This window comes from Vibrio sp. 10N.222.55.B11 (assembly GCF_041473705.1).
Classification (GTDB): domain Bacteria; phylum Pseudomonadota; class Gammaproteobacteria; order Enterobacterales; family Vibrionaceae; genus Vibrio; species Vibrio crassostreae_C.
Genome location: NZ_JBFRST010000055.1, coordinates 115,343 through 173,013, shown reverse-complemented (window position 1 = coordinate 173,013; position 57,671 = coordinate 115,343). Strand labels below are relative to the sequence as shown.

Here is a 57,671-nt window from a genome sequence, read left to right as displayed (position 1 = left end):
AGGGCTGATACAAACGAATACACCACGACCTTGTCGCGAAGCGATTCGAGTTAGACCATCAAAGCCTTTTAGCTCAAAACCTTGTAGGTTGTTCGCTTGTTTTGCGTAGTAACGACAGAAGTCGACCGCTTCACGTACTTCATCAATGCTGTCGTGAATTGTCTTACCTGCTTCTTGATGACAAATTGCCACCAGCTCAGCAAGGTTGTCTTCCATCAGGTCAGCCAGCTTATCAAGTGCTGCCGCTTTGGTTTCAACTGAACTTGCGTTCCAATCAGCAAATGCTGCATCTGCGCCAGTGATCGCTGCGGAAACATGATCAAGGTTAGCGAAAGCCACCTGACCGACATTAATACGACGATCGTAAGGTGCGGTCACTTGCTCAACATTCTGATCAGCCTTGATCATGCTTTCAGCAAGAGATTTACCGTTGATCACAGGGCCAGCAGTCCATTGATTATTAAGGAAAGCTTTAACCTGCTCTTCAAACTGATGCGCTTCACTTTCAATATCGATGTTCACACCGTAAGAGTTTTTACGCTCAGGGAATACCGCTGGAGGCAGAGGAATCTTAGTGTTGTGCAGCGTATCGAACGCCAGAAGCATATCGACAGGATGCTGTGTTAGCTCAGCCACAGGGCAACGAGCATCAACCAAACGGTGTACAAACGAGCTGTTTGCACCATTCTCTAACAGACGACGTACTAGGTATGGCAGTAGATCTTTATGGCTACCAACTGGCGCGTAAATACGTACCGACTGTTGGTAAGCTTCCATTGCATGGTTGTAAAGTGAATCACCCATACCGTGTAAGCGTTGGAATTCAAAGTCTTTATGGTCTGTCATCACTGCAATAGCAGAAACCGTATGAGCATTGTGGCTAGCAAACTGCGGGAAGATATTGCCACGAACACTTGGGCTCAATAGATAACGCGCACACGCTAGGTAGGCCACATCAGTCGCTTCTTTGCGAGTGTAAACTGGGTAGTTATCGAAACCTGCTTGTTGTGACCACTTGATCTCACTATCCCAGTAAGCACCTTTAACTAGGCGAAGTGGGATTAAGTCACCCTGCTCTTTTGCTAGGCGGTTTAGCCAAACTAGAACTGGTAACGCACGCTTTGAATACGCTTGAATAACCAGACCAAACTTGCCCCAGCCTTTCACTAGCTCGCTGCGATACAGTTTTTCGAATAACTTAAGCGAAAGCTCTAGACGATCCGCTTCTTCTGCATCAATCGTGATCGCAACATCAAGCTCAATCGCACGGCGCAGTAACTGCTCTAGCGTGTCGCATAGCTCAGTCAGTACGCGGTCTTCGTTCGCTACTTCGTAACGAGGATGAAGTGCAGAAAGCTTGATAGACACAGATGGCGCTGGGCTAGATTTTGAAGAGACATAAGTGTCTCGACCTACGGCTTCAATCGCCATTAGGTAATCTTTAAAGTACTTATTTGCGTCAGTTGTGGTCAGTGCTGCTTCACCTAGCATGTCGTATGAGTAGGTAAAGCCTTTGTCACGCATCGACTTACCGTTCTTTTGCGCTTCAGCAATGCTGCGACCAAGAACAAATTGGTGACCCATCACTTTCATCGCTTGGTGCATCGCTTTACGAATCACTGGCTCAGAAAGCTTGTTCACTAAACGGTTAACCGCTTGTCCAGCACTCTGCTCGTTCGATGAAAGTCCAACCACCTTGCCTGTTAGCATTAAGCCCCAAGTCGAAGCGTTAACAAAAACCGAATCAGAATTCTTTAGGTGAGACTTCCAATCCGCAACGCTTAGCTTGTCGCGAATCAGTGCATCAGCCGTTGCTGAATCAGGAATACGCATCAAGGCTTCCGCCAGACACATCAGCAAGATGCCCTCTTGAGTATCTAAGCTGTATTCAAGCAACAGTGCATCGATCATCTGGATAGAAGTCTTATCCGCACGGATAGCTTCGATCAAAGAAGTCGTTTTGTCTGTGATTTGCTGCTTTTCAGACTCAGAAGGGGTAGCTAGTGGCAGAAGTTGCTCTAGCCATTGGGTTTCATCCACCATATATAATGGTGAGATAAGCGACCATAGATCATCAAGCGACTGCTCGTTGAATTCTGGCTTTAACACATCAGTAGCTGTAAACATGCGTTTTCCTTAATCTCACACCCGGAATTAGCCCGGGATCTCTACAATGGCTGCAGTGTATTTAGAGTATATAAGGATTACTTGTCAAAAACTCCGAGTTTTTTGCTAAAAACTCGCTTTATTAACAAAACAAACACAACGTCACATATGAAACTTTAAAATAATATGCCGTTTTGTTTCACTATTTAACAGAAATTTTCTTTTTGTATTGGGATGGAGACATGCCTTGAAGGCGTGAAAAGGTGTGAGTAAAAGAGGATTGACCGGAGAAACCAGCCAGTTCTGCGACCTGACCAAGGCTAAGGTTACCCTGTTCAATTAAACGGCGAGAACGATCGATACGCTTACCAAGAACATACTGGTGAGGGGTAATGCCCATTTGCTCTTTGAACAGCATATGGAACTGGCTTTCGCCCAAGAACACGCTGCCCGCAAGCTGAGCGACAGAGATCTTATTCGCGAGGTGTTGCTCGATGTAGCGATCCAGTGCTTCAAGATCAAAACGCGAGTCTTTAATTGAGGTTTCAAATGCCGATATGTGCCTTTGCATCAGAGCGATCACCGTGTCATTGCAGGCACGGCTTAACAATAGATCATCCGGGCTCGCCTGCATTTCTTGCACCAACATATGGATAAGCTTTTGAATTTGCGCGTCTAATTGGAAGTAGACGTTCGAAGACTCGAGCTGATTAATCTTCTCTAGCATCAGCGGGTCGTCGTCACTCGGCACGGGCATGTTAAGCACCAAAATATCGGACTGACCGACCACACCACCGAAAGCATGATCAGAGCTCGCCGTCACCACACAACCTTGTCCTGGGCCAACAAGATTCCCCTTACCACTCACTTCAAATTCCGCCTGACCTTTTAAACCAATCACCACCTGAGAATAATGATGATCGTGGCAATCCATATGCGATGGCAAAGTGATGATCTCAGCAGGACGAGGGCCAGTAAGGCCTAGCGGAGAAAGGTCTAGGTTAGGAAAGGGTAAAGGTTTAGACATGACAGAAAAATACTCGGGTCAACATAGTAAGAATAATACTCTTAAATGCGCATAAGATGAATTTGTAAATGATCATGAGAGTCATTTCCTCACCATAAACAGAAGATCATTACCGCGATCATCTTGATCATGCCTCCGGAAGGATGATCAAGAGTGTACAAACTACGGGCATTGTAAAACCAATCGTTCCGGCGAGTTTAGGGACTTCACAAGCAATCACACAAGCACGAAAAACCATGTGGTCAATAAATGCTTTTTCACGCCAACATAATGAATAAATTTTCTTATATAGCTCAAATAATTGGCTATAAGCCTGTAAAAAGTGTATCCGAAGTACCGAAACTTGGCTTTTGAGTAGATTGGATAGCAATAAAACGGTATAAAGACGGGTACTGTGTTAATTGCTAATAACTAGTGACTCACAACTAGGAAGTAGACACTTTATTAACGAGCCAATTTTCAATCTACAAGTTGCAGGGACCTATGACTAACTTTCGAATTTCAGCGCTTTTACTTGCGCTATCCCCACTTTGGGTATCTGCATCGGTATCCGCTGAAGAACTGAATCAAGTCGATCCCGTTTCAGCTATCGATGCAAAGCTAACAGAGAAAAACTCAGATATTGAGCGTATTTCAGCAACCAAAGTATCGGCGACTGAAAACCTAAAACAACTTCAAAACAAGAACAGCAAGTTGTTGCGCGAAGGTGAAGAACTTAAGGCAAAACGTAACAGAGCCAAGTCTGTACTCGACAAACAGTACAGTCGCTTGCTTGAAGATCCAGAAACAGATTTAGTCTCTTTCCAGAAAAGTTACCAAGACGCTTGGGCTGCGGTTAAAGAGAATAAATCGTCTCAGCTAGATAACGAACAAGCGATCAACGAGAGCGAAATTCACCTTTCTCAAATCAAGCAAAAGCAAGCTCGCCTGAATAATGAGCTGGCAAACTTGAGAGAGTCAAAAGTTGAAGCTCGCGTAAAACGTATAGCAACAGAACTGCGTGAAAGTGCGGTGCTTGAAACCAGCTATACCACCACATGTTCATCAACAATGACACTTGGTGAGTGTACTGCACAGGGTAAACACCTGACCAATCAAAAAGCCGTGCAAACGTTCAAGAGCCAATTACTTGAGCAGCTCACAGAAAGCACACTTGCGAAGCAAAACTTACAAGGTGTTCAGCTGAATATCCATGTTCAAGACAGCCAAGCGATCAAGAGCGGCTTCTCTGGTAACAACTCTTACTTCATGCAGATGCAAGCTCAACTTCAAGCAAAACCTGAAGCAGTTGCAGCATGTAACCTATTGAATGTTTCGACTCGCTACTGTTTAACAGGCAGTGACGCAGCAGTCGTTAAGAAGAGTGACAAACAGTGGGCTAACGTGACGGTACGTTCTGATCAGTACAACGACTCAGTAACCATCAACGGCATTAAGTATGGCAGCACCCCTCTTGAGGTTGTGCTACCAAGTGGTCGTCACCAAGTAACCATTTCAAAACAAGGTTACGAGTCTTACAACCGCACAGTTACCATCAACGGCAGCGACACGATTTGGGTTAAGCTTCTTCCTAGCAAAGAAAGCTAAACACCCTTTGTATATAGAGCCTGAGCCAATTCAAAACGCTTAGCTCGATATCAGATAGCCGTGCCTATTTCACAAAGCTGAATGAACACTCGCCATTTTGTTGATAGTTATAAACTGTATGATCGTTACAAATTTGTATGGTCGTTATAACCTTGTTTTATCGTTATAAACAGTAGCTGCAGACGAAATGGCGTTCTCGTTTAGAATATTCGATTAACCTAAATTACGATTGAAGTAGCCCATCATGCGCCAAGGTCTTCCTACTCTATTATTTGCACTTGCTCCATGCTTAATGACGCCAGCTGTTTTTGCTGAGGCAACACCACCAGCGATCGCGTCATCTGTCACCGACATTGAAAGCTCACTTTTTGAAAAGCATGCCGACTTAACGGCTGTTGAAAAGAAATTAGCCGACAAACAAAACGAAGTCGACAATCAGGCGCAGCAAACGGCACGTCTAGCTGAGTTATCAGCTCAAGCAGAGCAAACACTCGCAAAGGCAAAAGCCAGCCTAGAGCAAGATTACACGCGCATGATTGATGATCCCGATTTCGATATCTCGCTTGCTCAAAAACGCTTCCAAGACGCTTGGAAAACCGTAAAAGAAGGCAAACTTGCGATTTCAGACTCAGAGCAAAAGCAGCAAGGCTTGGTGATGGAGCTTGAGGCTATCCAAGCCGAGAAAGCCGCGGCAGAAGCTTCAATCGCAAACCTAAACCAAGACAAGCTAAGAGCAAGAGCAGAGCGACTAAGATACGAGATCACTCAGACGGAAGAGCAAACTGTTAGCTTTACCAACCGTTGCAGCAGCGATATGACACTGGCGCAGTGTTCAGACCAAACGGTGACTTTGGCACTTCAAAAAGCGGTAAAACAATTCCAACACAGCCTAATCGATAACGCGACTGAATCGAAAACAGTGAAAGAGCACCTTGCGTCTGCTTCGCTGAACATTCACGTTCTGCAACACAAAGTGAAATCCTCTGGCTTCTCTGAAGATAACCGTTACCGAGCGGTGATTGCGGCGAACCTAGAAACTCGTCCAGATAAGAACACACCTTGTCGCCTGCTTGGTATTCAGTCATCAAACTGTTTCACACAAAGCGAGCAACAAGCCAACGACCAGCAAAAAGAAGTTGCTTGGGTTAACTTGGTGGTGCGTTCAAATCAATACAACGACAATGTTTCTATCAACGGCGTGAACTATGGCAGTACACCGGTTGAAGTGATGTTACCGACGGGCCAACACATGGTCACGATCGAAAAAGAAGGCTACCTTTCTTTCCATCAAGAGCTGAAGATAGCCCGCGATCACAACCTACGAGCCGTATTGCAAGCGAAACAGAATTCATTAAATGTCGGCACCAAGTTTGCCGATCCGATGGGTAACGACATTCAGAGCCCTGAAATGATTGTTGTCGGCTCGGGTCGCTACCTACTGGGTGAAAATAACGCACAACAAGTGACGATCAAACAGCCGTTTGCATTAGCCGCAACACCAACCCGTGTTCAAGACTTCAAAGCATTCGTAAAAAACACAGGCTACCAGACAGACGCTGAGCTGATGAACACCTGCGATACATTCGTCAATGCAGAGATCACAACCGTTTCAGATAAAGACTGGCAGAACCCAGGCTTTAAGCAAGCTAATAACTCACCGGTAGTTTGTGTTAGCCAAAACGATGCCAAAGCTTATACACGTTGGCTATCTAAAAACACCGGCTTCACTTACCGCTTGCCAACACCACAAGAGTGGGAAGCTGCAGCAAGAGCTGGCCAAGACACCAACTTCTGGTGGGGCAATGAATTCCGTTCAGGCAAAGCCAACACTGGCTGGGCGGGTACACCATGGTCAAACGTTAGTACATCTCCGGTTAAGTCATTCCAACCAACACCAACAGGCTTCTACGACATGGTGGGTAATGTATGGGAATGGACAACCGTTCAAAAAGGCCTAGCAAAAGGTGGCGCGTGGAGCTTCTCTCCTGAAGAAGCAAAAGTGTTTAACGAACTGTACGTACCGCCTTCAACGGCAGCGAACTATCTAGGATTCCGAGTAGTACGAGAGCTGTAGGCTCCCAATCACAGGCTCAGAATCCCAAATATTTACTCTAGGTTCTCAATTATCACATTGAGCAGCATTTATAGGGGAATTCCCCCCTTATGCATAAGCACTCCTAGGAGTAGATTCGTCGATAGAGTAGTAAGTCACTCTGGGTATCAAATTGATGCCTCAGTTTAATTTACCTGACCCTCGTAAATTAGACTGAAAATCTTCTACATGTCGACAAGGCATATCTTGTCTTTAGCCAGCCCCTCTTCAGGCTGGCTTTTTTTTGCCTGATTATCACCCTTTATGCCCATCGATTCTCCGTGATTGACACAGTTAATCAACAGTCCGTTTAACTGTCAGTCACCCCTTATTTTTCGTACTCTAATTGCCATTGCAGCGCTATAAGAAACTGATATCATTGCCATACCTCAGCTTACGAGATAAAACCTTGCCAGATCCACTCAACTCCATACATCGTTCTTTATTCGAACAACTTCCAGGCTGCTGGGGCTGCAAAGATACTGACTCGGTCTTCGTGTATGCCAACCTTGCTTACAACCAATTGATTGGCTTAATACCCAATGAGACTTGTACTGGCTTGACCGACTTCGACATGCCCAGTCAAACCACTGAGTGCGCACAAGATTTCAGGGCTCAAGACAAACATGTGATGGATACACGCAGTACCCTTAAGATTCTCGATATTCACCCCTATCCAGACGGACGCTGGCACGCCCATATCTTTACTAAAACACCATGGCTTGATGACGACGACAACGTCCAAGGCACCATCTTCTATGGCCAAGAGCTTACCGATACCGCGATCTTAGAGGTCGGTCATTGGGTTTGTCAGGCCACAGGAACAAAAGGCGATCAGGCATCGCTTGCGGGGTCAGAGCCGCGCGTGTCTAAGCTGCAAAAGCGGCTGACTTCGAGAGAATCAGAGGTACTGTTCTTACTGCTTTTCGGCAAGAAACCACAGTACATCGCGTCGACGTTAAACATTTCAATCAAAACGGTCGAAGGTCATGTCGCCAGATTGAAACAGAAGTTTGATGCACGCAGTAAAAGCCAATTGATTGAGTATGCATTGGATTCAGGATTGGGCTCAGTGATCCCAGAAACTCTGCTCAAAAAACAGATCTCTGTTGTTCTTCACAGTGACTGATTGACTGTTCAGCTGAAAATGCAGACAAAAAAATGCCGTTGATTTGATCAGTCTAATCAACGGCACTTTTGGATCTGTTAAGCAGCTAAGCGATCAAGCAGCCTAAGGCGCTAGACGATCAATATCCCAACTGTTGTCTTGGCGAGAGAACAAGAAACGGTCGTGCAAGCGGTGTTCACCACCCTGCCAGAACTCAATGCTATCAACACGAACTCGGAAGCCACCCCAGAAAGAAGGCACAGGAATCTCGCCTTTGGCAAACTTCTGTTTAAGCTCTAGATACTTACCTTCTAAAATCCCACGCGCTGAAATGCGGCTACTCTGCTTACTTGCAATCGCGGCCAATTGGCTCTCTTTTGGACGTGACGAGAAGTACTTCATATTTTCCATAGCGGTCAGCTTTTCAGCCGTGCCCGTAATATGAACTTGTCGTTCGAGTGGATGCCAAGGGAAGTGCAAACTGATTTTGCTGTTGTGCTCAAGCTGGTGCGCTTTGCGGCTACCTAAGTTGGTGTAAAAAACGAACCCGTCTTTATCAACATTCTTCAGCAGAACAATTCGTTGGAATGGCTGACCATTTTCATCAACCGTAGCAACTGTCATGGCAGTAGGGTCCGTCAACTTCGCTTCAATGGCTTGCTCTAGCCATAGATTGAATTGCTCAATCGGGTCTGCGGCCAAGTCTTTGCGTCTCAATCCACCCTTAGCGTATTCGCGACGAATATCTGTCAGTTCCATTTGCTTGCTCCTTTAAATTTTTTTGTGATTTTGCGCCGTAATCCTTTGAAACACAAGTCTAAGCCATGGTTTTGTCTCACAGAAGGTGCTCTGTGTTAACAAGATCTCGGTACTCTCTCCATCATATTGATAATCTTTATACAAACCGATGACAAGCTGAGATCCGAGTGACCAAAATACTGCCTAACCTAATGACACCCTTTGTTTTATTCTCATTGTTATTGGGAGCTGCAGGGCTGACCGCAACCCACTTTATGGCAGTACAATTCCAAGAAAAAATCGTCACTCAGCAACTCGATGAAGCAGCAAGTAAAGCCAATCTACAAATCGACTCTGAATTGGATAAATTCAAACAGATCCCGGATTTACTCAGCCATGACCCGCGCTTGCTCTCTTATTTTGACTCATCACCACGAGCAGACAAAATTTCCGCTGCGCAGCTCAATCAATTACTATTTGAATGGTCGAATCAAAGCCAAGCCGACACCATCTATATTCACGACCCGAGCGGTACTGTGGTCGCTTCCAGTAATTACCAAAAGCCTCGTACCTTTGTAGGTGAGAACTTCTCGTTTCGTCCCTACTTTGCTTCTGCCATTCAAGGTAACAACACACAATATGTCGCGCTAGGCGCTCGTTCGAACGTACGCGGTTATTTTCTGTCTTCACCGCTGTATGTTGAGAATCACATTGTGGGGGTTATCACCGTAAAAGTGAGTTTAGAAAACCTCGAAAACATCCTGACCAGCGACGACTTTGAGATCGTAGTACTCGACTCGAACCAAGTGGTCTTTCTATCAAGCCAAGCTCCATGGCTTTATCATTCACTGTTGCCATTAACGCAGCAACAACAAACAGATATCGCACTTCAACGCCAATACGGTCAAAGCGAAATTTCGATCATCGAAGCCTTTCGTTCTTCAAGATCTCAGTCAGAAGCTAGCAACGCCAATCAATCTAGCAACCTTCAATCCAATGAAATCCGAAAAGAGCTCACCGCCAACCAGTTATTCAAGCTTGGTGCTTTTAATCTTTACCCCGCTACCATCAGCAACAACCAGTACCAAGTCGTCGCCCTAAAAGAGACCAGAGCTGAACTTATTAAAATCTTTCAGATCGATGTCATCTTCGTAGTGATTTACAGCTTGGTGATGCTCATCGCTTGGTCGTGGCGCCAGACTTATCTCGCGAAAGTGGCGTTGACCCGACTCAACCAAAACCTAGAGCAAACCGTTGATAAACGTACCCACTACTTGAAGCAATCCAATCAGCAGCTGCAACAAACCCTTTTTCAATACCAAGAGTCGCAGTCGAAGTTGAAACAGACAGAACAAGAGCTGACACAAACCGCAAAACTAGCGGTACTCGGTGAGCTGTCAGCCAGCATTAACCACGAAATCAACCAACCACTTGCAGCACTGCGAACCTACAGTGAAAACAGCTTAAAACTGCTTGAAATGGAACGAACCGATTTAGTGAAAAGCAATCTTGAGAAAATGATTGGCCTCAACAACACCATTACCGACATCATCGCGCGACTCAAAGTCTTTACTCGCAAGGTCACCAAACAAGAACATCATGTGGCGAACCTGCATCAAGCGGTCAATAACGCCACTAGCATTCTCAGTGCGCTGATGATCAAGCAAGGCATTACGCTAAGGCTAAGCACGGTGCCAGATGACATCAATATTGCGATTCATCCAACCGAACTCGAGCAAGTACTAGTGAACCTGATTCACAACGCGACTCAAGCGCTGCAACAACAAGTTCTTGAACACAAAATCTTGCAGGAGCAACAAAACCTGGAAAGCGTTGACCAACAGGCTAGCCCACAGATAGGCATCGAATGGCAACTGCATCATGACGCTTGTCAGCTGATCATTTGGGATAACGGAATTGGCATGCCGAACGATAAGCTAGAACAGCTGTTCGACCCGTTTTTTACCACCAAACCGGAAGGCTTAGGGCTAGGGCTTTCAATATCGAAACGGATTATTGAAGCGTATCACGGCACGATCAGCGCGAACCGATTAGAGCCTTCAGGCATGGTATTCTCGCTAAGCATCCCGTTATATAACGATAAGGGCTAACACGCCGTTTTTATCGCTGATTAGAAAACGAATCTCACATACTGCTAAGGACTCGACTTTTGCACTCTATGCCTAAACTCTATTTTGTCGACGATGAACCCGCCATTCGAGACTCCGTAGAACAAGCCATGCTCATTGAAGGCATCGATATCGTCTGCTTTCCCAATGCTATTGAGGCATTAAAGAAAATAGATACCACGCAAGCCGGAATTGTCATCACCGATATTCACATGCCAGTGATGGATGGCATTCAATTAACGCAAAAATTACTGAGCCAAAACCCTCATTTTCAGGTCATCGTACTTACCGGACATGGTGACGTGCAAACCGCGGTATCCGCAATGAAAGCCGGCGCTTACGATTTTCTGGAAAAGCCATTTGTGGTCGATGCCCTACTCACTGCCGTTAAAAAAGCCGCAGATAAACTCGCACTGGTTGAAGAGAACAACCTATTGCGCAAAGAGTTGGCAATGCAAAATCAGGTTGGCCCGAAACTGATTGGTCAATCACCATCAATGCAGGCATTACGCCGAGAATTGATCACCCTAGATACCAAAACTAACCCACTTCTATTATTTGTTGGTGATTTAGGGACGGGGAAAAGGGTCACAGCACAATACACCCATGATTTACACAGTCATCAAACCGCGGAGCTTTGCCCTGTCGCTGCGTTTAATTTGCCACGCAGTGACGAAGCGACATTCCATCAGTTTATTTTGCAACTGTTCTTGAAGCATCAAGGTGGAACACTCTATATCCATGAGACAGAAGCACTAACTCAGGATCAATGGCTGTGGTTAGCGAACCTAAAACCTACTCTACTTCGTGAAAACTCATGCAAGACCAATGCAACTTGTATCATTATCGCAACTACAGTAGTTCCTACTACAATTACAGGTGAACTACGCCGGTTTAATTTACTACCCTTGGCGCAAAGAACGGAAGATATTGGCTCTTTATTCAAACACTTTGCTCGTGGTGCGGCCAGTCGCTATCAGCTGCCACCCCCCGTCATTACAGAAAAAGAGATTCAGCGACTCATTGCAACGCATTGGACGGAGAACATTCGTCAGCTTCGCCAACATGCTGAACTCAGAGTGCTGACTCAAATTAAGCAGCCGTCGCTCGACAGCGATACTGATGAGCAAAATGAACTCGATATGAGCATTGAAGAGCAACAACAGTCGTTGAACCAACGCACCGATAGCTTTGAACAAATTATCTTGATTGAGGCGCTACATCGCCATCAAGGTCGTTTAAAAGAGGTACAACAAGAGCTGCAGGTGTCGCGAAAAACACTGTATGACAAACTAAGAAAGCACCAACTCGATAAAACAGATTTCAAGAACCGATAAGTCTTAAAAAATATATAAATTCAAAGATTTAAATGAGCAAAATCTTAACATTTATCAAAAGTAAGAATACACTCAATAGGCTTGCACTTTTATTTAGCGAACAAGGACTGTTATGAGTCAGAAAAATTTCAGCAAATTGAACGAGACCGAGCTTGAGTATGTCGATGATAAAACAGCGGCACTACTCCTCAATACGCCCACCAGTGCGCGAATTATGTTGTGGGTGATCGTTCTGTTTTTTATTGCTGCTATTGGGTGGTCTGCATGGGCAGAGATCGACAAAGTTACCGTTGGCCAAGGCAAAGTGATCCCCTCCTCTCAGATCCAAGTGGTACAAAACCTTGAAGGTGGCTTGGTTAAAGAAATCTTAGTTAAAGAAGGCCAACGCGTTCAAAAAGGTCAACAACTGCTGTTAATCGATGACACACGATTCCGTTCTGACTTCCGCGAACGTGAACAACAAGTCGCGAACTTGACCGCCAACGTGTTAATGCTTTCCGCTTCCCTGACCAGTGTTGTCATCAATGAAGAATTCTCTGAAAAAGAATGGAAGAAAAGTGTCACTCTCGATTATGGCAAGCTTGCGTTCCCACCTAAATTCTATGAACTTCAACCTCAACTGGTTAATCGTCAAAAAGCAGAATACCGTCAAGATCTCAATAATCTGAGAAACCAGCTTTCCGTTTTTGATCAACAAGTTGAACAGAAACAGCAAGACCTAGTTGAGATTAAAGCGCGTGTTCGAAACCTAAAACAGAGCTACCAGTTTGCTCGCCAAGAACTGGATATCACCAAACCTCTCGCCGATGAAGGGGTGGTACCACGAATTGAATTACTTAAACTGCAAAGACAAGTGAACGACACTCGCCGAGAAATGACTTCGAGCGAGCTAAAAATTCCTCTTTTACGCTCAGCAATCAAAGAATCCATGCTCAGCCGTATTGACGCCGCACTGAACTTCCGCTCCGAACAACAAGAAAAACTCAATCAAGCCCAAGACAAGCTCTCTGCAATGACCGAATCTGCCGTTGGCCTAGAAGACAGAGTAAACCGTACCGTGGTGGTTTCTCCTGTAACAGGCACCGTTAAAACATTGGGTATTAATACTGTCGGCGGGGTTATCCAACCGGGTATGGACATCGTTGAGATTGTACCAACAGAAGACTCTCTATTGGTTGAAGCGAAAATCGCCCCGCAAGATATCGCGTTCCTACGCCCAGAATTGACTGCCATCGTTAAATTCAGTGCTTATGACTTCACTAAGTACGGTGGTCTAGAAGGCGTGTTAGAGCACATCAGTGCCGATACCACTCAAGATGAAGAAGGCAATAGCTTCTATATCGTGCGCGTGCGCACCGAAAAACACAATTTTGGACAGAACGAAGAGTTGCCAATCATTCCAGGTATGACCGCCTCTGTCGATATCATCACGGGTAAAAGAACCGTGCTTGAGTACATGTTGAAGCCACTATTAAGCGCTCAAAACAATGCACTAAAAGAGTAATGACGTTTGATGTTTGATAACGCCTTTCAATACACAGCAAATAGACAAGAGCAGAGGCTATGAAGTCTCGGATTTCGCTATTGCTGCTGGTCCTCACCTCTTTCACCTCTGTGGCGCTCAACAAGAGCGACCAACGGTGGATAGATGCAGTGACCAAAACCTACGGCGATAGAGCCGGAAAGCGAGTGGCAACATGGCGCTCAAATATGACGTCATACGACGGATTAAGTGAAAAAGAGAAGCTCAGGTCGGTGAACCAGTTCTTCAACCAGATGTACTTTGTCGATGACAACATACTGTGGGGAAAGAATGATTACTGGGCAACACCACTGGAATTTTTAGGCAGCAACGCCGGTGATTGTGAAGACTTCACAATCGCAAAATACTTCTCTTTGCTTGAACTGGGCGTCCCAGATAAGAAATTACGATTAGTGTACGTAAAAGCACTGGAACTAAACCAGTTCCACATGGTGTTAGCTTACTACTCAACACCGAGTGCAGAGCCATTAATTTTGGACAACTTAAACCCTGAAATTAAACGCGGTTCCAAACGCCCAGATCTAAGACCAATTTACAGTTTTAACGGTAAAAACCTTTGGTTGATCAAGTCGGCAGCAGGCAGCGGCAAGTTGGCAGGGAAATCTTCAAGATTGAGCTTATGGAACGACTTACGTTCACGTGAGCGCTCTCTAAAATTAAACAAACCCATTATCAATTACGATGAGTAGGTACAATGACTTTATATAAACAGCTTGTGGTCGGGATGGTTGCAGTGTTCATACTGCTGATGACGTCAGTTTTTATGATCGAATTCAATACCACCCGTGGATACTTAGAGGAGCAGCAACGCTCTGAGGTAAGTAATACCATTAATACTGTTGGACTGGCTCTCGCCCCTTACCTAGAAGAAAAGGACAAGGTGGCAGTGGAGTCTGTTATCAACGCCCTGTTTGATGGCAGTTCTTACTCAGTCGTTCGATTGATCTTTCTCGATAGCGGTGAAGACATTCTCCGCTCATACCCTGTAAAGCCAACTGGCGTACCAGAGTGGTTTACCAACCTAAACCTGTTCGAGCCTGTTCATGACCGCCGCGTGATCACCAGTGGCTGGATGCAATTGGCCGAGGTCGAGATCGTAAGTCACCCAGGCCCTGCCTACGATCAACTTTGGCAAGCATTCATCCGCTTACTGAGCATATTTGGCACGATCTTCTTGCTCGGTTTGGTGTCTATCTCTTGGATCCTTAAGCGCGCTTTACGCCCGCTCTCGTTGATCATTACCAAGATGGATCAGATCGCCAAGAATCAGTTTGGCGAACCTCTGGCTCGTCCAAAGACAAAAGATCTCACCTTGGTTGTCGATGGTATCAACCACATGTCGACTCAAGTTGAACTGGCATTTAAAAACCAAGCGAAAGAAGCTCAGAAGTTACGTGAAAGAGCATATATCGACCCTGTATCTCAGCTAGGTAACCGAGCTTACTACATGTCTCAGTTAACTCAATGGTTAGAGGAGTCGAGCTTAGGTGGTTTAGCGGTACTTAAAGCGGAGTTTATCAGTGAAGAGTACGATGAAAAGGGCTATCAAGAAGGTGATGCCTTGGTTCATCAACTGGCTGAACAGCTGCAAGCTTCAATTTCATCTCCAGATATCACCATCGCTCGTATTTCTAGTGACGAGTTCGGTTTCATCATGCCAAACATTGATGAGAGCGAACTGAAACTTGTCGCGAGCAGCATCGTAAACTGTATCCAGAGCCTAGGTTCAGACCCAACAGGCACTGCGAATCCACATATTGCTCTTGGTGTGACCTACAGCAACAAGCGTAAAACCAGTACTGAAATCATGTCGCTGGTGGATAACGCACTCTCAAGTGCCAAGGCGAATCGAGAACTTGCTTACGGCTACGTAACCGCAGACGATCACGGCGCAGTGATGGGCAAACAACAATGGCGTATGTTGGTTGAAGAAGCGATCATCAACGACCTCATTACCTTCCGTTTGCAGGCTGCAAACAATGCCTTTGGTAAAACGTATCACCAAGAGGTGTTCTCTGCGATTGAAAAAGATGGCGTGCGTTACGGTGCTAACCAGTATCTATACGCGCTAGAACAGCTTGAAATGAGCCACATTCTCGACCAATACGTTATTGAGAAGATGGTTGAAAAGCTCAATGCAAAAGAAGTAACCAGCCCAGTCGCTATTAATCTCTCGCCAAGCAGTATATCTCAACCAAGCTTCATCCGTTGGATCGGTAAGGCGCTTGAACAGAATGCTTCAATCGCTCACCTGTTGCACTTTGAGATTCCAGAAAACTGCTTCATCAACGTTCCGCACTACACGGCACTTTTGTGTAACACCATTCGCAACGCTGAAGCGGTGTTTGGTGTCGATAACTACGGACGTAACTTCCAATCACTGGATTACATCAACGAATACCGTCCAAGCTATGTGAAGCTAGATTACCTGTTCACACATAACCTTGATGACGAAAAACAGAAGTTTACCTTAACGTCGATCTCTAGAACCGCTCACAACCTAGGCGTCACCACCATCGCGTCTCGAATAGAAACTCAGACTCAGCTAGATATTCTGTCTGATAACTACGTAGAAGTGTTCCAAGGCTTCATTGTTGATAAATAGTTGTAAGGGTTATATCACATGCAAGATCCACTATTGAACTCACTGATCTACGTTAGCCGGTATTACGGGTTAGCTAACTCGCCCGAAGCGTTGATCAATGGGCTACCACTATCCGATGGAAAGCTAACCCCTTTCCTATTCCCACGCTCTGCTGAACGAGCAGGATTAGTGGCAAAAGAAAACCGTTCCGACTTAGAAAAGATTCCTCACCTGATACTGCCTGCGGTCTTACTACTTAAACAAGGTGAGGCGTGCGTTCTCAACAGTATCGATTTAGAGAAGCAAGAAGCGGAAATCATTACTGCGGAAAGCGGAATGGTGCCAATCATCATTCCTGTCGAAGAGCTGAAAGAACAATTCATCGGCCGCTACTTCTTGGTAAAGAAACAGTTCCGTTATGATGAACGTTCACCAGAAGTTCTAAAAACACGTAAAGGGCATTGGTTTTGGAGCACGATTTGGGAATCTAAAAACATCTACCGAGATGTGTTGATTGCCTCCATTCTTATCAACATCTTCGCGATTGCCGCGCCGATGTTTACACGCTTGGTGTACGACAAGGTAGTTCCCAACCTCGCCTTTGAAACTTTGTGGGTGCTGGCAAGTGGTATCTTTGTCGTGTTCCTATTCGATTTGCTGCTCAAATTGATGCGCAGCTACTTCATTGACGTTGCCGGTAAGAAATCCGATATTCTCATTTCCTCCAAACTGTTCAGTAAAGTACTGGGGATTCGTATGGAAGCGAAGCCTGCTTCTGTCGGTGCTTTCGCTAAAAACTTGCAAGAGTTCGAATCCATTCGTGAATTCTTTACCTCTGCAACCATTGGCTCGTTAATCGACCTCCCCTTCGCACTGATGTTCTTAGCGCTAATTTGGTTAATGGCTGGAAACCTTGTGTTTGTTCCCGTTGCTGGAGTGGTCATTTTGATCGTCTATGCATTGCTAATCCAAGGTCCACTGCGCCGTACCATTGAGGAAGGCTCTCGTCTTGCTTCGCAGAAGTACGCGAACTTAATCGAGAGTTTGGCAGGGTTAGAGACGGTTAAGCTGTTCAGTGCGCAAAGCCAATTCCAATTCCGTTGGGAAGAAGCCGTTGCTCACATGGCGAATTGGAATATCAAAAGCCGACGCATCACAGACAGCATCCAAAACACCGCAGGTTTTGTTCAGCAGAGTACTAACGTAGGTATGATCATCTTTGGTGTGTACCTGATTGCGGAAGGTGAGCTTACGATGGGTGGCTTGATCGCTGCGACCATGCTGAGTGGCCGAGCGATTGGCCCGCTTGTTCAGCTGTCTTTGCTTTCGACTCGTTACAACCAAGCAAAGTCATCAATGACTCTGATTGAGCAAGTGATGTCGATGCCTGATGAACAAGAAGAAGGTAAACGCTACATTCACCGTCCGATTATTCAGGGCCATATCGCGCTAGATAAAGTGACGTTCCACTACCCAGATTCACCAGTGGCTTCAATTAGAGACTTAACCCTCAATATTAGTCCTGGTGAGAAAGTAGCAATCATTGGTCGTATTGGTTCAGGTAAAACCACACTAGAACGTCTGATTATGGGCCTGTACAAGCCCACAGAAGGCCATGTACGTATTGATGACACGGATATGGAGCAACTGCATCATGTCGACGTACGACGCAATATAGGTTGTGTTCCGCAAGACAGTAACCTGTTCTACGGTTCAGTAAGAGACAACATTACTTTAGGTCGCCCTTTGGTGGATGACCGTGACGTAATGGATGCGGCAAACCGTGCAGGCGTAACTGCGTTTACTCAGCAAGATCCTGCAGGTTTGGAACGCCAAGTGGGTGAAGGTGGTGCTTTGCTGTCTGGTGGTCAACGTCAGTCAATTGCCATTGCAAGAGCCTTCCTAGGACGCCCCCCAGTATTGTTAATGGATGAGCCGACCAGTGCTATGGATAACCGTTCAGAGATGCACATCAAGCACCAGCTTAACCAATTGCTACCAAGCGAGACGTTGATTCTGATTACACACAAAACGTCGATGTTGGACATTGTCGATCGAGTGATCGTAATGGAGAAAGGCTGCATCATTGCAGATGGTCCTAAAGCACAGGTTCTTTCAGACCTTAAACAAGGCCGAGTGAGAGCCGTTAGTTAGAGCGCTCAAGCCACCTAAATAATTATCAGTAGAAACCAAAAGGGGAGCATCAGCTCCCCTTTTTTATTTGTCAGTATCGGCACCTTAACCATACGTAACTTTGTGTTCAGCACAAAAGTCTACAAAGCAATATCCTCTTGCTCCATCTTGAATGAACATTGGATCTCGTATTGGTTGAATGAGAAAACACTTCCGCCATGGGTTCGCTTGGTTGTGACTGTCTCATCACCAAATTGAATCGTCACTCGGGTATACACTTTTTCGTGAACCTCTACCGTGCATTCAGCAAGGTTGGTTTCAAACTCCGCTTCGAGTGTATCTAGCTGCGACTTTGTGTTTTCTATTGCGAGGTTATTCTTCTCACGTTGCTGCTCTATTTCTAGGGCTTGCTCTTCGCTTCTCTCTGCTTTCGGGCGCTTCTTAAATTCTAACTCTTGGCGAATCACACCCATGGTTTGCTCTTGAGTGTATTTATAAGTTTCCTTCAGCTCAGCTATCTTTTGGCGGTAACCATCGTAGCGCGCAAAACCATGTACCTTAGTTGCGGTGTCTCCCTCAACACCTAAGAAGACACATTCTACTTTTCCGCCAACTTTGGCTTCACCACCGCTTAGCGTGCCGTGTTTTTTCAAGCTGTCCATCACGATAAGGTTGTTACCACAGCGAATGTCGTTACTCATACTGTGCACACCAAGTCGAAGGTCATTGGCCGTTTGTAGCTCGGCATTCTGTGCGTAGCTTGCTGTGATAGAACCTTTGCTAAGTACTTTACAACTTTTTGGCTCACTCTCTTTAGTCGTGTGGCCGATAATGCCTTTGGCGACTTTGATATCCCCCTGGGCTTGAACTTCGGCCGATTCGATAAAGCCACCAACCGTAACACTTCCGGTCGCCTTGACGATCATACCCGGCTCGATGTTGCCAGAGACAAACACATTACCTTTAAATTTAACGTGCCCAGTTGAGACATCGACGTTGCTGACACATAAAGCGTCATCCACTTCGATGGTTCGATCTTTAATGATGGGCAATCCAGGGTGTGAGGCGAGTAGTAAATTGGGATCTTCAGGGGAGATGTAGGTGCCCTTTCCAGGCTTGATTAAACTGTCTTGTCCAGGAAGCGGTGGGATAATTCGGCCTTGAACGGTAAAGCCAGCGATACCTTTGGTAGCGGGGGTACGTTTCATTAAGTGATCATTTTGACCAACGGTAATGGTTTGTCCCAAGTCTCGCATATCAATCTTGCCTTCGTCTTTGCTGCGAGGCTTCAAGACTTGGCGAGTAATGTCTTCAACCAAAGCGGCAAACTTAGCGTCTTTACCTTTTACTGGTTGTGTCCCTTTAGCTACGGGCTGAGTAAACTTTTCACCGGACTTAAGTTTGCTACTCATCATCAGAACCTTTCTGAGCGCTAACTTATTTATTCCTTTTGTTATTTGAGCTTGAGATAAACACTGAATGATGTCGCTGCCACGCAGCGGGTGTCCATTGTAGGGACCAGTGACCACGAGACTCGCCAACATCTCATCATCAGACAGTTCGACCGCAACAGTGGCATTTCGAACTTCGGCAATCAAGATTCCTTCATAAGCTTCACCCTTACCTTCTTTAGCAAGAGTAACGAAACGCAACACCTCTTCTTCGAAAAGAAAATAGTTTGATGCATTCAAAGCTTCCAAGGTTGGTGGCAGCGTCTTGTTATCAAAGCTTGCGTCAACCACAGTCCCGGTTGGCAGACATGCCATTACTTGTTGCTTGTCTTCCGACAATGTAACGATGTTATCCCACATTCGAATTGAGTATCCCTAATGACTCAGTTGTTATTCAGTCTATATAATTCATTCTGCGCTGAGTATCACATTATTAGAATAATCAGCGTCACATCACTTACTTTCGATTCTGCAAACATGACTCATAAATAAGACTTACACATTTTATGATCTGCTTCGCCTTTACAAATACATAGGAAAATTTTTTCAGAATATTTCGTGCGATTGAATGTTGATTCGATGTAGGGCTAGATAGTAAAGGCGAATAGCTTTAGAAGATTAAAGGCTGTAGTGGAGAGATGAAACAGAAGTGATGTAACAGATAATCAGGGTAAAAACGGATTTGAATATGGAGCTTCAGTTTACAGTGTAAATCCAAGATTCTAATTTACACTGTAAATCTAATTTGTAGCGGTCAGTCTATTTAAATGATGGCTAGCCTATTTACACTGTAAATTTGCTAGCAAAACATCGACATCTTTACGAAACTGAATCTCTGCTTGTTTACGACCAACAAGATTAAACTGTTCAACACAAGTCCCCCACTCTTTCTGCTGAACAACCTTTGCGATGAGTAAGTCAGAAATACCTATGTTTCGATCGTTACTGAGTAGAATCAAGTTCAGTACGCTGAAGCTGATCGCATCATAACTGTTGCCACCGTTCACGTAATTTCTAACTAACTGAGTTTCAAACTCACTAACGGTGTGAACACTCTTTGGCAGCAGTGCTCGCACCATATCGGTTTCAAGTGAAACCAAAGAACCTGAAACAAGAAAACAGTAGCTACGCTCGAAGTGATTTTGAACTTGGTTTATCCAGCCTTGAGAGTTTGAGTTAAGCGCCTTAACCATCAGAACCGAGTGACAGCCACTGGCCTGATCTCGCTGGTGGCCGATGTGCACAGCTTCAAATTCACTACCACGCCAAAAAGAAATCAATTCGCTGGTCGCGCCAAAGCTTGTCGCCAGATAATCTGCTTTGCTGGTTTGCTGTGATAACTGAGCCAACATCCAACGGCCAATACCCAAACCTTGATGACGCGCTGAAATAGCAATGCGCATCACTCGAAGGCAACGACTGCTCGCCGCATGAGTACAGCCAAGTTGGTTTGCCAGTAATACTGGAGCAAGGTGACCTTGAGGCCTGCGTTTTCCAAGTTGAATTTGAGTAATCAACTCGCTGTCCAAACCACCCTCTTCCGTCACTAACATACAACCTAAACATTTATCTTGCTGCCAAGCGGCGTATAAACGGATTGCTGGATTGTTGAGAAATTGCATTAAGTCATTTGGCGAGGTCTGATAGTGCGCATCCACGAGAAGAGAAAAACATTGTTGTAGCTGCTCAGGATTAGCCAAGCATTCTGATTTTGATAACTCGCCCAAGTTTAATTGGTTGATTGCGTCAGCAGACAAGCCTTCGATTTCATCAACCGCCGATTCAGTGACTGATGCGTCATTACCAAGTAGGAAGAAATCAAACAACCAAGCTTCTAGCGGATCGTTGCTATTCCAACGAATCGGTTGTTCGAGCTTAAAGCCTTTCCACCCCGGACGATGCTCAGAAAGCCAAGACTCAAACTTAATACCGAACCCTCGTCCACTGCCTTCGTAACCGTGTACCGTGGTCGAAAAAACCATACGGTGATAGATGTCGACCATGGATTTAAGCATCGGAATTGGAATTGTAGCCGCTTCGTCAACAAATAGAAGGTCACAATCGGGCTTGGATTTAAGTAATTCATCTGGCGCGACGAATCTCAAACTTCCCCCTTGATGGCGAATGTGAGTAGCGTTGACCACTTCGCAAGATTCTAACCCTTGGCCAGCATGAGAAAATACCGGCTCTACCGCTTTCACTGAAGGTGCAGTAACAATAATATTAAAACCGTGACGCTCAACTAACAGCTGCGCTGCGGCAATACCCAATGTCGAGCTTTTACCACGCCCTCTATCCGCAGTGAGAATCAAAGGACGTTTACGATGTCCAGACACCACTTTTTTGACTAATTCAACAGCCGTGTTTTGCTGTTCAAATTTATCCAATCCGTTTTGGGCGCTTTGCATCTGAGGAAGAGCGTGAGTTGCTTGAACTACATCGCCGGCTTCATTGTGTTGTGAAACAGAAATCAGTTTATCGAAATGACGTTTTAACCAACGTTGGCCAAAGCTTTCACTATCTTCAGAGGCATTAACTTTTGGCGGCAACACCAACAACAACCCACCACCAACTAACGAACCCAACGCGGCACTAAAACCATTCGCATCGAACTGCTCTCTAAAATCACAAACAAGAACTTGGCACTCACGACCAAGCAGTTGTTGGCCTTTTTTTACTGGAGCATGAATCACACCTTCAAATGGCGTACCGCCAACCTGGAAGATGCTCGGAGTGTTTGAATCTTGAAGGAAGGTAAAAACAGCAGAGTTTTGCCAATCAAAATCGCCATCAAAGACCACGCCGTAACGGTGATCGTTATGCTGAGCAATATTAGAAAGTGTATGTAGAAAAGTGTTGGTTGGGTTTGTCATAGTTAGCGTCCAGATTCATCTAAACACAGTTTATCACAGCCAAATAAAAAGCCGCATAAAGCGGCTTTAGAGGAGTAATGAAAAGTCGTCGACTTAGTCGAGCTTCGATTGTACGAAGGCGAGGATTTCTTCCATTGTTGCGTCATCAACTTTCTTAAGGTTCAACGCCAAGTTTGAACCCTTGCGGCTGTATGATACGCGGCCCTTAATAAGCTCAACTTTTGGAGAAGCTTTCTTCGCTGGCGCTGGCGCCAATTCAAGAATCCAACCTTCCAATGTTTCGGTCACGTCTTTGGTTAGACGAGTTACGCCTTGAGCTTCGCTACGCTGCCATACAAAACCTTCAGAAGCATCACACTTAGTCAGCAGTGTTTGCTGCTGTTCACTCGTCAATCCACCAAACTGCTTGTGCAGTTTAACAATAGTTGGACGACCAAGGTCGCTCACATTTGGGTAAGCTTGTAGCAATTCAAGTGGCAAAGCGGCTGCTTTCAATGCACCACTCACCAAAGCTTCACTGCACTGGAACATTTTTGCCAGTGCTTTCTGGTCTTCAGCTTCGCCTTTGTCCAGCTTCGCTTGCATCTCTTTGCCCTTCTCGTAAAGAGAAAGCGGTTTATGAGCGTTAGCTACGTCTGATAGGAACTTAGCGTGTTCGCCGTTAATGTTTTCAGCAACATAGATTAGGAACTCTTTGTCAGCCAAAATACATGACATACGACGACGGCTACCATCAAGAACTTCAATCTTACCGTCTTTGTTCTTACGACCAACTGCTGGGTATTGCTGACCACGTTCTTTCAATGTTGTAAGAACATCAGAAAGCGCATGCTCGTTTAAGAAAGATTGCTCACGAGCATTCTCTTCAAAAACAACCGTTCGAGTAGCCACTTCAGCCGCAGGAATTCGAACCAATTCAAATGAAACCAAATCTTCGCCAGCAACAGAAAGCTCAATCACTTGAGCCTGCTCTTTTGCCGCTGTTTGCGCTTCTTGTGGTGTTGCTACGCGACGTTTGTTTGCTTTACCAAATAGCTTTGCATTTAAGTCAGATGTTTTAATTGCCATTGTTGTTATCCCTGATTAAGTGAAGGCCAGTTGCTATGTAATACGCGCTCTAATTCTAGAGCACTTTTTTGTACTGCGTCTTGAGCAACAGCTAGAGTTTTCTTACCGCCCTCAAAGTCGCTTACCGTTAGATCGAAAACCGTGCTGTAAGTGTCAGCACAGGTTTCAAAAGCACGGCTTCTTGGAATGGTTGCCATCATTACTTGATCATTCAACAGGTAGTTCATTTCCGTCAGAACTGACACCTGTTTCTTGTTGTCGTCTTCAAACATGGTTGGCATTAGACGAACAAACTCGAGACCTTTCCAATCATCCGGGAACATTTCGTAAACCGTTGGTAAGTGCTGGAAGAAGTTAACCGTTGAAGCCCAATCCAAACGCTTAGCTGCACATGGAATCAGAAGTGCGTTCGACGCGTACATTGCATTCCATACTAGAGGGTCAACGTGCGGGCCGGTATCAATCATAATCACATCGAAATCATCGGCGATTTTGTCGATAAGCTTCTCTTTTAACAGACGAACAATATCAAGTGACTGATCTTGTGAAAGGCTTTGCCACGCTTCAGCATTAAACATCGCATCTTCTGGGAAAGCAGAAATTGTCTTCAGGTTTGGATACTGAGTTGGCAATAGTACGTTCTTACGAAGAAACTCTAGATCGACATCTTGGCCTTCAGGCACATTGTCCAACATGATATCGACGGCAGAATAGATGCTGTCGTGCTCTGCCCCACTAATTTGTGGATTTAGGAACAGACGCAAAGAGCCCTGTGGGTCCAAGTCAATCAGACAGATACGGTAGCGCTTATCCAAATTCAGAGACAAACAAGCGGCTAAGTGAACTGCTGTCATTGATTTACCCGTACCACCCTTCTGGTTTTGTACGTTGATAATCCATGGCTTATTGTCAGCGTGCTGCTTACGTTCATGGAACTTCGGCACTTCTGCCGCGTCCATCAACATGTGAGCTTCTGTCAATGAAATCGAGTAATGATTAGCGTTGTTCTTTGTGAACTGATGGCCATCAGCTTCAAGTTTAGTGATCGCTTCATCGAGCTTACGACGCGTTAAACCAGAACGAGTCTCCATCATAGCTTTAGACATTGGAGGGAAATGTTCATCACTTCGCTCTTCCAAAATAATCTCAATTCGGTCAGCCTGAACTTGTTGAGTTTGTTCGGCTAGCTGATAGAGCTTATCAATCGTTTGTTCTCTTTTCATTGCCAGTTTCCGTAATGATTAACTAAGCACAAATTGTACAGCGATTAACAACAAACACAACAAAAACATGAACATACATTTATGAGTAAAATCACATAAAATAGACCGCGTTTTTACAATTTGATGAAACATCGCCTTAGACAAACACAAAAATGACTGTTTCTATCATGTATAACCATGCTATTTCTAGTCTACATTTTAAATGTTACAGCATCACTTATTTACAATGTAAATGGAATTTCAACGAAAAACCTTCGGAACGATTGAAATACAACCGTAGATTACGGTTGGTGTGATTTGCATTCGAATTTATAGATTTTCAATCCAATAAAAATTAAAAAACACTCAATGACCAAAAAATTCAAAACAGAAGAGAAGATGGGGTGTCAAAAAACAGCAGAGGATTGGAGCCTAACCGGAAGAATGATCATGGACCACATCCAGTGTAAGATAATTAATAACGCCAAATTATGAAGCATGATCAAGGCGTAAACTGAGCAATATTGATCCGAGTAACCGCACATTGGAAATGATCAACTTCCGGAAAAATGATCAAGTAAACATCGTTCCGGAAGCATGTAATTTATGAGCTAAGTTACGGACAAATGCTTTTGGAATGGGGATTCAACGCCTATAAGGGCTCAATGATTGAAAATTCAATCGACACAGACCGAGAATACACAAACATGACAATTTCATGATCATGCTTCCTAGTTAAGACCCACCAGCGCTAAATACATCAAAGCAACCCATTTCCAGCGGATACCGACTAAATTTTGCGCTCAATAGGGCAGGAACGATAAAAAAGTATGCTCTCTTGATCATTGTTCCGATAGATTGGCCGCCACAAGTGTCTACATAGACAAGTCAAAAGCGACTTAGAAACCGATGTTGAATTCCGATCTGTGGATAAGCTGTATAAGTATAATGATCATGCTTTCGAACCAATAATGATCATGCTTACAATGACTTAATGATCATCGTTCTGATGTTCTGTGATCATGCTTTCTTAAGTTTAATGATCATAGTTTCGGAACCTTTATGATCATGCTTTCCAAGGCAATTTATTTTAATACTTTAAATTCAGCCACTTAAAAGCAAACTTACGTCCAGATCATTAGATCACTTAATCATTTAAGATCATATTAATCAAAAAGATCAGTTATTTAAAAGCCAATAAATTCTCTTTATTTATAATCATTCTTTCTTTATCATTCAGGAACTATAGTGAAATTACGGTTAGTGTGATACGGATCAAAAATGAAACCAGAAGAGAAATTGTTAATTAAGGCACGAAGCCACAAAGATGGTCATTTATTTGAGGTATCTGAAACAGCCGTTGAATGGATAGAACAATATCAACACTTCAAAGGTGTCACCAAAAGCATAGTTGAGCTTCTTAACCTAATTTCACTTCGTGGGTTTAGCAGTAAAGACGGGTACGTTTCCACCACTGAGATTATTGAATCAACCGATGGTCAAGTCACTCGCGCAGCCTTACAGCAAAGGCTGAGAGCTGCAGTTAATATCGGATTGTTCAAACAAATCCCCGTTCGCTTTGAAGAAGGCCTTGCTGGTAAAACCATGTTGCATCGCTTTGTGAACCCAAACCAATTGATATCGGTGCTGGGTGCCACCAGCTTAGTGACAGAAAGCGTGAAGCAAAATGAAAAGCAAAAGCGCTCTAAAGCCCTAGCTCAAACCAAAGTAAACAAGCGCTTACTGAATGAACATGGGTTGAATACCCCACCAACGATGAAAGATGAAGCGGATCAATTCATTGTTTCGCCAACCAATTGGGCGGGGATTATTGATCAAGCGTTAGCGCCACCTAGAACTCGTAAGAGCTACCAGAAATCCATGGTTTCGATCTCTGGCACTCGCGCTGTGATCGAGACAAGATCTTCTAAAAATATCATGACCGTTGACGATCTGATGACGTTATTCGCGTTATTCACGCTCACCGTTCAATATCATGATCACCACCAAGATGATTACCATCTAGACGCGAAACACACGCCGAACAAAACACCACTCTACATCACTGATATTTTGTCTTTACGTGGCAAGAAAGACAGCGGCCCTGCTCGTGATTCGATCCGCGATAGTATTGATCGTATCGAATTCACGGATTTCCAACTGCACGAGCTTACAGGCCGTTGGCTTAGTGAGAACATGCCAGAAGGCTTTAAGAGTGATCGTTTCCGATTCTTAGCTAGAACCATTACAGCATCGGAAGAAGCGCCTACAGAGGGCTCTGACGGCGAAATTCGCATTAAACCGAACCTATACATCCTGGTTTGGGAACCTTCGTTCTACGAAGAGCTGCTGACGCGTGACTATTTCTTCCTATTTCCGCCAGAAATCCTGAAGCAACATACCTTGGTTTTCCAAGTGTATTCGTACTTTAGAAGCCGCATGGCACGTCGCCATTCAGATAGCATGTTGCTCAGTGAGCTCAACCAGAAATTGGCGCGTAACATCGATTGGCGTCGTTTCTCGATGGATCTGATCCGCGAGCTCAGAAAATTGGGTGAAGTCGGGGATCAAGAAGATACCTTCCTGGTTAATCTATGGGGTTATCACTTGACGATCACCGCGTTGATCGAAAAAGGGAAAACGACCGATTATCAGGTAGATATCAAATGTAATGTGGAAGAAGTATTACGTTACTCAAGAGCGCGTACCACTAACGCAGGTAAGCGTAATATGGCACCAACGCTGCCGAACCCACTTCGTAACGAAATGGTGTCTAAGCAGAAACTGGAAGAGCTGTCTGAGATTATCGATGGTGAGTTTGAACCCATTCAGCGTAAAGCACCGTCGCCAAGAGGCAAATTGGGACGTCGAATTAAGCAGCGTAAACACTCTGTTGAGATCAACGCTGACGAGATCATGATTACTCTCTCTAAATATACCTCTGCAGAGGCTCTAGAACGCAGCATAACGGCTTTATCTGCTATGACAGGGCACTCACATGCCTCAATCAAAGAAGAGTGCTCAGAGCTCATTGAGAAGCTTGATTGGTTGAGAGTAGGGGAGGACGTTATCCCATACGAAACACTGAGTCGCTTGATTGAGCTATATAACGACCGAGATAGCACCAGCAATCGACATCTGTCCATTGAACGTTTGATCTCTGGTTTAGCGGTGCGTCGTAAAGTGTGTAAACAAGTTCATGAAGGTCATTTAGACGAAAACGTGTTCCTTGCGCTCGATGAAATGGCGATTGGCCACTAGTCATTATCCTATCGCGATAAGCCTGTTTTACCGTCGCTGAATGGATAGTTTTGAACACATTAGGTGCTGATTAAAATCGCACGTAACGCTGACAAAGTGATGACAAAGTAGCGCATCTAGTTGATTATTATTTATCCCGAATAGACAACCTTTGTCCTTTCTTGTGATTAATAGATTGGCTCATATTTTGTTACATCATACTGAATAGATTTTTGCGAGTTCCCAAGGGACTCGCTTTTTTTTGCCTAAAATTCAGTCAATCATTAAAATTCAATAGCTTACAGAGTTAAACGCCGAAGCATGATCAAGGCTCGATCATGCTTTCTACGGATCTAGATCTGGTGAGATTCTGATTTGATGCTTGATCGAGAAGGGCTTGATCAGTGGAGATGTCGTTGAATAATGCCTTGATCATCGTTTCGGGGATGGGTTGCCATAAAGCGTACATGCGACTCGATCAATTTTTCAGACTCTGCTTTCCAACGTGGTTCTTGCTGTTGGTTCGTAAACTCCAAAGCCAATACACACAAGTGTTGTAGCCGCTGTGTACACCACTCTTGCAATCCTGCTTCTGATTTTGGGTCACATGACACCGCTTGCAGCTTACTGTAGGCAAACATTAGGTATTGGTAGGCTTTATCTTGATGGCTTGAGCTGCTGGCCTCCTGCGAAGCCAACTCCGGATTCGATGAATCCGCGAGGTGGCGATAGAAAGTAAAGATTCTCAGGCATCCGTCTAGCCAACATGCGATGCCTTTGCTCTGCTCATCCGTGATCAATGGCCCCCAGAGCGCATCTGGAGGCGTTAAGATCAAAGGTTCTAACCGGTCCACTTGATCATGCTTTCGGTCTTTGTACCAATCTCCGATCCGCTCTAACCAAGTGTCTAGTTCATTCATGCAACGTTATCTCACTGTTTTACAAAGTGATTATCAGAAACTTGTTTGATTTCATGCTGTATTTCACTGCTCTGCTCTCGAATACGATCAGCGTCTATTGAATAGTTTGGCTCATTTTTGACGAGTTCGCCAAATGGCAGATCGGGATCTGGTACGGCAGAGATCAACAACTTAGTGTACGGGTGTCGTGGATTGGTTAAGATCGACTGGGTTGATCCCCATTCGACGATCTGTCCTTTGTACATAACCGCTGTCTCTTCTGCGATGTAATGTGCTGTGGCAAGATCGTGGGTTATGTACAAAAAGCCAATCCCCAACTCTTGCTTCATTTTTTGCATCAGGTTCAACACGCCAAGTCGAATCGAAACGTCCAACATCGAGGTGGGTTCGTCAGCAAGAATAACCTCAGCGCCAACGGCCAGTGCTCTCGCTAGGTTAACCCTCTGTCTTTGGCCCCCACTGAGCTCGTGCGGGTATTTGGCTAGCGTTTCGATGGGTAACTCCACCAGCGTTAATAACTCTTTGAGGCGCTCTGTGAGAGCCTGTTTAGTGGCTACCTGTTTATGGATCTTAAGTGGGCGCGTTAAATGGTGATCAATAGTGTGAGTGGGATTGAGTGAACCAAAGGGGTCTTGAAAAACCATTTGCACACGGCTGCGATAATCCAAGATATCTTTACGGCTTTTCAGAGTAGAGATGTCTCTGCCTTTGAACAGTATCTCTCCCTCTGTCGCAGGGTAAACCTTGGTCATCAATCGTGCGCAGGTGCTTTTCCCGCAGCCAGATTCTCCGGCTAAGCCGAAAATCTCGCCTTAGCCTATGTGAAAGCTAACGGATTTGATTGCATTGAAAGAGGGGAAAATGAGAGTTGGATCAAACCACATTTCTTATGGGGAATCTTTTAAATATAATTGCAGAAAATGGCTTTGGCAAAGTTTAAATGAGGCATTTATTAATTAGCTTTGTGAAGCGTCGGAATCATCACACTTCAGTACAGAATTTCTTAACAAGCGAAAAAGCATTTGCTACAGATTACCTGTCCATTACATGGTGCTTTTCGGAGGAAAACATGTCCATTAATTCTATCAACCATGATGAAATGACAAATATTGCAAACAAGTGGGATGCTGAAGAAGAAGTATCTTTCAAACCAGAAAAGAAAATGAAGTCTGCTGAAGCTCGTCGTCGTATCGAGACTCTAAGAGAAATTAGAGAAAGCGGTTTGAGTCTGGAAGAAGCGAGGGAGCTAGGTCTTATTCACTAATAATCCCCATTGCATTTAGAAGGGTGGCACAACGCCACCCTTTGATTTATAAGTGTTTTTTCATGTTCCCTATCCAGATTTAATCAACTCCTTGATTCTTTGGCTCACTGTTCCGTTTAGCCTATCCCTTGTGATATTACGCTTTTCAGATGAAAAACACGCACATGGCATACTCTTGAACTAAGTTGTTTGACAGTCATATTCAACGCCACTAATTTTAAAGTTAAAGCAAAAATATGCGATGTCGTTGGTAAGGAGAAGGCTATGTCTAATTCTGTGGCTCAAGTTAAAGAAGTGCTGTTTTACGAACCCGAAGATCCGAACGGATACCTGTCAAATTTTGCCGCTTGTCCTATCAAGGTAGGTGATCAAGTTTGGGCAACCAGCGAACATTATTATCAAGCGATGAAGTTTGCCTCCGAAGCGCTACGTAATACCATTTTGGAAGCCAGTACACCTGCTGAAGCGTTCTCTTTAAGTCGTGACTACGAAGACCAAGTTCGCGAAGATTGGTATGACATTCGTGTTGAAGTGATGCAGTTTATTGTGACGGAGAAGTTCAGACAGAATCCACAGTTTGCGCTGTTTCTTACCAATACCGGAGATTCGGTGATCAAAGAACATTCGCACAAAGACCACTTCTGGGGCGATGGCGGCGATGGAACCGGCGAGAACCATTTGGGTAAGATTCTGATGGCAGTGCGTCACCAGCTTCGCACTCAGCAACTGCATTTAATTGCTTCGCATTGATTCGTCGATTCAGATAGCGGCATGCTTATCATTACTCCTTAGACGCATTTAAAAGGCCGCCCTGCTATCTAGTATGAAGCAGGGCGGCCTTTTCGGTTTTAGAGAGTCAGGCATCAACGAGAGTTAACGTACGTGACTAAGCTATCCGTTGATAAGTTCTACGTTACGCTGGTGCTATAAGTAACTCTGTACGATGTCGTCAAGCTGTCCATCGTCTTTCATTTGGTCTAGGCGTTGGTTGATGAAGCTTTGCAGTTTAGGATCCATCTCAGGGTCAAACGCCAAATGGATAGGGTAGTTATTGATGACAGAACCAAACTCTTGCATCTGGTAATCATCAATACTCAGTTTTTGTTCGTTTAGGTTGTATTTGATTCGTGATTCCATTTCCACAAACACGGTGTCGCCAGGTGCTCGGTTCAGGACACGAAACGCAGCAGTGTAATCTTTTACTCGAATCTCGTTGAGCTTGCCCTGTTGGATATAAGGTTCCAAGTTCGGATACTCAAATCCTTTCAGCAATACTACGGCTTTCCCATCGAGATCATCGATTGTATTGAACTCAAATGGCTTTTTACCGCTGCTGAGTAATACGTGTTTTACATTGTAAATCGGGTCTTCAGATAGGTTCGCAGATTGAATATTCCCCCAACTAGGGCTGCCATAGGTAACCCAGTTTGGATTCTCTCTCGCATCGAGCTTGTCGATCATTCGATTAAAAGGGTAGGTGTGGTAGTTGATCTCATATTGGCTGTCATCAAACACGGCTTCCACAATATCTGAAACAATTCCTCTGTGAGATGACCCCTCAGTTTCGATTTGAAAAGGTTGCGCTTGGCTCGCAATAATGTAGTAGTGAAGAGGTTCGCTTGCAGAAGCATAACTGCTTGAAAACAAACTGACTATGGATGCAACGATAAGATGTTTTTTCATAACCTTCCCTAGTTATTTGATGAATGACTACTATTATACTAGTTGAGTAATTGTAGTTTGCTAGGATAACAATAATGGTAATTTGTGTATGGTGACAAAAGGAAAACGCTACGTTGGACTCTCCCGACAGTTGATCGGGATGATAATAGCGATCAGTACCTTATTCACAGTTATAGTGACAGGTCTCGGGTTGTATGTAGAGTACCAAAGTCGAGTTTCTTTTATCAGCTCTCAGATCGAGCAGGTCAAGGCTGGCTACCTTTCTGGTTTAACGGCAAGTTTGTGGGTTGAAGATCGAGAGCAATTGTTTGTGCAAGCCGAAGGCATCTCTCGCCTCCCTTCGGTCAGTTACCTTCTTATCGAAAGTCCCGATGAAAAAATTCTAGAGTTAGGTCAAAAGACCGAAGGCCAATCTTATTCTCAGTCTTGGGAAATGGTGCACCAGATGGGCGGCACAGACTTCCCGTTGGCGACGCTCACGGTGCAATCAGACTTGAGCATGATCCTAGATGACTTTGAAGAACGAGTGTTATTGTTGCTCGCCTTCGAAGCCGTTAAAATCTTCTTGTTGTCTCTCGTATGTTTAACCATCGTCTATCGTCTTGTCGTAAAACGTTTGATGACTATGTCTTCCCAAATCAACCAACAACAGGTCGAAGACAACAAACCGCGCTTTATAACGCCAACTCACTCTACTTACAAAGATGAGATATCGACTCTAGAGAGTAGCTATAACCGATCGGTAGAACGTATTCGTCAACAATATCAAGAGCTGGAAAAAGCTAAAGATGTTGCTGAGGTGGCCAACCGTAATAAAAGTGAATTCCTTGCCAATATGAGTCACGAAATCCGTACACCAATGAATGGGATTATCGGGTTGTCGTCTTTGCTCTCTGAAATGGATATGCCGAAAGAGCAAAAAGAGTACATCAACATGCTCAACACCTCTTCGCTTACGTTGCTCGACTTAATCAACGACATTCTCGATTACTCGAAGATCGAAGCGGGGCGACTAGAGCTTCAGCAAGAGCCGATGAAAATGATGGGCATTGCGGCCGACGTTGAATCAACCTTTCGAGTGAAAGCCGAACAGAAAGGGCTTCGATTCCAATTAGCGATCGACCCTAAGATCCCAACCATGGTGATTGGCGACGGTACTCAACTAAGACAAGTCCTAAATAACTTAGTAGGCAACGCGATTAAATTTACCGAGCATGGCCACGTCACGCTCTCGCTTCGTTTGGAAGAGGTGGTTGAGCCTGAGCAAAAACTCAGAGTGAGGTTCGAGGTTGTCGACAGCGGTATCGGTATTGCAGAAGACAAACAGAAATCGGTGTTCGATAAGTTTCAACAAGCCGACGGCAGTACTACACGTATTTATGGAGGCACAGGGCTTGGTCTAACAATATGCGAGAAGATAGTGACATTGATGGGCAGCAAGCTTGAACTCACCAGTGTTGAAGGTAAAGGCAGTACCTTCTATTTTACGGCTGACTTTGACCCGTGTTTAGAAGCCGATGAAAGCAATATCGATTTCAATAAGGTTTCGGTTCTGCTTGTGGATGATAGCCAGCTGAACATGCGTATAACGTCTACACAGCTTCAATCCTTTGGCGTTAAGTCTGAGTGCTGTGAAACGGCAAACCAAGCGTTAGAGTTGGTTTCAGAGTCTGTGGCTAAGTCATCACCTTATGATCTCGTTCTGATAGACAAAGCAATGCCGTCCGTTGATGGCTTTCAACTGGCGAGAAGCTTAGTTGAACGCTTTGGTAGCGAGTGTCCCAAGTTAGTGATGATCTCTGCTGACCCTAGAAAGCAAGATGAAGCTCGTGCTAAACAAGTCGGTTTTGTTGCCTACATTGCGCGTCCTTACCAAGATAATCAGCTTAAATGGACCATCAGTGAGGTACTCGCGAGAGCGGCTGATACTTCAGTCTTTACCTATCCGAACAGAGGAGAGGTTGCGTTTAAAGATAATGAACCTGTGCCGTTAAGTAAACCTGCAGCGGTTGTTAAAGATGCTCCCATTGTCTCTGTAAACGCCACACCAGCCGATAAACAAGCTCCAATTCAAGCAGAGTCAAAACCTGTCGCAGTTGCCGGAGAATTTAGTGGTACAGTTTTAGTTGTTGAAGACTCGCGAGTAAACCAACAAGTCGCCAAGATGATGCTCAAGAAGCTTGGCTTTGAGGTTGATATTGCCGACAACGGTGAAATTGGTGTCGAGAAATTCAAAGCCAACGAATACGAGATGATTTTTATGGATTGTCAGATGCCGGTTCTCGATGGCTTCGAAGCGACCAAGCAGATCCGAGCGCTCGAAGAAGGGGCTGCAAAGCATATTCCAATCATTGCGCTGACGGCCAACGTCGTGCAGCGAGACAAGCATTTGTGCTTCGATGTAGGCATGGATGAGTTTTTACCTAAACCGGTTAACCAAGGCAAACTGAGAGAGATCGTAGCGAGTTTCTTGTCGAAAGAGACGGAATCAAACAAAGAACATGAGCAGCAAATTGTTTAGTTGAGTATCTCTAATCTTACTTTCATTAAAAGAGTAATGAGGCGAATTAGACATAGTCTTTTATGCCGTTGGTTATATTTGAAGTATCGTGTGAAAGAAATGATAAAGGTGGCCTGAAAAGACCACCTTTTTTGTATGTGTCGGTTTGAACTTAATCTCTATCGATTGCGAACGCAGACCATGCTTGACGTGTCGGCATCACTTCGACTCGGTTAATGTTGATGTGATCTGGCAAGGTTGCGATATAAAACATCTGCTCGGCAATATCCTCTGCTGACAACGGTGTAGTGCCTTGGTAAAGGTTGTCTGAAGCCGTCTGGTTACCTTTAGTTCTTACAAGAGTAAATTCCGTTTCTGCAATACCAGGGGAGAGGTCAGTCACTCGTACCCCTGTGCCTTGTAAGTCACAACGTAGGTTGTAACTGAACTGCTTTACGAACGCTTTGCTGGCACCATACACATGGCTTCCTGGGTAAGGCCACTGTCCGGCGATTGACCCAACATTGATGATTGAGCTTCCTGCGCCTTTTTTAATTAACGTAGGCAACAGCGCATGAGTAACATTAACCAAGCCTGTGACATTGGTATCGATCATAGTGTGCCAGTCTTTCAAGTCCACATCAGGCGCGCCTTCTGGTGCCAAAGCTAACCCAGCATTATTGACCAATGCGGTAATCGATGAAAATTCAGCGGGTAATGAATCAATGGCTTGTTTTACGGCGTCTGCGTCTCGAACGTCGAGTTGAATTACATGCACAGGCACCGTTAATTCTTCCTTTAGGTCGAGTAGCCTTTCGATTCGACGACCAGACAGCACTAACGACCAGTTATCTTCTGCAAAACGTTTTGCTGCCGCTTTACCGAAACCAGAGGTTGCCCCTGTAATGAACGCTATCTTATCCATAAATACATCCTTCTAATTTGAAATTAACATAAGTAGTGCCATGCCGATCAAAATCGGCGCGGTCGTTGTTTTTGCAGACAAGTTGGGTACTGATAGATACAGTTTTTGCCCCAGTACATTGCCAATCAAAGCTGCCGGTAATAGCCATAAACCTGTGATGAACGATTCTTGGTTAAATGCGCCAATCCATATGAAGCCGATCAGTGAAATCGCTGAACTCAGCAGAAAAAACACAATCGCGGTGGCTCTCTGTTCACTGGTTTTAATGGTCAGGTTCATCAAATACGTCACTAATGGCGGACCTCCTGAAGAAGCGGTGGTCATGCTAAACCCCGAAATGGCTCCCGCCCAAAACGCGTGTCGTTGGTGCAACCAAGTGAGGCGTAAGTCCAAAATAATCAGCGTGCCAGCGACCAAAGACATCATCGCGATAAAGGCCTTCAAGCCTGATTCCGATATCGTGCTAATGAAATACAGCGAGAAAGGCACCGCAACCAACATGCCAATACACAGCGGCGCAATAAGCCGGATATTGATGGTGGTTTTACTTCGCTTGAGCAGAGGAAAGGCACTTAAAAAGTCCAACAAGATAGCGATGGTTACCGCTTGCAATGGTGGAACAATAAAGCTGAGGGAAAGCGCTACGATAATCGCAAACCCAAATCCTGAATAGCCTCGAACTACTCCTGCAAACAGAATCAATGTCATCGCTAATCCTAATTCCACTCTTGCTCACCTCTTTGCTTTTGATATTGCTGCTGCGTTAATTAGAGTTCGATGAGACCTGTCTCGTCTGCCTTTCAATCTATTCACACCTAAGAGTTTTGAATAGAGCCAGATCGACGATTGGATTGGGTCAGGCTGTTTGTTGGATCGGGGATGAGACTTGGGCTGATGTACTGGCCCAATGTTTTGTTGAAACTGACACTATGACCTCCGCCCTGTTTGGGATGAAGATTATTCCATCCGATAGCGCAGCCTTTTCAATGTCGTGTTTTGTGTCTTTCATTCTCGAAGACGAGCCAAGCACGAGCGGCTGTGAATCTAGTGTTGTTAATGGAGACGATGAAATGGAAGTATCAACAGAACAGCTTGTGAACCAAGATATTATCGACCTCGACAAGAGCGTATTTCATTCTTGGTCGATTCAAGAAGCAGCGGAGCCTATCGCCATTGCGGGTGGGCAAGGATGCAAAATGTGGGACTACGAAGGTAAAGAGTACCTTGATTTTAGTAGCCAACTGGTTAACACCAACATTGGTCATCAGCATCCACAAGTGATCAAAGCGATTAAAGATCAAGCGGACTCATTGGTAACCGTTGCCCCTGCGACCGCCAACCTCACTCGCGGTTTGGCGGCCAAGCGCATCTTGTCGAAAGCGCCAAGCTCGTTTAAGAAGGTGTTCTTTACCAATGCAGGCGCAGACGCCAACGAAAACGCGATTCGCATGGCGCGACAATTCACAGGGCGCGACAAGGTGCTATCTGCTTACCGTTCTTACCATGGCAATACAGGTACTGCGATTGCTGCGACGGGGGACTTTCGTCGAATTCCAAACGAGTATAGCCGTGGGCACGTTCACTTCTTCAATCCATTTCTCTATCGAAGCGAGTTCAATGCGGCGACTGAGGCAGAAGAGAGTGAGCGTGCCCTGCAGCATTTAGAGCGAGTGATTGAATGCGAAGGGCCAACAGCGATTGCAGCGATTATTCTAGAGACCATTCCGGGAACGGCTGGTTTTCTCATTCCGCCCAAAGATTACCTTATCGGCGTGCGTGAGCTGGCAACCAAACATGGTATTCAGCTGATCTTTGATGAGGTGATGGTCGGCTTTGGCCGCACGGGCAAGTGGTTTGCGTTTGAGCACTTTAATGTAGTGCCAGATCTGATTACTTTTGCGAAAGGGGTGAACTCGGGTTATGTGCCGGCTGGTGGCGTGGTGGTCAGCGAACCGATCGTTGAGTACTTTAAGTCAAACTTCTTTATGGGCGGCTTAACGTACTCAGGTCACCCTTTGGCGATGGCTTCTATCGTTGCAACGCTCGATGTGATGGAGCAAGAGGGCATTGTCACACACGCTGATAACGTCGGTAACAGCGTTTTAGGGCCGCTTCTACTGAGCCTTCAAGAGTTGCACCCTATGATTGGTGATGTGCGCGGCAAAGGGATGTTCTGGGCTGTAGAGCTGGTGGAAGATCGTGAAAGTAAAACACCTTTGAGCAATGAAAAAATGGGGCAATTGAAAGCGCAATTGACCAAGCGAGGCCTGTTGACCTTCATTGTGAATAACCGCATTCACGTTGCGCCACCTTTGGTTATTCAGCCAAGCGAGATAAAGAAAGGCGTTAAGATCATTGATGAAGTGTTGTTTGAACTTGCTTCTTAATTCTTCAATAAGATAGCTAGCACAGCAACCAAGGCACTTTGGCAAAGGATTCCCCGTTCTTTTCAAAGTGCTTATTTTTCCTGAGTGCTTGGCTTTTGAGTGTCTAGCTTCCAATTGGTTAGGTATAGTCGAAAAAGAGCATCGATTGATGCTCTTTTTTACGTCATTGTCTTGAATAACAACGTCTACATAACCCTTTGTGATGCTAGCTCTTCATTACCTCTGACAGCTCTTTGATGCCGGGGGCGATCAAGTCTTTGTCGATGGCGTGAAAGCCCAACCTGAAATAAGAATTAGGATCAAATTCGGATGAAGTTTCATTGCTCAACTTCGTTTCAGGATCGGTCATGAAGTGAGAATACCCTGTCTCAATCAAAATCCCTTTTTGTGCGGCTCGTGACGCTAAGCGTTGGCTATTGATGTGGCTGGGCGTTTGTAGCCACAGAGAGTTGGCCTGCTCGCTTTGAGCCAGTCGCTTGCAGTCAGGTAAGTACTTCAAGACAGCATCGTTGATCAGCTTCCAGCGCTGGCGAGTGTTTTCTCTAAAGCGCCTCACAAAGCTGTCGTAGTAGCCTTGTTCAATAAAGTGCGCTACTTCCATCTGAACACGGCTTGGCGCATGTCGGTACATCAAGCGACGCAGTATTCTAAGATCGTAGATTAACTCTTCAGGTGCCACGATGTAGCCTAACCTCAAGCCGGGTGCCAGTAGCTTAGAGAAGCTGCTGACGTAGATGACTCTCCCTTCCTTGTCATTGGCTTTTAGCGCGGGTTTAGGATTCCACTCCACGTTGCACTCGGCGTCATAGTCATCTTCGATAATTACCGCGTCATTGGCTTTGGCCATTTCAAGTAACTGAGTTCGACGCTCATCACTCATGGTGACGCCGGTTGGAGCTTGATGGCTAGGCGTGACATAGAAGTGATCACACAGTGAAGAGTGCTCATTGAATCTCAATCCTTGTTCATCCACTTGATGCGGGTGTAACTGCGCGCCAGAGAGATTGAAGATGTGATTCGCTTCTTTGTAGCCGGGGTTCTCGACTCCGACTCGACTCTGATGGTTCATGAGCAAAGTCGAAATCAAATACAGCGCATTCTGCGAACCTAAGGTTATGAGGATCTCATCACTTTGGGCATGAATACCGCGCTGTGGGAGCACCCTTGTGCGTATCTGTTCGACCAGCATGTCGACGTCTTTATCGACCTTGTCGCAAAGCCAGCGGTGATCATGTGGGTCTGAGGTGACCTTTCTTGTCGCTTCTCGCCATTGAGCTAATGGGAAGTCATTGATAGAGGGTTGGCCAAAAATAAATGGGTATTGGTAACAACTCCAATGCGAGGGTTTGACGATGCGTGGGTATTGGCCCAATTGCAGCTTAACGCGTTTGCTCCAATCCGGTGCATTGTCGCTGTCGGCTGATTCAAAATGATCCAAACTCGCGTCGATAGTATCACTCGGGTTTTCATACTTTTCTGAAAGGTAATAACCACTGCGAGGCTTACTGATGAGGTAGCCATCGTCGAGCAAACTGTCGTACACCAACGAGACAGTATTGCGTGAAACACCCAATTGGCTAGACAGCTTACGACAAGACGGAAGCGCTTGTTCAGCCGGAAAAATACCATTCAATATCGCCGTCACCAAATAGCTACGTACTTGTTCTTGCAGGCTTCTTTTGGAATCAAATTCGATGAAACAATTGTGATTTATCGCCATGAGATACAGTCCTTATTCTCAGTGAACCTCAGTCCAATTTGTATAAAAGAGCAAGAAATGCGCCAGAGTTTATATTGATGTTTTAAGAGTGTGTTTTGCTCTCTCTCAACCCCGAAAATTACGTTGTCCCAAACTAGAAAATCGTTCTGTCCCAACCTGAAAATTAAATTGGCTCTACGTCTCCGATGCATTCCGTTCATAAAGTAAAGGCAGGCAAATAATCTCGATAAGGAAAGCGTATGAAACAGGGAATGACGATGAAGGCATGGGTTTCAACAGCGGCAGCGACAGTTGTACTGGGTTGTTTTGGAGTCGCACAAGCATCGGAGCTTGCAGCCATCGAAAAGCAAGGCTTCATGAAAGTGGCGACAGAAGACAACTACTCTCCATTCAACTATATCGACCGCGGTAAGCCTGCGGGGATTAACAAAGATTTGCTTGATGAGTTACGTGAATATTCGAAGTTCGATATCGAACAAGAGATCTTACCTTGGACAGGACTACTCGCTTCGGTATCTGCGGGTCAATATGATGTGGCGTTAACTGGCGCGATCATTACCGATGCTCGCTTGAAGGCCTTTGATTTCACTCCACCTATCGCTTCAGCGCAGCATTACTTCTTAACCAGAGCTGACGCGGAAGATATTAATACGGTAGCCGATTTAGATGGAAAAACAGTGGGCTTACAAGCGGGCAGTGCTTTGCTAGAAAGGCTTCCAGAGCTCGAAGTGATGCTCGAAGCACAAGGCAAATCTTTGGGTAAAGTGGTGCAGTATCAATCCTACCCAGAAGCGTATTCCGACTTGGCAATCGGCCGAATAGACTATGTGATCAACAGTGTGGTTTCAGTTAACGAGGTAGTGAAGTCGAAGTCAAAGGTATTCAAAAAAGGCGAAGCAGTCTCTGGCCCAGGTTTCGTTAGCTGGCCAGTTCCTAAAGATAATCCTGAGCTTTTGGCTTACCTAACGGAGTTTTTCCTGCACCTAGAGCAAACAGGAAAAATGGCGGAGTTGCAGAAGAAGTGGTTCGGTGAGTCGTTCGACCAACTGCCTTCAGAGGCCATCACTTCCGTTGAGCAGTATCACAAGCTAACAGCAGTCCAATAGATGGATAAGCATGTGCTGACACAAACAGTTAACGGCTGTTTGTGTCCATGCCAATGGGTTCAAAGCGGTTTAACCCATGAGTCATTTGCGCAAAACCTATCGAAAGAAGTCGCTTATCAAAGAGGTCGTTTATGGATTATTACGCTTGGGAACAGTTGCTACAGGGCGCGTGGGCTACGGCATGGATATCGGCAGTCTCGATTGTATTAGGTGTCGTCATCGGGCTAGTCATTGCTTTAATTCGAATGATGAAAATCCCGTTTGTGGATCAAATGCTGGGTATCTATGTCAGCTGGGCACGAGCAACGCCTTTGGTGACACTGGCTCTGTTTATTTTCCTTTCTTTTCCGTCATTTGGCATCAATTTAAATAAACACGTTTCTGCCATTTTAGCTCTCACACTCAATACATCGGCATTCAATGCAGAGATTTGGCGCAATGCCTTTCTTAACTTTTCAAAAGGACAAATGGAAGCGGCAGAAGCCATTGGTATGAGACGTATCACTTATTTTCGCCGCATCATGTTCCCACAGATGGTGATCATGAGCTTACCTGCGCTAGTCAATGAGATGTCGTTCTTAATCAAAGGCAGCCCAGCGATTGCGGTGATCGGCATCGTCGACCTAACTCGTGTCACCAATCGAATCTCTGCGGTTACCTATGAACCACTTGGGCCGATTCTATGTGCCGGTGCCATTTACATGTTGATTATTGGCGTGTTGGTGAAGTTGCAAGCGGTGGCTGAAAACCGAGCTACTTATCTGCAGTAGTAAGTGTGGCTATCAGTAATCTACCTCAGTCACAGCTATCAACAACAACCACAGTTTAGCCGTCATGGCTACTTGGTCAGAAACACCATTTACCTGCTTGTGATGCGTTATTGAGCGGGTAAGTTTAAGGAGTAAATATGGAAGAATGGAATATTATCTGGCAACAAAAAGAGCTGTTTGCTTCAGGATTTGTGACCACATTTTATCTTTTTGTTTCGTCTTCAATCTTGAGTTTCATCATTGGCATCGGTTTGTTGTATTGCCTCGAAAACTCAAAACTTGGTGTGAAGTACACCATCAATAGTTTGATAGGCATGATGCGCACCTTGCCGTTTCTTATCTTAGCGTACCTGCTCTATTACGGGTTGCCGCAGGTTGGTATTCGACTCGATGCGATTACAGCGGGAATCATCGCGCTAAGTCTCTATCACGGTACCTATTTTTGTGAGATTTTCCGAGGTGTTCGTAAAGGATTAGAGCCAGGTTACATCGAAGCGGCGCACGCTTATGGCTTCTCTAAATTCAAAACATTTACCCGAGTTATTACCCCAAATGTGTTGTTTAAGTCGGTTCCACTGATCACGAACCAACTCATCATCTGCTTAAAAGACACTGCGTTTCTTAGCATCATCACCGTCGCAGAAATTACCGCGGCCGCCAACAGCATTCAATCAACCTACTTCATCCCATTGAATGCGTTCATCATTGCTATCGCGCTCTACTGGGCCGTGAGTATTGCACTTGAAACCATCACCAAACGAATCCAAACCAAAGTTGAACTTAGAGGACTTAGCCATGCTTAAACAATCAGAGATTATTGAAACGGAAGCACCGATTAACCCTTCTTTGGGCGTGAATTTGGAAGTGATTGAGTGCGAGCCACTATTGGAAGAACGAGAGACGATCATCAAGGTTGAAAACCTGTCGAAACAGTTTGATGGCATCGAAGTACTGCGAGACATCAACCTCAACATCAACAAAGGCGATGTGGTGAGTATTCTCGGCTCGTCAGGTTCGGGGAAATCGACGCTATTACGTTGCATGAACTGGTTAGAGCAGCCAGAGCGCGGCACGATTTTTATGGGTGATGAGCGTATTGGTATCAACTCTGAAACGGGTAAGCCACTCAAATACAAAGAGTTGGCGAAACTTCGAGAGCGCCTTGGTATGGTTTTCCAAAGCTTCAACTTGTGGCCGCATCTCACCGTGTTGCAAAACGTTATGGAAGCGCTCGTTCACGTTAAGAAGATAGCGAAATCAGACGCCGAAGAGATGGCACGTAAGCAACTCGATAAGGTTGGGATGTCGCACAAACTAGAGAACTACCCAAGCATGTTATCGGGTGGGCAAAAGCAACGTGTCGCTATTGCCAGAGCTCTCGCGATGGAGCCGGATGTGTTGCTGTTTGATGAACCAACGTCAGCACTCGATCCTGAATTGGTCGAAGAGGTGTTGTTGGTGATGAAGAAACTGTCGCAAGAGGGCTACACCATGGTGGTGGTGACTCATGAGATGGAGTTTGCGCGTCAGGTATCGGATCAGGTGGTGTTTCTTGAAAAAGGCATATTGATTGAAAAATCCAACCCAGAGAAGTTTTTCACTAACCCAGATTCATCAAGGGTAAGACAGTTCCTCAAGCTTGATTCATGAGTTAGATAGCTTGCACAGCTTCAAGGTTCGATCGTTAAAAAACTCCGTCAGAATTTGTCGGAGTTTTTGTATGTTAGCTTTTTCTTCCCAAACCTAAACTTAAGCCTAAAACTATACAAATGGCCATGTGGCGCTAACCAATACTATCAATATGAATCACCACAGAGTCCGGTCGCCAGTACTCCAACTCGCAGTCCATTAGCTCACCGTCTTGTTTGTAGTTCACTCGGCAGATCTTCAAAACAGGCTGGCCCTCTGCCAAATTCAGCGCCTTGGCGACATGAGCAGGGGCAGAAGTGGGAATCACATCAAAACGCGAGCGTTGGGTCTCGTAGCCGTATTTTTCTCGGTAGATTCCTGTTAGTGACATGGTGAGGTTTTCCGACAATACACCATCAAATAAGGGCGCTTTCAGTACATTTTCAACAAACAGCACTGCTCTACCATCAATAAAACGCAAGCGCTCAATCACGTGTATTGGCGTTATCTGCTCTATCTCTAATGCTTTGGCGTAATCGCCTACCGCCATCTCTGTACGGGTGCTGAGCAGTCTGGTTTCTGCTATGCGGTGTTGTTCACGAATCATTTGATGAAAGTGAGAACGTGATAATGGGTTATAGCGAACACGTTCGGGTGACACATACCAGCCTCGGCGCTCTTCTCGGTATATCAAACCTTCGGTTTCTAATGAGACCAACGCATCTTTGAGCGTAATTCGTGTGGTTGAAAACAGCTTGCTGAGCTCTCTTTCGGATGGCAGTTTTTGCCCTTCGGTGAAGATGCCTGATTGAAGCTGCTCTCGAATACTCGCCTTAATTCTTCCTAACTGTGTCCCTGATTGCCCGGTGCCCAATGTTCTCATTACTGATCTAGTCCATAAGTTCGTGTGCTTAATAAGGTAAACCATGGAGTTAACAGGAATGTGACAGTAAACAATGGCTTATTGTCATATGAGTGAAATATAACTGCCACGTAAATGCACTCGAACTGTCAAATAACTTACGGCAAACCGTCACATTCCGGCTATAGCATACAAAACGAACTTACTGACCTAGTCCAGAAGGATAGAGACAATGAAAACTTTGCTTAGCCGTTCAACTGTATCGCCAGCTAAATTAATCGGTTCACCTGCAAAATTGATAGGCACAACCGCTAAATTGATTGGTGTAACAGGACTTACGGCAACACTTTCAATGCCAGCGATGGCGAAGGATGCTGATCTTGAGTCACTGATTGAAGCCGCTCAAAAAGAGGGTGCAGTTTACAGTGTGGGTATGCCAGACAGTTGGGCAAACTGGAAAGGCACATGGACTGACCTGAAAGCAAACTACGGTTTGAAGCATCAGGATACCGATATGAGCTCGGCGCAAGAGATCTCGAAATTTGAAGCAGAGAAGAAAAACGCAACCGCTGATATTGGTGATGTGGGTTTCGCATTCGCACGTGTGGCCGTAAAGAAAAACGTCACTCAGCCATACAAACCAACCACTTGGAATGACATTCCAGACTGGGCAAAAGACAAAGATGGTCACTGGGCTCTGGCTTACACAGGTACTATCTCGTTCATTTCAAACAACAACCTTGTTGAAGATGCGCCGAAAACTTGGAGTGACCTACTAGAAGGCGACTACAAAGTCACAGTGGGCGATGTCGGCGTAGCCGCGCAAGCAAACAACGCGATTTTAGCGGCAGCATTTGCTAATGGCGGTGACGAGTCGAACCTGAAACCAGCGATTAAATTCTTTGGTGAACTAGCGAAGCAAGGCCGTCTATCTTACACAGATCCAAGTATCGCGAACCTTGAAAAAGGCGAAGTGGAAGTGGCAATCATGTGGGATTTCAACGCACTGAACTACCGCGACAAGATCGACCGTGAGCGCTTTACCGTAAGTATTCCACAAGATGGTTCAGTGATCTCTGGTTACACCACCATCATCAACAAATACGCGAAAAACCCGAACGCGGCAAAGCTGGCTCGTGAATACATCTTCAGCGACCAAGGCCAAATCAACCTAGCAGAAGGTTACGCGCGCCCAATCCGTAGCAGCGTTACGCTACCTCAATCAGTACAAGACAAGCTGATCTCAAACGATGAATACAGCAATGTTCACCCAGTGACTGACTTCTCAGCATGGGAAAAATCAGCACGTCGCCTGCCACGTCAATGGCAAGAAAGCGTATTGATTCACCAGCAATAACCCCGCTTAACACACCACCTTCAATAGGTGGCTTATAGAAACAAGCAATAGAGAATAGACCATGAGCAATAAGGTTATCCTTGTTGTTCTAGATGGACTGAACTATCAGGTAGCCCGTGATTGCATGGGCTACCTGAACGGTCTTCTAGAACTAAGCAATTTGCAGACAAAACAGGGCACTTCGCAAATCATGAGCGCGCAAAAAAACAAGCTGCGCGCCACGCTTTACCCTGTGCAATGTGAGCTGCCATCTATGTCACGCCCGCTGTATGAGTGCATTTTAACTGGGGTTCGCCCTGTCGAGAGTGGCATCGTTAACAACCAAATCGTGCGTTTATCGAATCACGAGTCGATCTTTAGCTTGGCTAAATCGCAGGGCAAAGTGACGGCTGCTGCGGCATATCATTGGGTGAGTGAGCTGTATAACCGAGCGCCGTTTGACGCTGTGCGTGACCGTTTTACCAACGATGAGACCATGAACATTCAACACGGCTGTTTCTACCATTGGGACCACTACCCAGATGAAGCCTTGTTCTTGGATGCAGAGCACTTGCGCGTGACTCATCAGCCTGATTTTTTACTGATTCACCCAATGAACATTGACGACATGGGACACAAGCATGGGCTGGATTCTCGCCAGTACCGTAATAGTGCTCGTGGCGCGGATATTTACCTATCAAACTATCTTGAGAAATGGGTAGACGATGGTTATCAAGTGATCATCACCAGTGACCACGGCATGAACAATGACTTGTCTCACGGTGGCACTCTGCCTGAAGAGCGTGAAGTGCCATTCTTTGTGATTGGCGATAAGTTCACACACCAAGCCTGTTCAGTGAAACAGACCGATATCTGCGGCAGCGTCTGTCAGTTACTCAACCTTGAACACGATAAATCTTACACTCAGGAATTGTTGGCCTTATGAGCAGTTCTGTAATTACGCAGAGCGATGGCTCTGCGCTTCAACCCAAAACCAAATCTTTGTTTCAACGCTTCAAGCCCGCTTTGTGGCTTGCGCCTTTCGCGCTGTTTTTCTACTTGTTCCAACTGGCACCTATGGTTTGGGTGCTGATCAACAGCTTCTTCTATGATGATGAGCTCTCTCTCGAAAACTATTCTGAAATATTCGACTCTGCCTTCATGATGCAGGCCTTCGGTAACAGTTTATGGCTGTCGATTTGGTCGAGCATTGTTGGCTTAGCGATTGCGACTCTGCTCGTTTCTTCATTGCGCCGCGTTGATTCTAAAATCCGCGATGCGGTGATTGCGTTTACCAACATGAGCAGCAACTTCTCTGGTGTGCCTTTGTCGTTCGCTTTCATCATCATCCTTGGGACCAACGGTGCGATTACCTTGTTGCTCAAGCAGTATGGATTGCTGGGTGATTTCGACCTTTACGGCAAGTGGGGCTTGCTGGCGATTTACATCTACTTCCAGATCCCATTGGCGGTGTTGTTGCTCTATCCAGCGTTTGATGCTCTGAGTGACGACTGGCAAGCCGCTTCGGCACTGCTTGGCGCGAAAACTTGGCAATACTGGACCAAAATCGCGCTGCCTGTGTTATCTCCGGCTTTGTTCGGCACCTTTATCATCTTGATTGCTAACGCGATTGGCGCCTACGCAAGTGTGTATGCGTTGACCTCGGGCAACTACAACGTGATTACGATTCGAATTGCGAGCTTGGTATCGGGCGACTTGTTCCTAGAACCAAACCTAGCCGCGGCAATTTCTGTGATTCTGATGGCGATGCTGGCCTTCATCACTGTGATTAACCAATGGCTGATCAGCAAAAGCTACGCAGGGAAGAGAAAGTAATGAACACCGTAAATACTCGCTTTCATAAAACGGTTGTCTATTCGATTGTCGGCATCATGATGATTCCGATCTTAGCGACCTTTATCTACTCGATCTCCTCGCGTTGGGGCGCCACTATCCTGCCGGATGGCTTCACGTTAGATTGGTACATCAACCTGCTGACCGATCCTCGCTTCTTGCAAGCCTTTGGTCGTTCACTGTTTATCTGCGTGGCGGCACTGTCATTGAGTGTGGTGTTGGTTCTGCCTGCGATTTTCGTGGTGTTTTACTATTTCCCGAAACTCGACAAGGTAATGAATATCCTGATCTTATTACCATTCGCTGTACCACCAGTAGTGTCATCGGTTGGTTTACTTCAATTGTATGCAGACAGTGAAATCTCACTGATAGGCACGCCGTGGATTTTGATTGGCACCTACTTCACCATCGCACTGCCATTCATGTATCGTGCGATTGCCAACAGCTTTGAAGCAATCAACTTGCATGACTTGATGGACGCGGCACATCTGCTTGGCGCAAGTACCACCAAGGCGTTCTTATTGATTATTCTGCCAAACCTTAAGAAAGGCTTAATGGCGTCACTGTTCTTGTCGTTCTCGTTCCTATTGGGCGAGTTCGTGTTCGCCAACATCTTGGTAGGAACACGCTACGAGACACTGCAAATCTACCTATACAATATGCGTCAAACCAGCGGCCACTTCACGTCAGCCCTAGTGATGACGTACTTCCTGTTTATTTTCTTACTGACTTGGTTGGCAAGTCGTTTCAGCCAGGGAACAAAATAATGAGTTATGTAAATGCGAAAAACCTCACCAAGAGCTTTGGTGACAATACAGTGTTTGAAGACATTCAATTTTCAATTGAGAAGGGTGAATTCATTACTCTGCTTGGCCCAAGTGGCTGTGGTAAATCGACTCTGCTGCGCAGCTTGGCTGGCTTAAACCCTGTCGATGGTGGCGAGATCTGGGTCAACGGCGAAGAGATCACCCACCAAGTGCCACAACAGCGTGGCATCGGCATGGTGTTTCAATCTTATGCGCTGTTCCCGAACATGACGGTTGAAGGCAACATTGCGTTTGGCCTCAAGATGAAAAAGCTTGCTGCTGACGAGATTAAGCACGAAGTCGCGAAAGTGATTGGGCTGGTGGATTTAACGGGCAAAGAGAAATTCTACCCGCATCAGCTATCAGGCGGTCAGCGTCAGCGTGTGGCTTTGGCAAGAGCTTTGGTGGTCAAGCCGCGTATTCTGCTACTTGATGAACCGCTTTCTGCACTGGATGCTAAGATCCGTAAACACCTACGCCAACAGATCCGAGATATTCAGAAAGAGATGAACCTGACCACGATCTTCGTGACCCACGATCAGGAAGAAGCGATGATCATGTCTGACCGCATCTTCTTGATGAATAAAGGTGAGATCGTACAAGCGGGGACACCCGAAGAGATTTACACTCAACCTGCCAATGAGTTTGTTGCTGGGTTCATGGGGCACTACAATCTGGTGCAAGCGAACAAAGCCAAGCAACTTTTCAATATTGAAACCGAGTGGAAAGTGGCGATTCGTCCTGAATCTATCTACGTTAAAGAGCAAGGCCGACAGTATGGCGAGCATATCTCCGCGCCGAAAACGGGCACCATTCGTAACCACCAGCTCTTGGGTAACGTGATTCGCTACCAAGTGGACGTTGATGAGTGCGAATTAACCGTCGATTTACTTAACCGTTCCTCTGAACGACTGTTGGCAAATGGCAGCCAACTTGAACTCCTGTTTAACCTTAACGAAATTCAACCTGTGAGAGCCTAAGATGTTCAAACCTTTGTATGTATTTGATATGGATGAAACGCTGATCAATGCCGATGCAGCGATGCTCTGGAATGAGTTCTTGGTTGAAAAGGGCATTGCCACAGCGCCCAACTTTATTGAAGAAGATAAGCGCTTAATGGGCTTGTATTCGGAAGGCAAACTGAACATGGAAGATTACCTCACGTTTTCCATGCAGCCTTTGGCCGATATGCCAACAGAGCAAGTCACCGCATTGGTGGAAGAGTGTGTTGAACAGCATATTTTGCCTAGACAGTTCAAGCAGTCGAAACCTTTGATTGAGCAGCTTGAGAATGATGATATCGACATGTTGATCATCTCTGCCAGCGTGACTTTCTTGGTGGAAGCTGTGGGTCGCAAGATTGGTATCGAGAATGTACTCGGTATTGATTTGATTGAAAACCAAGGCCGTTTTACTTCTCAAATATCTGGTGTGCCAAGCTACCGTGAAGGTAAAGTCACCCGTTTAAAAGAGTGGTTAGACAATCAAGAAACTAACTACTCAGACATTCACTTTTATACGGATTCAATCAACGACTTACCTTTGTGTGAACACGCTGATTTTACTTACTTGGTGAATCCATGCCCGCGTTTAAAAGCGTTAGCTGATCAACCGAACTGGTCGATTCTCAACTGGGATTAACGCTGATCCCATCTTTGAATTATGTTCGCTTTAGAACGAAAAAAGCCGCTGATGAAAGCGGCTTTTTTGCATCATCAGTCTAATGTTTGATTTATCACCTTAACTGATAAAAGTGCACCTGTAACAGTTCAATAACATCTCTTGCTTGGTTGTAAATCAAACCACCACTCTTCAATCCCTTGATAGCACTCACTTTGTTGTTGTGAGGTTTTGTGTGTAACAAATATTTTACAATTTGACGGGTTTTTAGCGTTATTGCCCATTTCCTTCGATGCATTCCAATCTTTCCGCTTGTGGGCCAAATTTAATTAAGGACAAAAAACACGTAATACAAAACCAATAGGTACAAGGAGAAAGTTCATGGTGGATACATACAACCCGCTTGGTACGGATGGATTCGAGTTTGTTGAATACACGGCCGTTGACCACAAGGGAATCGAGCAACTTAAAGCGCTGTTTGTGTCACTTGGTTTTGCCGAGATCGCTAAGCACCGTTCAAAAGAGGCTTGGCTGTATCGACAAGGTGACATCAACTTTATCGTCAATGAGCAGCCACACAGCCAAGCGGAAGCGTTCGCTAAAGTTCACGGCCCATCGGTGTGTGGCATGGCTTTTCGTGTTAACGATGCAACTGCGGCAATGACACAAGCTTTCAGCGGCGGTGGCGAAGAGTATAAAACAGAAATTGGACCGATGGAGCTGAGCATTCCTTCCATTTACGGCATCGGTGAAAGCCTGCTCTATTTTGTGGATCGTTATGGCAAGCAGAGCATCTATGACGTCGATTTCCGATTCTATGACGATGCGGAACAGCGCATGGCCGAAGCCAATGTTGGCTTGTATGAAATCGATCACCTCACGCACAACGTGAAACAAGGCAATATGGATGTATGGTCTGGGTTTTATGAGCGCATCGGTAACTTCCGCGAGATTCGCTACTTCGACATTGAAGGCAAGCTGACAGGCCTTGTGAGCAGAGCCATGACCTCGCCATGTGGCAAAATCCGCATCCCTATCAATGAGTCTTCCGACGACAAATCACAAATTGAAGAGTTCATTCGTGAATACAACGGCGAAGGTATCCAACACATCGCACTCGCCACCGATGATATCTACAAAACCGTGAAGACTCTGCGTGATCGCGGCATGGACTTTATGCCAACACCAGACACCTACTACGAGAAAGTTGATGATCGTGTGAAAGGCCACGGTGAAGATACCGATCTGCTGCGCGACCTACGCGTTCTGATTGATGGCGCGCCGACCAAAGACGGCATCTTGCTGCAAATTTTCACACAGACGGTAATCGGGCCTGTGTTCTTTGAAATCATTCAGCGTAAAGGCAACGAAGGTTTTGGCGAAGGCAACTTCAAGGCGCTGTTTGAATCGATTGAAGAGGACCAGATTCGTCGAGGAGTATTAGACGATGCATAAATGGATCTCGTTTCCTCATCGGGAGGGGGTGTGTTCTAAACAAGCGCATGCCGACTTCCCTGAAGAGGCAATCTATGAGCGAGAGGCGGGTCGAAGTGGTTTCTTCGGCCCTGCCGCTCACTTTCATCACCAGCATGCCCCAACAGGTTGGTCGGAGTGGGAGGGTGATTTACGTCCTCGCGCTTTTGATTTTACGCTGGTGGAGAAAGCTAGCCAGATAACCCCTTGGGCGGTGCCTCATCTTTTGCACAATGCGGACTGCAAAATCCGTGTGTGGCGCATGGATGAGAAGATGGATTTCTTGGTGCGTAATTCTGACGGTGATGAGCTGCTGTTCATTCACCAAGGTAGGGCAGATCTCTATTGCGACTATGGTCATTTAGAGGTGAGTGAAGGGGATTACGTGATGATCCCGCGCTCAACCAATTGGCGCTTGGAGCCAAGTGAGCCGATGTTCATCTTGATGATTGAGAACACCGACGCGGCTTATTCCTTGCCTGAGAAGGGCATGGTCGGCAATCACGCGGTGTTTGATCCAGCGGTTCTTGAAATCCCGTCGATCAACGATCAATTCCGCGCTCAGTACTCCGAAGATCAAACCCAAGTTCAGGTGAAACGCCACGACAAAGTCAGTGTGATCACTTATCCGTTCAATCCTTTAGACGCGATTGGTTGGCATGGGGATTTGGCTGTGGTGAAAGTGAATTGGCGCGATATCAGACCGCTGATGTCACATCGTTACCACTTGCCACCGTCTGCGCATACGACCTTTGTTGGCGCAGGCTTTGTAGTGTGTACCTTTGTGCCACGCCCGATTGAGAGCGATCCAGGTGCGTTGAAAGTGCCGTTCTATCACAACAATGATGACTACGACGAAGTGCTGTTCTATCACGCAGGTGACTTCTTTAGCCGCGATAATATTGAAGCGGGTATGGTGACTTTCCACCCGGCGGGCTTCACTCATGGGCCTCATCCTAAAGCCTTTAAGGCTGGGCAAGCGCATAAGAAAAAGTTCACCGATGAAGTCGCGGTGATGATCGATACTCGCCATGCGCTGCAGTTCTCTGACGAACTTGATAGCGTTGAGAACAAAGAATATGTCTACAGTTGGCAAGAGAAGTAAGGGGCAACAAGGATGAAATTAGCAACCAAGAAAAATGGTACTCGCGATGGCCTATTGATGGTCGTGAGTAAAGATCTCAAACAGTGCGTGCCAGCGACGGAGATTTTCCACGCAATGCATCTTGCACCCACCATGCAGGTAGCCTTGGATAACTGGGACAGCGTGGCTTCTCAGTTAGAAGAGTTATACACCTCGCTCAATAACGGGCATGTGACTGGCAGTGAAGTGTTTGCCACTCAGTATTGTGAATCACCATTGCCACGCGCTTATCAATGGGCTGATGGCAGCGCTTATGTAAACCACGTTGAACTGGTGCGTAAGGCGCGTGGTGCTGAAATGCCAGAAAGCTTCTGGGTCGATCCATTAATGTATCAAGGCGGCTCAGATGCCTTTATTGGTCCACGTGACAATATTGAATTTGCCAGTGATGAATGGGGTATCGATTTCGAGGGTGAAGTCGCGGTTGTCACCGGAGATGTGCCAATGGGTGCTAGTGCTAAGCAAGCGCACGATTCGATTCGTCTGCTGATGTTGGTGAACGATGTGTCGCTGCGTGGCTTGATTCCAGCAGAGCTCGCCAAGGGCTTTGGTTTCTTCCAGTCTAAGCCCTCTTCAGCGTTTTCCCCGGTTGCCGTTACGCCTGATGAGCTAGGTGAACAGTGGAAAGGCAGTAAGGTACACCTGCCACTGACTTCAACCTACAATGACCAGCCTTTTGGTTGTCCGAATGCGGGCGTCGATATGACTTTCAATTTTGCCGAACTAGTTGTGCATGCTGCGAAGACTCGTCCACTGTCGGCTGGTGCGATCATTGGCTCTGGCACGGTTTCCAACAAGCAAGGCACTGACCACGGCACCTCAATTGCCGAGGGCGGCGTGGGCTATTCATGCATTGCCGAGGTGCGCATGATTGAGACGATTCGCGATGGCAAACCTTCGACTCAATTCATGTCGTTTGGCGACTCGATTCGCCTAGAGATGTTTGATGAGGCTGGTGACTCGATCTTTGGCGCGATTGACCAGAAAGTGAGTCAATATCGACCACGCTAGGGATAGCGACAAGAGTAAAGCGACAGAGAGGAACGTTATGAACGAGGGCTCTTTATGAACAAGAAGATCACACTCTATGGTTATTGGCGCTCTTCGGCAGCCTATCGGGTGCGTATTGGCTTGAACCTAAAGCAACTTAGCTATGAGTCGAAATCGGTGCATTTGGTGCGTAATGGCGGCGAGCAGCATGATCCACAATATCGTGAGCTCAACGCCAGTGAGTCAGTGCCTGTGCTGGTGGATGGTGAAGTTAAACTCAATCAGTCGCTGACTATTTTGCAATACTTGGATGAAAGATATTTATGTGAGAGCAGCCCAGACTCCTTGTTGATTCCCGAGCAAACACCATTGCGCTATCAAGCGTTGGCAATGGCTCAGGATATTGCGATAGAAATTCACCCTCTGAACAACCTGCGCGTGTTGCAGTATTTGGAGCGGGAATTGTCGTGCGAGCAAGAGGCGAGAATGGACTGGCTTCATCATTGGATGAACCAAGGTTTCCGTGCTCTAGAAGAGAAACTGGCAAAGCACAGAAAAGCACACGGTGATTCGGTGTATAGCCTCACCTATTCACCTTGTATCGTCGATATTTGCTTAGTGCCACAAGTCTATAATGCACTGCGTTTTGGCGTTGATATGTCGCCGTATCCGTTGATTAACTCGATTGTTGATGCGTGTAATCAGTTACCCGCTTTTATTGGGGCGATGCCAGAGAACCAAGCGGATGCGAATGCACCGATGTGAACGGAAACAAAGATTTATTTTGCTAAATTGAGGATGTTTTTTGAAAAGAGGGGAGAAACCTGGACTGAGTATCCAAATATTTAACCTGTTCTAATAAGAGTTCGAACGCATGCTTTTGTCTTTATTCAGAAGCTTAGTATCTTAATACTATCTGGATAAAAAGAAGCCTCCAATGTTGGAGGCTTCTTGGTTTCTACACTTTTACAACTAGCGCGAGTGACAAAGGTAATATCAGATATTGCTATTCAGATTATTTGTACCTTCTGCCTTAGATTGTTCAATCTCAGACTCGGTTTGCCACTTGCCATTGTAAAGGTATTCACGCTCTGGGAGTGGGGTGTTTGTAGCTCTAAAATCAAACACCTCATCGGTTTGATATTCTCTATTACAAACGGGGATGCTAAATAGTCTAGCTTCTGGCTTCGCTTCAAACAGCTTTTTATGGTCATCGACCTCTGTACAATTCAGTTTGTAGACCTTTGAAAGTTGCGCGACCATGGATTCTAAATCCGCTTCAGTTTTAAAGAATATGTAGCAATCGGATCGACTGTGTGAACGGAAAATTGTGTCATGTTCCATATCGATATATTCACATCTATCCTGTTTAAAGTAGAGCTGGACCACTTTTCTTTTCTTGTTGTAGTCAGCAAACAGCCAATCTTCACGCTCTCCGACTCTCATATCTGTTGGTTCATCAGGCTGGCGTTTTAACATACCAAATGAGAGTAAAATAAGGGCGCCAGCTCCCGCTAATGCCATTGGGCCAACCACCGCTACCATCGTCACACACACCACCGCGCCTATCCAACCAACAGCTTGCGTGGCGGTATTTACCCACTTAGGCATATTGCGACGCTTTTTCATCACAAAGCCTTTGCTAGAAAAAATATAGTCATAGCGATAATCTCGTCCATACATGTAGTAGCTTAACGAGTACATAAAAAATGTGACAAGCACCGATATGGCATCATTAACCCATCCTCCAGCCCAAAAGCCAAGGAAGTAGAAAAATACAATTATCGGCAACATTGCCACAATCGAAATGAACAAATAAAGGTATCGACTTGGCTCTTCAATATCGTATTTACGCCATGTTTTTACATTATCGCCTGCGAGTATTTCTTGCTCTTGCGCCTCTTGATAAACCGCCAACTCTTCTGGTGTGATATAAAATGGTGAATATGCCAAGGGTTACTCCTGAAAACCTAATGTGCCAACAACGGGGGTGAGTGTTTTTTTAATGATGTCTTGTTTAGTATTGTCTGAAATCACGCCATAAGTTGCACTCTGTTTTATGCCGTTTTGGAACCAATACTCACGCTTGGCCGGGGCATCATCTTCCACATCATACGCTACTTGCACGGCAAGGTATTGATCGGCATCTTTAATCGGTAACGTTACCTTGTACACCACCAATTCGGCGCTAGCTTGGTCTTGAGTTTGTAACGTGACTAGATCTGCGTTTTGATGCCACGAGCCGGACGTCAACTCATCTTCTGTTGCCTTGGTATTGGTACTCACGGTAATACCATTCGTTGCTGTATGGCGTGGCAGTTGAATATGCACGTCCAAACCAATTAATTCACGATGAGTGTAACCCGGATAGGCTTGGACTTTTTCAATAGGCTGATGGTATACCGTAGGTTGCTGAATAATAGATTGTAAGTCAAACAGCGCTTGACGTATTAAGGCTGAATTATGCTTCTCTCGTTCAGGCAAGCTTGCAGATAGGCTCCACTGAGTTCGAGCAGGGTGATAACCCCAAGGCAGTTTATCTAACCACTTTTGGTAATCATCTTGTTTTACTTTACTCAAGACGTGATTAGCAACTAAAGTAATAATCGTTACTACAACTAAAGCAGCCATAATTGGAGCACCAAATATTATGTTAGGTGAGAGCCACCCTGTTAATGCACCACCAAATTGCCACGCAGCGATAGCACTTGTTACGCCTAAACTAGCTGTACTCAACCTTTGAAACACTAACTCGCGACCATACAACCCATCTTCTCGTTGCCAAGAACGGTACGCCTCAATACCTGAAGCTAGCGCCCCCAAAGCACCTGTGATCGCGAGCCATTTATTGAATACCTTCAAGTCATCAAGGATCAGGTTTTGAAAACCATCTTCGCTTCTACTCACTAACTTCTTTAATACTTTGTATGAATGTGACCTTAATCGAGGGTCACCCTTCACACTATCCCATAATTTCCCCGTCCGAATTCCCGTCCACGCACTGGCGGTGTAAAACAGCTTTTGTTGTATGTCTAAGAATTCATCTGAATTCATCAAGCCTGTATCGGCAATACTGCTCATGGCATCGGTCAAGGCAATGCTGTTAAACAGAAGAGCGAGAAACCCCAATCCACCTGCGTTTTCGAACAGTTTATGCAAATCACCTGCGGCCTCGCTGATCACCCTTGTCCTAAATTCTACCGTTGCCTTCGCTAGGTCGTCCGGGAGTATAATGCGTTGTGGATATTCTAAAGTGGTCACTGCTAATCGTTTTTTAAGCCGCTTCTGATTCTTTAACGCCTCTTTATACTTAGCTGTCGCCTTGCGCTGGTTTTGATTCACCTCAGCAATAATACTGTTGTTTTTCTTTAGCTCAGCAAGGTTATCTTCAATGCGTGTTTTCCAATCCTTAAAACCTTGAGCATAATTGTCATTAATACTTACTGGCATCGTTTGCGCCATACGCTCAGCTATACTCGCTCGCCATACAAAACCATTTCGAGGCAATGGCTTAGCCAACGTTGGCATCAATAGAATGGAAGCTTGAGAGGTAAAACTCACACCCAGCTCTAACGCCCCCTTTAAAGCAGCGCTAATAGAGGCTTTGAATAGGGTATCGAGCTCTTTAAGGCCTTTTGCCAAGTCTTTCAAAATGTCGGTTTCGGAGGTGTTTGGGTTTGTAACAAAATCCATGACCTTCGCATACATCCCCGTTTTATTGCTCACGGAAGAGACATGCTCTAACCATTTATCTTCATCGCTTGACGATGTTGATAGGGGCTCGGGAATGGATTTTTTCAACTCATTATAGACACTTCGACTGAAACCAGAGGTATAGAGTGGTAATAAGCTGGTCGGATTCTCCCATTGGCTTTCTGCCCAAATGCGGTCTTCTTCTTCAATCACAAGGCTAAACGCTTCTACCGCCGCCAGGTGAAGTTGATAGAGGGTATATTGTGTCTCCTCGCTATAAAGGTCGAAGACACGTTCGAGATGATGAGGAGTGAGCGTTTCTAATACCGAAATAAAGTCACGCTTTACGGAAGTCACTCGAGCAAGCATGGTCTCTTTTTGCTCTGATAGCGCCTGCATTTCGCTCAGCATTTGCTTCCAGTTGAGCTGCTTACGCCAGCGGTCTCTGGCAATCCACTGTTCGTAGTAGCCAAAACGACTGGCGGATATACCGTATTTCTCTTGGATAGACAGAGCAACGGCAGACTGTGTATTTTGACTGGACTCAATAGCACCCGCAGAAAATTGAGCAGGGTAGCCTGACTGAATTGCCCCTTTGTTTTTCTCTGCTAAATCAAGATGGGTCGATGAATCATAATACTCTGCCATGTCACCATAGAAGGCGAGCTCTTGATGATTGCGCTTTACTCTCCATGGCATGTCTATTTCATCACTCGCCCCAAACATAGATAACTGCATGGCGGTTTGCATCAAATGCCATTGGTTCGAGAA

At 45.5% G+C, this 57,671-nt stretch carries 44 protein-coding genes and 1 pseudogene (2 of these 45 running past the window's edge); 28 read left to right on the top strand and 17 right to left on the bottom strand.

Annotated elements, in window-relative coordinates:
• Positions 1-2,127, bottom strand: partial view of a bifunctional proline dehydrogenase/L-glutamate gamma-semialdehyde dehydrogenase PutA gene (gene putA, locus AB4503_RS19600; protein ID WP_372115610.1) — the 5' portion only. It extends 1,011 nt beyond the left edge of the window; the window shows 2,127 of its 3,138 coding nt (coding positions 1-2,127); its start codon is at positions 2,125-2,127; its stop codon lies beyond the left edge, outside the window.
• 181 nt (positions 2,128-2,308) lie between these two features.
• Positions 2,309-3,133 carry an AraC family transcriptional regulator gene (locus tag AB4503_RS19595; protein ID WP_060980807.1) on the bottom strand — a complete coding sequence of 275 codons (825 nt, stop codon included), beginning with the start codon at positions 3,131-3,133 and terminating at the stop codon, positions 2,309-2,311.
• Between the two features lie 483 nt (positions 3,134-3,616).
• Between AB4503_RS19595 and AB4503_RS19590 the strand changes: the two genes are divergently transcribed.
• The 3 genes from AB4503_RS19590 (at position 3,617) to AB4503_RS19580 (ending at position 7,941) form a co-directional block, all read left to right on the top strand.
• Positions 3,617-4,720: a PEGA domain-containing protein gene (locus AB4503_RS19590; RefSeq protein ID WP_372115609.1), complete on the top strand. Its 1,104-nt coding sequence runs from the start codon at positions 3,617-3,619 to the stop codon at positions 4,718-4,720.
• Between the two features lie 244 nt (positions 4,721-4,964).
• On the top strand, positions 4,965-6,794 hold the full coding sequence (locus tag AB4503_RS19585; protein ID WP_372110386.1) for an SUMF1/EgtB/PvdO family nonheme iron enzyme: 1,830 nt from the start codon (positions 4,965-4,967) through the stop codon (positions 6,792-6,794).
• 364 nt (positions 6,795-7,158) lie between these two features.
• Positions 7,159-7,941, top strand: a complete 783-nt coding sequence (locus tag AB4503_RS19580) for a PAS domain-containing protein (protein ID WP_372115608.1) — start codon at positions 7,159-7,161, stop codon at positions 7,939-7,941.
• A gap of 102 nt (positions 7,942-8,043) precedes the next feature.
• Here AB4503_RS19580 and pdxH read toward each other — a convergent pair whose 3' ends face one another.
• Positions 8,044-8,679 carry a pyridoxamine 5'-phosphate oxidase gene (gene pdxH, locus AB4503_RS19575; protein WP_017061203.1) on the bottom strand — a complete coding sequence of 212 codons (636 nt, stop codon included), beginning with the start codon at positions 8,677-8,679 and terminating at the stop codon, positions 8,044-8,046.
• Between the two features lie 167 nt (positions 8,680-8,846).
• Between pdxH and AB4503_RS19570 the strand changes: the two genes are divergently transcribed.
• From AB4503_RS19570 to AB4503_RS19545, 6 genes are all read left to right on the top strand, one after another.
• Positions 8,847-10,769, top strand: coding sequence for an ATP-binding protein (locus tag AB4503_RS19570; RefSeq protein WP_372115607.1), 1,923 nt, complete (start codon positions 8,847-8,849; stop codon positions 10,767-10,769).
• Positions 10,770-10,837: 68 nt separating this feature from the next.
• Positions 10,838-12,124 carry a sigma-54-dependent transcriptional regulator gene (locus tag AB4503_RS19565; protein ID WP_372115618.1) on the top strand — a complete coding sequence of 429 codons (1,287 nt, stop codon included), beginning with the start codon at positions 10,838-10,840 and terminating at the stop codon, positions 12,122-12,124.
• Positions 12,125-12,236: 112 nt separating this feature from the next.
• Positions 12,237-13,628, top strand: a complete 1,392-nt coding sequence (locus AB4503_RS19560) for an HlyD family type I secretion periplasmic adaptor subunit (protein WP_017061206.1) — start codon at positions 12,237-12,239, stop codon at positions 13,626-13,628.
• A gap of 59 nt (positions 13,629-13,687) precedes the next feature.
• The gene (locus AB4503_RS19555) at positions 13,688-14,356 is read left to right on the top strand and encodes a transglutaminase-like cysteine peptidase (RefSeq protein WP_019823329.1); all 669 of its coding nucleotides are present in this window, start codon (positions 13,688-13,690) and stop codon (positions 14,354-14,356) included.
• A 5-nt stretch (positions 14,357-14,361) separates the two neighbouring features.
• Positions 14,362-16,272 carry a LapD/MoxY N-terminal periplasmic domain-containing protein gene (locus AB4503_RS19550; protein WP_372115606.1) on the top strand — a complete coding sequence of 637 codons (1,911 nt, stop codon included), beginning with the start codon at positions 14,362-14,364 and terminating at the stop codon, positions 16,270-16,272.
• An 18-nt stretch (positions 16,273-16,290) separates the two neighbouring features.
• Positions 16,291-18,405 carry a type I secretion system permease/ATPase gene (locus AB4503_RS19545; protein ID WP_017061209.1) on the top strand — a complete coding sequence of 705 codons (2,115 nt, stop codon included), beginning with the start codon at positions 16,291-16,293 and terminating at the stop codon, positions 18,403-18,405.
• A gap of 119 nt (positions 18,406-18,524) precedes the next feature.
• On the opposite strand, the gene AB4503_RS19540 is transcribed toward AB4503_RS19545, so the two are convergent.
• The 4 genes from AB4503_RS19540 to AB4503_RS19525 form a co-directional block, all read right to left on the bottom strand.
• On the bottom strand, positions 18,525-20,195 hold the full coding sequence (locus AB4503_RS19540) for a DUF342 domain-containing protein (protein WP_017066343.1): 1,671 nt from the start codon (positions 20,193-20,195) through the stop codon (positions 18,525-18,527).
• 419 nt (positions 20,196-20,614) lie between these two features.
• On the bottom strand, positions 20,615-22,708 hold the full coding sequence (locus AB4503_RS19535; protein ID WP_372115605.1) for a GNAT family N-acetyltransferase: 2,094 nt from the start codon (positions 22,706-22,708) through the stop codon (positions 20,615-20,617).
• 93 nt (positions 22,709-22,801) lie between these two features.
• Positions 22,802-23,776, bottom strand: a complete 975-nt coding sequence (locus AB4503_RS19530; RefSeq protein ID WP_017061212.1) for a ParB/RepB/Spo0J family partition protein — start codon at positions 23,774-23,776, stop codon at positions 22,802-22,804.
• Between the two features lie 5 nt (positions 23,777-23,781).
• Complete coding sequence (locus AB4503_RS19525) at positions 23,782-24,999, bottom strand: ParA family protein (protein ID WP_017061213.1); 1,218 nt, start codon at positions 24,997-24,999, stop codon at positions 23,782-23,784.
• Positions 25,000-26,259: 1,260 nt separating this feature from the next.
• Between AB4503_RS19525 and AB4503_RS19520 the strand changes: the two genes are divergently transcribed.
• A complete protein-coding gene (locus AB4503_RS19520) occupies positions 26,260-28,239 on the top strand; it encodes a replication initiator protein RctB domain-containing protein (RefSeq protein ID WP_372115604.1) in 1,980 nt (659 codons plus the stop codon).
• A gap of 380 nt (positions 28,240-28,619) precedes the next feature.
• Here the strand turns inward: AB4503_RS19520 and AB4503_RS19515 are convergent, their stop codons facing one another.
• Positions 28,620-29,138, bottom strand: a complete 519-nt coding sequence (locus AB4503_RS19515; RefSeq protein ID WP_017061216.1) for a hypothetical protein — start codon at positions 29,136-29,138, stop codon at positions 28,620-28,622.
• Between the two features lie 11 nt (positions 29,139-29,149).
• Positions 29,150-30,022, bottom strand: a pseudogene (locus AB4503_RS19510) (ABC transporter ATP-binding protein).
• A gap of 185 nt (positions 30,023-30,207) precedes the next feature.
• Here AB4503_RS19510 and AB4503_RS19505 point away from each other — a divergent pair.
• Entirely contained in the window at positions 30,208-30,402 is a 195-nt protein-coding gene (locus tag AB4503_RS19505) for a hypothetical protein (protein ID WP_017061218.1), read from the top strand.
• 189 nt (positions 30,403-30,591) lie between these two features.
• The gene (locus AB4503_RS19500; RefSeq protein WP_032547138.1) at positions 30,592-31,152 is read left to right on the top strand and encodes an NADAR family protein; all 561 of its coding nucleotides are present in this window, start codon (positions 30,592-30,594) and stop codon (positions 31,150-31,152) included.
• 174 nt (positions 31,153-31,326) lie between these two features.
• Here AB4503_RS19500 and AB4503_RS19495 read toward each other — a convergent pair whose 3' ends face one another.
• Positions 31,327-32,085, bottom strand: coding sequence for a substrate-binding periplasmic protein (locus tag AB4503_RS19495; protein WP_372115603.1), 759 nt, complete (start codon positions 32,083-32,085; stop codon positions 31,327-31,329).
• Between the two features lie 88 nt (positions 32,086-32,173).
• Here AB4503_RS19495 and AB4503_RS19490 point away from each other — a divergent pair, with 88 nt between their 5' ends.
• Positions 32,174-34,606 (top strand): response regulator, encoded by a 2,433-nt coding sequence (locus AB4503_RS19490; protein ID WP_017065136.1) that lies wholly within the window; start codon positions 32,174-32,176, stop codon positions 34,604-34,606.
• A 151-nt stretch (positions 34,607-34,757) separates the two neighbouring features.
• Here the strand turns inward: AB4503_RS19490 and AB4503_RS19485 are convergent, their stop codons facing one another.
• Positions 34,758-35,510, bottom strand: coding sequence for an SDR family NAD(P)-dependent oxidoreductase (locus AB4503_RS19485; protein ID WP_017061222.1), 753 nt, complete (start codon positions 35,508-35,510; stop codon positions 34,758-34,760).
• A 12-nt stretch (positions 35,511-35,522) separates the two neighbouring features.
• Positions 35,523-36,218 (bottom strand): sulfite exporter TauE/SafE family protein, encoded by a 696-nt coding sequence (locus AB4503_RS19480; RefSeq protein ID WP_017061223.1) that lies wholly within the window; start codon positions 36,216-36,218, stop codon positions 35,523-35,525.
• Between the two features lie 362 nt (positions 36,219-36,580).
• Between AB4503_RS19480 and AB4503_RS19475 the strand changes: the two genes are divergently transcribed.
• Positions 36,581-37,897 (top strand): aspartate aminotransferase family protein, encoded by a 1,317-nt coding sequence (locus AB4503_RS19475; RefSeq protein WP_017065135.1) that lies wholly within the window; start codon positions 36,581-36,583, stop codon positions 37,895-37,897.
• A gap of 205 nt (positions 37,898-38,102) precedes the next feature.
• On the opposite strand, the gene AB4503_RS19470 is transcribed toward AB4503_RS19475, so the two are convergent.
• Positions 38,103-39,617 (bottom strand): PLP-dependent aminotransferase family protein, encoded by a 1,515-nt coding sequence (locus AB4503_RS19470; RefSeq protein WP_017061225.1) that lies wholly within the window; start codon positions 39,615-39,617, stop codon positions 38,103-38,105.
• A 239-nt stretch (positions 39,618-39,856) separates the two neighbouring features.
• On the opposite strand from AB4503_RS19470, the gene AB4503_RS19465 reads away from it, so the two are divergent.
• The 4 genes from AB4503_RS19465 to AB4503_RS19450 all read left to right on the top strand — a co-directional run bounded on the left by AB4503_RS19465 (position 39,857) and on the right by AB4503_RS19450 (position 43,143).
• Positions 39,857-40,723: a transporter substrate-binding domain-containing protein gene (locus AB4503_RS19465; RefSeq protein ID WP_065584482.1), complete on the top strand. Its 867-nt coding sequence runs from the start codon at positions 39,857-39,859 to the stop codon at positions 40,721-40,723.
• Between the two features lie 131 nt (positions 40,724-40,854).
• A complete protein-coding gene (locus AB4503_RS19460; protein WP_017065132.1) occupies positions 40,855-41,493 on the top strand; it encodes an amino acid ABC transporter permease in 639 nt (212 codons plus the stop codon).
• Positions 41,494-41,630: 137 nt separating this feature from the next.
• Positions 41,631-42,296, top strand: coding sequence for an amino acid ABC transporter permease (locus tag AB4503_RS19455; RefSeq protein ID WP_017061228.1), 666 nt, complete (start codon positions 41,631-41,633; stop codon positions 42,294-42,296).
• Complete coding sequence (locus tag AB4503_RS19450; RefSeq protein WP_102428101.1) at positions 42,289-43,143, top strand: amino acid ABC transporter ATP-binding protein; 855 nt, start codon at positions 42,289-42,291, stop codon at positions 43,141-43,143. The genes AB4503_RS19455 and AB4503_RS19450 overlap by 8 nt, the downstream gene beginning before the upstream one ends.
• Positions 43,144-43,276: 133 nt before the next feature.
• On the opposite strand, the gene AB4503_RS19445 is transcribed toward AB4503_RS19450, so the two are convergent.
• Complete coding sequence (locus AB4503_RS19445; RefSeq protein ID WP_372115602.1) at positions 43,277-44,005, bottom strand: UTRA domain-containing protein; 729 nt, start codon at positions 44,003-44,005, stop codon at positions 43,277-43,279.
• Between the two features lie 211 nt (positions 44,006-44,216).
• Between AB4503_RS19445 and AB4503_RS19440 the strand changes: the two genes are divergently transcribed.
• The 6 genes from AB4503_RS19440 (at position 44,217) to AB4503_RS19415 (ending at position 49,621) form a co-directional block, all read left to right on the top strand.
• A complete protein-coding gene (locus tag AB4503_RS19440; protein ID WP_137001616.1) occupies positions 44,217-45,341 on the top strand; it encodes an ABC transporter substrate-binding protein in 1,125 nt (374 codons plus the stop codon).
• A gap of 61 nt (positions 45,342-45,402) precedes the next feature.
• Positions 45,403-46,266, top strand: coding sequence for an alkaline phosphatase family protein (locus AB4503_RS19435; RefSeq protein WP_372115601.1), 864 nt, complete (start codon positions 45,403-45,405; stop codon positions 46,264-46,266).
• On the top strand, positions 46,263-47,156 hold the full coding sequence (locus AB4503_RS19430; protein WP_017061233.1) for an ABC transporter permease subunit: 894 nt from the start codon (positions 46,263-46,265) through the stop codon (positions 47,154-47,156). Before AB4503_RS19435 ends, AB4503_RS19430 begins: the two co-directional genes overlap by 4 nt.
• Positions 47,156-47,941 carry an ABC transporter permease gene (locus AB4503_RS19425; RefSeq protein ID WP_004732591.1) on the top strand — a complete coding sequence of 262 codons (786 nt, stop codon included), beginning with the start codon at positions 47,156-47,158 and terminating at the stop codon, positions 47,939-47,941. The genes AB4503_RS19430 and AB4503_RS19425 overlap by 1 nt, the downstream gene beginning before the upstream one ends.
• Complete coding sequence (locus tag AB4503_RS19420; protein ID WP_102393377.1) at positions 47,941-48,960, top strand: ABC transporter ATP-binding protein; 1,020 nt, start codon at positions 47,941-47,943, stop codon at positions 48,958-48,960. Before AB4503_RS19425 ends, AB4503_RS19420 begins: the two co-directional genes overlap by 1 nt.
• 1 nt (position 48,961) lies before the next feature.
• Positions 48,962-49,621 (top strand): HAD family hydrolase, encoded by a 660-nt coding sequence (locus tag AB4503_RS19415; RefSeq protein WP_372115600.1) that lies wholly within the window; start codon positions 48,962-48,964, stop codon positions 49,619-49,621.
• Positions 49,622-49,715: 94 nt separating this feature from the next.
• On the opposite strand, the gene AB4503_RS19410 is transcribed toward AB4503_RS19415, so the two are convergent.
• On the bottom strand, positions 49,716-49,898 hold the full coding sequence (locus AB4503_RS19410) for a hypothetical protein (protein WP_372115599.1): 183 nt from the start codon (positions 49,896-49,898) through the stop codon (positions 49,716-49,718).
• A gap of 83 nt (positions 49,899-49,981) precedes the next feature.
• Between AB4503_RS19410 and hppD the strand changes: the two genes are divergently transcribed.
• Genes hppD through maiA form a run of 4 tightly spaced genes read left to right on the top strand, consistent with a single transcriptional unit; the run spans position 49,982 to position 53,972 of the window.
• Positions 49,982-51,055 carry a 4-hydroxyphenylpyruvate dioxygenase gene (gene hppD, locus AB4503_RS19405; RefSeq protein WP_372115598.1) on the top strand — a complete coding sequence of 358 codons (1,074 nt, stop codon included), beginning with the start codon at positions 49,982-49,984 and terminating at the stop codon, positions 51,053-51,055.
• Positions 51,048-52,178: a homogentisate 1,2-dioxygenase gene (locus tag AB4503_RS19400; protein WP_108202338.1), complete on the top strand. Its 1,131-nt coding sequence runs from the start codon at positions 51,048-51,050 to the stop codon at positions 52,176-52,178. Before hppD ends, AB4503_RS19400 begins: the two co-directional genes overlap by 8 nt.
• 12 nt (positions 52,179-52,190) lie before the next feature.
• Positions 52,191-53,228, top strand: coding sequence for a fumarylacetoacetate hydrolase family protein (locus AB4503_RS19395; protein WP_372115597.1), 1,038 nt, complete (start codon positions 52,191-52,193; stop codon positions 53,226-53,228).
• 54 nt (positions 53,229-53,282) lie between these two features.
• Positions 53,283-53,972, top strand: a complete 690-nt coding sequence (gene maiA, locus AB4503_RS19390; protein ID WP_372115596.1) for a maleylacetoacetate isomerase — start codon at positions 53,283-53,285, stop codon at positions 53,970-53,972.
• Between the two features lie 231 nt (positions 53,973-54,203).
• Here the strand turns inward: maiA and AB4503_RS19385 are convergent, their stop codons facing one another.
• Positions 54,204-55,160 (bottom strand): hypothetical protein, encoded by a 957-nt coding sequence (locus AB4503_RS19385; RefSeq protein ID WP_372115595.1) that lies wholly within the window; start codon positions 55,158-55,160, stop codon positions 54,204-54,206.
• A gap of 3 nt (positions 55,161-55,163) precedes the next feature.
• On the bottom strand, positions 55,164-57,671 hold the 3' portion of the coding sequence (locus AB4503_RS19380; protein WP_372115594.1) for a T6SS effector BTH_I2691 family protein. Its footprint extends 972 nt past the window's final position; only the last 2,508 of its 3,480 coding nucleotides appear in the window; its start codon lies beyond the right edge, outside the window; it ends in the stop codon at positions 55,164-55,166.

Coding starts and splice junctions, on each gene's coding strand:
- AB4503_RS19595 (WP_060980807.1), bottom strand. CDS start 3,133: ATGTCTAAACCTTTACCCTTTCCTAACCTAGACCTTTCTCCGCTAGGC.
- AB4503_RS19590 (WP_372115609.1), top strand. CDS start 3,617: ATGACTAACTTTCGAATTTCAGCGCTTTTACTTGCGCTATCCCCACTT.
- AB4503_RS19585 (WP_372110386.1), top strand. CDS start 4,965: ATGCGCCAAGGTCTTCCTACTCTATTATTTGCACTTGCTCCATGCTTA.
- pdxH (WP_017061203.1), bottom strand. CDS start 8,679: ATGGAACTGACAGATATTCGTCGCGAATACGCTAAGGGTGGATTGAGA.
- AB4503_RS19565 (WP_372115618.1), top strand. CDS start 10,838: ATGCCTAAACTCTATTTTGTCGACGATGAACCCGCCATTCGAGACTCC.
- AB4503_RS19560 (WP_017061206.1), top strand. CDS start 12,237: ATGAGTCAGAAAAATTTCAGCAAATTGAACGAGACCGAGCTTGAGTAT.
- AB4503_RS19555 (WP_019823329.1), top strand. CDS start 13,688: ATGAAGTCTCGGATTTCGCTATTGCTGCTGGTCCTCACCTCTTTCACC.
- AB4503_RS19550 (WP_372115606.1), top strand. CDS start 14,362: ATGACTTTATATAAACAGCTTGTGGTCGGGATGGTTGCAGTGTTCATA.
- AB4503_RS19545 (WP_017061209.1), top strand. CDS start 16,291: ATGCAAGATCCACTATTGAACTCACTGATCTACGTTAGCCGGTATTAC.
- AB4503_RS19540 (WP_017066343.1), bottom strand. CDS start 20,195: ATGTGGGATAACATCGTTACATTGTCGGAAGACAAGCAACAAGTAATG.
- AB4503_RS19535 (WP_372115605.1), bottom strand. CDS start 22,708: ATGACAAACCCAACCAACACTTTTCTACATACACTTTCTAATATTGCT.
- AB4503_RS19530 (WP_017061212.1), bottom strand. CDS start 23,776: ATGGCAATTAAAACATCTGACTTAAATGCAAAGCTATTTGGTAAAGCA.
- AB4503_RS19525 (WP_017061213.1), bottom strand. CDS start 24,999: ATGAAAAGAGAACAAACGATTGATAAGCTCTATCAGCTAGCCGAACAA.
- AB4503_RS19520 (WP_372115604.1), top strand. CDS start 26,260: ATGAAACCAGAAGAGAAATTGTTAATTAAGGCACGAAGCCACAAAGAT.
- AB4503_RS19515 (WP_017061216.1), bottom strand. CDS start 29,138: ATGAATGAACTAGACACTTGGTTAGAGCGGATCGGAGATTGGTACAAA.
- AB4503_RS19505 (WP_017061218.1), top strand. CDS start 30,208: ATGTCCATTAATTCTATCAACCATGATGAAATGACAAATATTGCAAAC.
- AB4503_RS19495 (WP_372115603.1), bottom strand. CDS start 32,085: ATGAAAAAACATCTTATCGTTGCATCCATAGTCAGTTTGTTTTCAAGC.
- AB4503_RS19490 (WP_017065136.1), top strand. CDS start 32,174: ATGGTGACAAAAGGAAAACGCTACGTTGGACTCTCCCGACAGTTGATC.
- AB4503_RS19485 (WP_017061222.1), bottom strand. CDS start 35,510: ATGGATAAGATAGCGTTCATTACAGGGGCAACCTCTGGTTTCGGTAAA.
- AB4503_RS19480 (WP_017061223.1), bottom strand. CDS start 36,218: ATGACATTGATTCTGTTTGCAGGAGTAGTTCGAGGCTATTCAGGATTT.
- AB4503_RS19475 (WP_017065135.1), top strand. CDS start 36,581: ATGGAAGTATCAACAGAACAGCTTGTGAACCAAGATATTATCGACCTC.
- AB4503_RS19470 (WP_017061225.1), bottom strand. CDS start 39,617: ATGGCGATAAATCACAATTGTTTCATCGAATTTGATTCCAAAAGAAGC.
- AB4503_RS19465 (WP_065584482.1), top strand. CDS start 39,857: ATGAAACAGGGAATGACGATGAAGGCATGGGTTTCAACAGCGGCAGCG.
- AB4503_RS19460 (WP_017065132.1), top strand. CDS start 40,855: ATGGATTATTACGCTTGGGAACAGTTGCTACAGGGCGCGTGGGCTACG.
- AB4503_RS19455 (WP_017061228.1), top strand. CDS start 41,631: ATGGAAGAATGGAATATTATCTGGCAACAAAAAGAGCTGTTTGCTTCA.
- AB4503_RS19450 (WP_102428101.1), top strand. CDS start 42,289: ATGCTTAAACAATCAGAGATTATTGAAACGGAAGCACCGATTAACCCT.
- AB4503_RS19445 (WP_372115602.1), bottom strand. CDS start 44,005: ATGAGAACATTGGGCACCGGGCAATCAGGGACACAGTTAGGAAGAATT.
- AB4503_RS19440 (WP_137001616.1), top strand. CDS start 44,217: ATGAAAACTTTGCTTAGCCGTTCAACTGTATCGCCAGCTAAATTAATC.
- AB4503_RS19435 (WP_372115601.1), top strand. CDS start 45,403: ATGAGCAATAAGGTTATCCTTGTTGTTCTAGATGGACTGAACTATCAG.
- AB4503_RS19430 (WP_017061233.1), top strand. CDS start 46,263: ATGAGCAGTTCTGTAATTACGCAGAGCGATGGCTCTGCGCTTCAACCC.
- AB4503_RS19425 (WP_004732591.1), top strand. CDS start 47,156: ATGAACACCGTAAATACTCGCTTTCATAAAACGGTTGTCTATTCGATT.
- AB4503_RS19420 (WP_102393377.1), top strand. CDS start 47,941: ATGAGTTATGTAAATGCGAAAAACCTCACCAAGAGCTTTGGTGACAAT.
- AB4503_RS19415 (WP_372115600.1), top strand. CDS start 48,962: ATGTTCAAACCTTTGTATGTATTTGATATGGATGAAACGCTGATCAAT.
- AB4503_RS19410 (WP_372115599.1), bottom strand. CDS start 49,898: ATGCATCGAAGGAAATGGGCAATAACGCTAAAAACCCGTCAAATTGTA.
- hppD (WP_372115598.1), top strand. CDS start 49,982: ATGGTGGATACATACAACCCGCTTGGTACGGATGGATTCGAGTTTGTT.
- AB4503_RS19400 (WP_108202338.1), top strand. CDS start 51,048: ATGCATAAATGGATCTCGTTTCCTCATCGGGAGGGGGTGTGTTCTAAA.
- AB4503_RS19395 (WP_372115597.1), top strand. CDS start 52,191: ATGAAATTAGCAACCAAGAAAAATGGTACTCGCGATGGCCTATTGATG.
- maiA (WP_372115596.1), top strand. CDS start 53,283: ATGAACAAGAAGATCACACTCTATGGTTATTGGCGCTCTTCGGCAGCC.